The organism is Paenibacillus sp. GCM10027626, assembly GCF_042676285.1.
Lineage (GTDB): Bacteria > Bacillota > Bacilli > Paenibacillales > Paenibacillaceae > Paenibacillus_Z.
Map to the genome: position 1 here is coordinate 90,339 of NZ_JBHTHC010000009.1, position 57,671 is coordinate 148,009.

Genomic DNA, 57,671 nt, shown 5'->3' on the forward strand with positions numbered 1-57,671 from the left:
CTACGCGAAAAGCGCCGATCATATTTCCGAGATGTACGGCGTGCCGATTATTGGCAAGTTTGAGCTAGCAGGCACTGGCCGTGATGTCGAACAATTTATGGAGGGAGTGAAGGCAGTTGCATCATATTGAATTGAATAATTTGGTTATGCAGCGCGGTGCCGACGGCTTCTTCCAGCTGGATAAAGACCGCGAAGCGGTTAGGGAGTTCATGGCGGAAGCAGAGAGCAAAAGCATGAAGTTCTCTTCCAAGACGGAACAAGTGCGCTATATGATTGAGAATGATTATTATGAGGACGTCTATGCAAAATACTCGGAGGAGCAGGTCGGTGAGATTTTCCTTATTGCCCACAGCTATCCATTCGAGTTCGCTTCCTATATGGCAATATCGAAGTTTTATACCGATTATGCGATGAAGAGCAATGATCGCGAGCAATATTTGGAGCACTATCCCGACCGGGTGGCGATCGTAGCGCTATATCTGGGACGGGGCGTGATGGAGGCGGCCGAGGCGCTGGTCCGCTCGATGATGGAGCAGCGGCTGCAGCCGGCAACGCCGACATTTCTCAATGCGGGCAAGAGCCGGCGCGGCGAGATGGTCTCCTGCTTCCTGCTGGAGATGGATGATGCGCTCAACTCGATCAACTATGTGCTCGGCACCTGTATGCAGCTTTCCAAAATCGGCGGCGGGGTAGCGGTCAACCTATCGAAGCTGCGCGGTCGCGGCGAGCCGATCAAAGGGGTCGAAGGTGCGGCGAAGGGCATCATGCCTGTGCTCAAGCTGATGGAGGATGCATTCTCCTATGCCGATCAGATGGGGCAGCGCAAAGGCTCCGGAGCGGCATATTATAATATTTTCGGCTGGGACGTTATGGAATTTTTGGACAGCAAAAAAATTAATGCCGATGAGAAAACGCGCCTCAAGACGCTTTCGATCGGTCTGATTGTACCGAACCGCTTTTACCAATTGGCTGCTGATAACGCACCGCTGCATGTATTTGCGCCTTTCTCTGTGTACAAGGCCTACGGCAAGCATCTGGACGATATGGACCTTGATGAAATGTACGATACGCTGCTGGCAGACGAGCGGGTCCGCAAAAAAGCCGTCATGAGCGCGCGCGACATGCTGATCAAAATCGCGACCATTCAGCTCGAATCGGGCTATCCTTATATTATGAACCGCAGCAATGCGAACAAGGCGCATGCGCTGAACGGAATCGGCTCTATCAAGATGTCCAACCTGTGTACAGAAATTTACCAGCTGCAGGAGACGTCGGAAATCGGCGATTATGGCGAGGAAAGCATTATCCGCCGCGACATTAGCTGTAATCTGGCATCGCTTAATATCGCCAACGTCATGGAAACGCGCAAGCTGCGCGAGTCGGTGCACGAGGGCATGATCGCCTTGACGGCTGTCAGCGATATGACGCGGGTGGCGAACGCTCCGGGAGTAGCGAAGGCTAACAGCGAGCTGCACTCCGTCGGCTTGGGCGCGATGAACCTGCACGGCTACCTGGCGAAAAACAAAATCGCGTATGAAAGCGAGGATGCAAAAGATTTTGTCCGTACGTTCTTTATGATGATGAATTATTATTCCTTGGAAAAAAGTATGCTGATCGCCAAGGAAAGCGGCAAAACGTTCGAGGGCTTCGAGCTTTCCGACTATGCAAGCGGCGTTTATTTCGACCGTTATACGGCAACTGATTTTCGCCCGCAGACAGCCAAAGTGGCCGCTCTGTTTACAGGGATGGACATTCCGGGGCCGCAGGAATGGGCGCAATTGAAGCGGGAGGTAGCGCAGCACGGCCTCTATCATGCCTATCGGCTGGCTGTTGCGCCGACGCAGAGCATTTCCTATATTCAAAACGCCACATCCAGCATTATGCCGATCGTCGAACCGATCGAGACGCGGACATATGCTAATTCGACAACCTATTATCCGATGCCTTATATGGATAAGGACAATTTCTTTTTCTACAAATCGGCCTACCAAATGGATCAAATGAAGGTCATCGATCTCGTAGCGGAAATTCAGGCGCATGTCGACCAGGGCATCTCGACTGTGCTGCATGTTAATAGCGATGTGACGACCAGACAATTGGCGCGGCTTTATGTGTACGCAGCCCGCAAAGGCTTGAAGTCGCTCTATTATACAAGGACGAACCGTTTGAGTGTAGAAGAATGCATAAGCTGCTCTGTGTAGCTTTTAGAAGGAGACATGAATAATGACGGTCAGAAAAGCTGTCAACTGGAATCGGCCCGATGATGAATATTCCATTACATTCTGGAATCAGAACATTATGCAATTTTGGACCGATGATGAAATTCCTTTATCTGATGACAAAATGTCCTGGCTGACGCTGAACGATGCGGAGCGGGAATTATATAAAAAGGTGCTGGGCGGCCTGACGCTGCTCGACACAGTGCAGGGCGGCGTCGGCATGCCGAAAATATTGGAGCATGTCGAAGGGCTGCAGCGCAAAGCGGTGCTCGGCTTCATGGGGATGATGGAGCAAATTCACGCCAAATCGTACAGCAGCATCTTTACGACGCTGGCCGCCAATGAAGAGATCGATGCGATATTCCGCTGGGTGGAGAGCAATCGCTGTCTGCAGGTCAAAGCGGAGACGATCGCGCAGTATTATGAAGGGATTCAGACGAAGAAGGATCTTTATCTGGCGATGGCCGCTTCAGTGCTGCTGGAGAGCTACCTGTTCTATAGCGGATTTTTCTATCCGTTATATTTGGCCGGTCAAGGCAAAATGACGAGCAGCGGCGAAATTATCGACCTCATTCTGCGGGATGAAAGCATTCACGGGCTTTATGTAGGCGTGCTGGCCCAGGAACTGTTCGCTGAGCTGGAGCCGGACGAGCAGCAGGAGGCTGAAGAAACGTTCCAGGGGCTGTTCCGTTTTCTGCATGAGAACGAGGAGCGCTACACGGAAGAGCTTTACACAGAGGTCGGGCTTACGGAAGAAGTGAAAAAATATTTACGCTACAACGCGAATAAAGCGTTCATGAATTTGGGCATGGAACCGCCTTTCCCTGAGCAGGAAATCAATTCGATCGTTTTCAACGGCATCAACACCCGTACCAAACAACATGATTTCTTCTCCAAAAAAGGCAATGGCTATATCCGGACGATCCATGTCGAGCCGCTGCAAGATGAAGATTTTGTGTTTTGATAAATAAATGAAGCAGCGAAAAATTAAGCCGCCTTCCAAGCAGCTGTTAACAGCTTTTTGGAGGCGGTTTTTACTTTCTATAAATGAGCCGCGATTACGCCTGCTGAATGGAATTTTTACGGATATTTGAGCAATCCGACCTATTCAGGTCCTAAATAAATAGCCCTATAGTTGCTGAAAACGGCTATATATGTAACCTATAATGAGAGGAGGCGATTGCTGGGAACTGATCAGGGAGGTAAACATACCTATGCTGGTAAGAAAATGGGGCTACCCGTTTCTCTTTTTTATTATGATCGCTATCGTTATCATCTGCTCCTTGAGCAATGATGCGGAGGCTGCGGCCGGACAAGCACCGATAAAGGTGTTCGTCGATGGCGTACAAATAACCTTTAAAGTACAACCGCGGGCGGTTAAAGGAACAACATTTGTGGAGCTTTCACCTTTAGCTGAGGCGTTGCAGATTAAAACGGACGAGCAAAAGGGCGCATCGCTTGTCCCACTGCGCACAACGAGTGAAGGGGCAGGGGCGCTTGTCGCCTGGGATCGGGTCAACGCAGAAATTAATGTTTTTACACAGCAAATGCTGGAAACGCTGGGCGTTACCAAAGAAAAAGCGACACGGATCATTCATGAATATTTGGGGCAGGCGCGGAATGGATTGCAAAAGCTGAACGGCATGTATTATAACATGCGCGTAGACTTGTCAGGCTACGAGTGCGGGGGGACGTGCTGGGACTTTTACACCTTTCTGCCCGATCAAAAAATTGTCATCGGCGAGCCTGACGAAGGCGGGATGGAGACGATTGATTGTGCGAAACAGACCTGTTACTCCTACGAGATAGAAGATGGGGGAATGAAGGTAAGCAACGGCTCTAAATATACGGTTCGGTTTTCGCAGCAGGGCGATCTTGTTGTAAACGACGAGGTGCTGACGAGGGTTAAGCCGATTGACGGCGTTTTGAAGCTGAATGGAAAATATGTCAACCGGGGATATGTCGGGCTTGACAAGCAGGAAACGGCATCATCGGCGTGGGAAGAATGGCTTACGTTTTATTTAGATGGGCGCTTTCAAAGTGAATATTTGCTGCTAAGCAACAAAAAGAGTACTGTGAAAAAGAATCAAGGGACTTATCGGATTAAAGGGAATACCATTTCGTTTCAATATAGCGATGGGAAAGAAAAGCGGTTTTTGTTTTTCGTGCATGATGGCGAGGATGGAAAGCCTAACAGGGAAGATGTCCAAATTGGCAGGCGCAATTTCTATGTTGATAAAGAATAAGTGCAGATCAGCCCTGAGAGAAGCTTCTCGGGGCTCCTTCTTTTGCATGTGAAAATAAGAATGGAATTAGAACCAGTAGATTACATATTAATGAAGAAGGAAAATGGGAGGGCGAGGACGAATTAGAAGGACAGAAAGCGTAAATGATCACGTCTTTACTCAGTCATGCTCCATAAGACGGCGTTTTACGACAAAAGGCAGCAAAGGAAGCAGTGCTGAATGCGACGGAGAAATAAGGGCGGGATGGGAAAAAACAGAACTTTGCATTAGAAAAGTGCTATAATTTGGTCGAATTTATGCGAAAATGTGTTTCTTCGTTTGCTTCCTATTGAATGATCGTATATTCTAGAGGTAATTAACATTTTTTTAATGGAGGTTTTTTGTATGGAACCGGTTCAATCGCTATCTGACTTGATCTCTACGAGTCATACCGGTGCTTCTGTTGAAGTGCCTGGTCGATTGGCGCGAACTTTCGGGCAAACTACGCTATCGACTACCTTGCCTATGAACAAGCTGTTTTCAATTTACGAAATTGATTTGGAAGTACAGCGCCAATTGATCCCAAGAAACGTATCACGGCTCGTTGATTACATTTTGCTTTATTTGGATCATGGGCAAAATATTTATTTCCCAGGCGTTATTTTATCCGCTCGGGGTGCGGGCACCTATGATGAAGAGCGTGGCTGCTATTATTTGCAGCCTGTGGAAAAATGCTACGTCGTCGACGGTCAGCATCGTCTTGCCGCATTCCGCCGGGTAATGGAAACTTTGCAAAGCAATATGGCGCGCGCCAAAGATCGCCGCGAGTATGACCGTGTGGATGAAATTATGGAAAAGCTGCGCCGTCTCTATGATTTCCCAATGTCAGTTATGTTCTATATGGACATAAGCGCCCGTCAGGAGCGTCAATTGTTCTCCGATATTAACAAATTGCCGCGTAAAATTGGCGGCAACCTGGCAGTGCTGCGCGATCAGCGCCGTTTCTATCATATTATGGCCACAAAGCTTGTCGAGGATTATCCGGTTATGGATAAGCTGCCTACCGACATGTACTCCGAGCGTGGCAAGGGAGCCGAGTATCTGTTTGCCTATTCCCTTGTAATCGAGCTGCTTATTGCGTTGTTTGAAGGCCGCTTGAAGGCAGCAGCGCGCAATAACGGCTACCATTATACGGACGAGGTTTTGCAGGAGCACCTCGATAATGCGGCATACTATTTTGAAATGCTGCTCCGTTACTTGCCGGAGCCGGATCGTGGCGAGCTGGCCTGGACGGAAAGCGTGCAAATTGCACTTGCCTTGTTCATGCATGAAGAAGCGTTCAAATCAGGCCAGTTCAATCGTTACACTTTGGAATACGGCATGAAAATATTGCCGCATGTCAATTGGAACAACATTTATAAAAATGACGAGAAGGACCGGCTGCCTAGACGTAGCCGTATCATGAAGGCCTACAATTTTGTGCGGGAATTTTATGAGAAAGAGCATCTGTTTCTTATTTCCGATAAGGATGAGGAGGACGCCGGCTAATGGATGGATTAAAGCTCAACATGACGATTCACCCGTATTGCCAAAATTATGGCTTAGCGACTGTTCCGCTGCGGGTACACGATCTACTGAATTATTCGACGATCGATCCGATGGTGCAGCGCAAGCTTAGCGCAGGTCAACGTCGTAAAATAGCGAATTACTTGCAAGAGCGCGAACTGGATCATGTGTTTTTCGGGCCGATCACTTTATCGCTGCGCGATGTCGGCTCGCTAGCAAGAGACGACGGTCAGCTTGTACTGCTGCACGGCTCCAAGTTAAGCATTCTTGACGGTCAGCACCGGATTATGGCGCTTGGTTACACCAACGAGCAGCTTTTGAAGGAAAGCCGCAAGCATGAGCGGGAAGTTGCCAAGCTGAAGCTGAAAGCCCGCCGTCACCCAGAGGAGCGGTCGCTTCATGTGGAATTGGAGGAAGCGGAAGGTCTGCTGGCGCAGGTAGAGGCACGCCGCCTTGATCTGTTGGAGAGCGAGCTGTCCGTACAATTATATATCGGATTAGGCGAAGAGGAAGAAAAGCAGCTGTTCGGCGACATTAACTCGAAGGTACAGCTGGTCAGCAAGGAGCTGGGACACTCCTTCGACGGCAGCGATCCGCTCAATATTGTGCTGCAGCAATTGGCTGATCACAATGAGCTGCTGAAAGCAGTCGGTATTGAACGCCGCAACAACTTGACGGCTTATAACAAAAACTTTACCTGCTTCAGCTGGCTGTATTCGACAGCGACGATTTTGTTCACAGGTAAAATGAACCACTCTTATGAGCTGGCGCGCCGCATCCGCAAGGATATGACCACTCATGTGGAGCTGCTTCACCAATTTTTCAACAGCGTGCTGCCTCATATGCCGGAGCAGCCGGGTACAGCGCAGTTCATTTCTTCGAGCCGCGTCATTCAAGAAGCAATTGCCATGTATGCGAATGGTTATTTGGTGAAGGACGGAAAGTATTCCTCAGAATGGGTAGACTGTCTGGATGTTCTTAGCCAGATAGAGTGGACGCATGATAATGAGGAACTAATCGAGCGCTTTGGTCAATTGGACAATGGCAAGCTCAATCTTGTGCACGAAAAATCGATGCGCAAGCACTTGAATATGGTGGAATATTTGGAAAGCTTGCAGGTTGCTGCAGCTGCTGAGTAACTCATCGCTTCAGCTGAACTTGAACCGGTTCCGTATTAACGGGACCGGTTTTTTCAAAAAATGAAGGAGGCGTTTTGAAGTGGAGCTTATTTATCATGGTCATTCTTGTGTGCAAATTGTAACGAACGGGAAGTCGCTTGTCATCGATCCTTTTTTACGCGGCAACGAGCTGGCTGTGACGAAGCCGGAGCAAATCCGGACTGATGCCGTTCTGCTGACGCATGCGCACCAGGATCATATATTGGATGCGGAGGCGATCGCCCGCAGCAATAGCGCCCCGATCGTCGCTACCTTCGAGCTTGCCAATTACATGTCTTGGAAAGGACTGGATACGCTTGAAATGAATATTGGCGGCACGCTTGATCTCGGATTTGCAAAAGTAACGATGATCCAAGCCTTCCATAGCTCTGGCATCGTACTGCCGGAGGAGCAGCGTATTATATATGCAGGTATGCCTGCGGGCTTCATTGTACGCGCAGAAGGCTTAACTGTACTGCATGCCGGCGATACGGGCTTGTACGGCAATATGCGTCTCATTGGCGAGCGATATGACGTTGATGCTGCCTTTATTCCAATCGGCGACCGGTTTACGATGGGGCCGGACGATGCCTTGCTGGCGGCGGAATGGTTTGGCGCAAAGTGGACAATTCCGGTCCATTATAATACGTTTTCGGCGATTCGCCAGGATTCCGAACATTTCGTAACGAGACTTGAGGCAGGCGGGATGAAGGGACGGGCGCTGGCGCCGGGTGAATGGATGGAGCTGCTCGCCGAATAATCTGCAGGCAGGTACTGGAGGGAGGCGCCGAAGATTTGGCGACGGAGCGCAAACAGCCGGAGCGTTTATTGAATGAAAGCTATATGACCCTTAAGGATCGCTACAAAATATTCAAGCATCATATTACGAGCACGATCGCGATTCATTGGCATGAGTTTTTTGAAATAGCTTTTATTTATGAAGGCGAAGGCCTACATATTTTAAACGGGACGACGTATCCGTTGCGGCGCGGATCATTGTTTCTGTTATCTCCAGCAGATTTTCACGAGGTGTCCTCTCTGCCGGGCCAGACGTTGAAACTGTACAATATGATTTTCTCGGAACGCTTTTTGCGGGAGGAGCTTTACTATGATGCTTTCCGTCAAACAGCAAATCGTCAATATAACTTTTCCGGAGCGCTGGCGGATGAAATTGAGCGGCAATTTAGACAAATCTGGCATGAGGCAGAGGAGGAGCAAGAGGAGCAATTCGGCGCAGCGTATATTGTTCAAGGCGCGCTGGAGCGGGTAATCGTCGAGCTTGCCAGGGGGCTGCGCAAGCAAGAGCAAGAACAGGAGCAAGAACATGAGCATGTGTATGAGTATGACAAGCCTCTCGGCAGCATGGACAGGAATCCGAAGATCGATGAGCCGATTCGCAAATCGCTCACTTTTATCCAGCATCATTTTCGCGAGCCGCTAACTTTAAGCGATGCAGCGCGCCAGGCAAGACTATCGCCGAATTATTACAGCGAATGTTTTCATCGCCAGCTCGGCTTATCCTTTCAGAGCTATATTCAAGAGCTGCGGCTGGAATTTGCCTGTGCGCTGCTGCGCATATCCGATTTGCCTGTGACCGATATATGTCTGGCCGCAGGCTTCAATACGCTTTCTCATTTTGAGCGGCTCTTTAAGCGCAAATACAGCCGCTCCCCCCGGCAGCTGAGGAAAGCGGCGCATAAGCTAGAATGATGAGGAGCCTTTCTTCTTGGGCCAAAGCGTATAGCTGAAGCTCCATAAAAAATCGATGCCTACGATCGCCAGCCACATTGTAATTGTCCGCAGCAAGGCTTCAGTCCGCTCCTTGTCTCCGACCAGCGCAATCATGCCCAGTAACAGGCCGCTGCCAACTACGAAAGCGAGCAAATGAAGCAGCCATCCTTTGCGCTCGCGCCGGGCGTGTTCTGCGCCGTATTTCACCTTTTCCGGAGGGGGCGGACCGCCGGCGAAGCGATGGGCGAAGCGCACATCGGCCCAGCGAATCATCTGATGCCCATAGGCAATCGAGACCCCGATATAAATGGCTGCCAGGCCGTGTATGAATGTAGCGTCAGCCCCATTGCGCAAATCGAGGACGGTCGTAATCAGCAGGATAAGATCGACGATCGGCGTACATAGGAGAAGAATGGCGCCCATGCGCTGCTGCCGGAAAATGTATCGAAATAATAGCCCGGCCAACACGAAAAGCCAGAAGCCGATCTCGCAGCCAATAATAATGGAAGTAAGCAGCATGAAGTCCAACTCCTTTATTCAATACAGATGTATTATTTAGAGTTTTATAGTAGCACAGATGTATTAAAAAAACAATGAGGGCTAACCTGTACGGTGGGATAGCCCTCTTCGTGCATACGCGGACAGGTGATCTGGCAGATGGGAGTCCGCCTAGCTTTTGCTTTGTTGGAGCTGCTTGCGGTATTGTCCAGGGGAGCAGCCGTACTTCTTTTTGAACAGTTTATTGAAAAAGCTCAAGTCGTCAAATCCGACATCACCGGCAATGGCAGCAATTTTAACGGCGGGATCTGCAAGCGCAGATTGAGCGACCGCGAGCCGCAGATCGTTGCGGTATTCGATAAAGGACTGCCCGGTTACCCGTTTGAAATGGGCAGAGAAGGCAGAGACGCTCCAGCCGCTAATCCGGCTAATCTGTTCCAATGTTATGGGCTGCGCATAGTGACGGTGAATAAAGTCAAGCATATGCTCCATCGTTTTTTCCGGCGGCGGCGATGCTTGGCTTTCTTTATGCTGATGGCAGCGGCTAAGAAAAATAAACAATTGGATCATGGCCGTTTTGATGAAAATACGGTAGCCGAGCGATTTCTGTTGTTTTTCGTTCAGCATGCGATGGAGTAGGGCTTTCATCTCAAGCTGCTCATGTTCATATAAAGTCAGCCGGGTCTGAAAGCGGACATCGTTGCGCAGCAGCGGCTCGACATAAAAAAAGTCGAGAAACGAGGTAAAGGCGGCCATCATATTCAATTCTTCCTTCAGCAGCGATGGCGTAAATATAACGTTGTATATAATCAAGTTCTCCGTTCGGCCGCCGACATAGGCATGGTCCATCCCGGGTTCGATGACGAACACATCGCCGGAAGAGATCGTATGGTAGTCGCCCTTGTTGTAGCGATGGCTGCCGGTTCCCGCATATACGTACGCCAATTCAATGAATTCATGGGAATGATCCTCGACATGCTCTTCAGGAACGATCGTCACTGCATCAATATAAAAGGGGAAATCTTCACTTTCCAGCAATTGTTTGTTCGTAATTTGCACGTCCTCGCCTCCCGTCCCTTCCTTTGTTAGTCCCTATTATAAAATAGTTTATTACGCAGATGAAAGCTTCTTTGGTGCTTTTGTGAAAACGATTGCAAATAAATGGCGCAATCCGCTATGTTCTTGTCGGAAACCGCTACGAGTTACAATTGGGAATCGCATAAAATGAAAGCAACACAAAACTTAAGCGTAAGCTTCACAAAACTTAAAGCATATGCTTCCGAAGCGAGTTTTGTTGCGAAGTAATTCGAAGTAGCAAATGCTTCACAAAACTTTTAGGAGGTCAAAAAATGACGATTAAAGCCGCTGTAGTAGGTGTAGGTAATATCGGTTCGCTGCATGCTGGTGTGTATAACGATCATCCGCAGGCGGAGCTTGTCGCGGTGTGCGATATTGTGAAGGAAAAGGCGGACGCCGCCGCACAAAAGTATGGCTGCAAAGCTTTTTATAGTGTTCAAGAAATGCTGGCTAGCGGGATTCAGCTGGATGCTTGCAGTGTAGCAACGAAAGGGGAAGAGAATGGCGGCGAGCATTACGAGCCTACGATGCAGCTGCTTGCTGCAGGCATTCCGGTGCTGGGGGAGAAGCCGATCTCCAACAAGATTGCCGAAGGGGAAGAAATGGTTAAGCTTGCGGAGGAGAAGCAGCTGCCGTATGGCGTCAATTTGAACCACCGCTTTACGCCGGCTGCACTGAAAGCGAAAGGCTGGGTAGAGGAAGGGCGTCTCGGGCAGATTCATATGATCCATATGCGGATGTGGATCAACAATCCGGTGGAAACTTCGCCATGGTTCCATTTGCGTGCACTGCATCCGCACTCCTTTGATGTCATTCGCTACTTTTGTGGAGATGTGAAACGGGTTGCAGCGTTCATGATGAAAGGCGAGGGACGTACTATATGGTCCAATACGCAAATCATTCTTCATTTTGAAAATGGCGCAATCGGCCATCTTGTCGGCAGCTATGATGCAGGGGCAAGCTACGGTCTGGAGCAGTGTGAGGTGGTGGGCTCCAAAGGGCGCTTCGTGCTGGAGGACGCCTGTGAGCAGCTGACGTTTTATCCGCGACATAGCATTGAGACGGAATCCTACAGCTATTTGGGCGGCATGCGCTCCTTTGGCGAAACGTTCAAAAGCCGGATTGGCGACTGGATCGAACAGCTTGATGCCGGAGTTGCTTATGACGGCGTAAACGGCTCGGGCAAGGACGCGCTGCAGGCGCAGCGGATCATTGAGGCGGCGATTCGTTCCTGGGAAACAGGGACTATTGTCGATGTAGAATAGGAGGAAACGGCGCGATGATTAAATTAGGCGTAAATACAGTGCTGTTTAAAGAATTTGATGTGGAAACTGCGGTGCGCCATATTGCGCTTTGCGGATATGACGGCGTTGAGTTGTCAGCGATTCAAGGCATGTGCGAGCATTTGGAGCTGGATCGCTGGCAGGAGCAGGCCGCTGAGCTGAAAAGAATTGCGGCAGACAATAACATCAGTTACTTGTCGATGGAAGTTGCTTCGCTGGATGAGGCCAGATTGACGAAAGCATTTTCTGCTGCGCAAGCGCTCGGCATTCCCGTTGTCAATGTGGGCCCGGGCGGAAAAAGCGGCAGCGAAGAAGATTTGGCGCAGTCGATCAAGACGCTCACGCATCTGGCTGATATCGCCGCATCCTACGGCGTCTCGCTCTGTGTGAAGGCGCATGTGGGCAATGCGATTTACAATACGCCGACAACGCTGAGAGCGATGGAAGCGATCGATAGCAGCGGCTTCGGGATCGATATGGATCCAAGCCATGTCTATCGTGCAGGGGAAAATCCGGAAGAGGCTTTGCCCCAGGTGCTGTCGCGCGTGAAGCATATTCATATTCGCGATTGCAAAGGGCGCGAGGCCGGACCGGGTGCCATTCCGCTGCAGGCTTGCGGACGTGGGGACATCAATTTGGCAGCTTATTGCAAAGCGATGGTGAGCGGAGGATACGAGGGACCTGTTTGTCTTGAAGTTATCGGAGCAAATGGCCATTCGCTGGCGGAGGTTTCGATTATCGCAGCGGAGAGCTATGGATATTTGAACGGTCTGCTGCAGTCGCTTGGCGCTCGCGGAGAAAAGGCGCAAGCCTGCTGCGGCGCTGCTGGCGCACAGCAGGATGAGCAGGTTGGACATTTCAGCATTTGAAAAAGGGAGGAGCCGTAACGATGAATCAAAAGAAGCCGAATGTGCTGCTCATCGGTATTGACAGCTTGCGCCGGGATCATATGAGCATGTATGGATACAATCGCCTGACAACGCCGCATATGGATCAGTATGCAGCAGGCGGAGTCATATTTGAACAGCATTTTAGCCCGAGTATACCGACGACGCCCGGCTACGCTTCGATGTTGACGGGAATGGACTGCTTCGGCACAGATGTCGTTGCCCTGCGCCATGAAGGCGGTCTGGGCGGACATGTACAGACTTTGGCTGAAGTGCTGAGAGAGCATGGATACAACTCTACCTGCGTCGGGTTTACCGGCAATCCGTCCTCGCGCGGGTTTGATCAATACTTGGATTATGAAGGCTGGGCGCCGGATGAGACGGGACGCTGCCCGAAGGCGCATAATTTGAATGAAGTCGCCATTCCCGAGCTGAAGCGTTTGGCGGGCGAGGAGAAGCCTTTCCTGCTGTTTTTGCGCCATATGGATCCGCACTCTCCATATTTGCCGCCTGAGCCGTACGATCGGATTTTCTACGAAGGCAATGAGAAGGATCCGGCCAACCGCTCGCTGGAAGGGATGGACAGCTTCCAGCCCTTCGTCAATTATTTGCGCTCGTGGATTCCGGAGGAATGTACAGATGCCGGTTATGTCGATGCCCAGTACGACGGGGCGGTCGCCTATATGGATGCCTGCATCCGCCGAATCTTTACGACACTTTCGGAGCTTGGCATTGAGGAGGAGACGCTGGTCGTTATTACAGCCGACCATGGCGAAACGTTAAACGAGCATGAGTGCTACTACGATCATCACGGTCTCTACGAGACGAATCTGGTGATTCCGCTCGTGCTGCGGTTCCCCGGCAAAATTCCGGCCGGAAAGCGGATGAAAGATTATACGCAGATGAAAGATTTAATGCCGACAATACTGGAGCTGCTGGAAATAGAAAGCGGTATTGCATTCGACGGATCCAGTCTTGTACCCTATATCCATGGCGCAGAGCGGGATAAGGAGCCGGAATTCTACATTACGGAATGCACATGGATGCGCAAGCACGGCTGGCGGACGCCGGAGTGGAAATTAATTGTGGCGCTTGAGCCGGATTTTCATTTCAAACCGGAGATAGAGTTGTATAATCTAGTTAAGGATCCGCAGGAATTGCATAATGTAGCCGACGAGGAGCCGGAGGTTGCAGCATTGCTGAGGGGGCGCTTGGAAGCGCATGTGAAAAAGCGGGAAGCGGCTACCGGGCGCACGAATCCGCTGGAGCGCAATTTGAATTGGCACGGACACAACACCGGACCGTTCAAAAGCTCCCAGGAGGCTTATGATACGCTGCAGATCGGTTCGGCAAGCTCGGCTCGCAAATTGCAGGAGAAGGAAAAGAAATAGACGAAGCGGAGGGAGAGGCGGATGATCAAAGCAGCTGTCATCGGTGTGAATCATATCGGTTTGCTGCACTGCCGCGTCTACGCCCAGCACCCGGATGTCCAGCTTGTCTCCGTATGCGATTTGCGGGGAGAGCTGGCGCGGGCGGCAGCCGGGCAATTCGGTGCCGTTCCCTATGAGAGCGTGCAGGCGATGCTGGCGAATGAAGCGATTGATGTCGTAAGTGTCGCGACCGGCGGCTTCGAGAACGGCTCCCATCATTTTGAGCCGGTCATGCAGGCCATTGAGTCGGGGAAGGATGTTCTGGTGGAAAAGCCGATTTCAAACCGGCTAAGCGAAGCCAGGCAAATGGTCGAGGCGGCTGCGGCCCGCGGTGTGCGCCTCGCATGTAATTTGAATCATCGTTTCGTGCCTGCTGCGCAGCGGGCAAAGCAATGGGTAACGTCGGGCGAGCTTGGCGATTTGCTCTTTGTGAATATGAAGCTGACGATCGGCAATCCGAATGAGTCTTCGCCTTGGATGCATTTGCGGGCGCTGCATCCTCATTCATTTGACGTCATGCGATATTTCGCAGGCGATGTGTCGCGCGTGCAATCTTTTCTGACAAAAGCGCCAGGGCGGACGGTATGGTCTACCGCGTCGATCAATTTGGAGTTTGTCTCCGGTGCGGTTGGACATCTGGCGGGCAGCTACGACATGTTCGGCAGTCATCCGATTGAACGCTGCGAGGTGGCTGGCACAGGCGGCCGGCTGGTCGTGGACAATGTGATGGAAAGCGCGACGCTCTATCCGCGGGGCAGCGATGAGCAGCGGGTTTACCGGGAGTCGATCTTTGCCAAAGCGCAAGGCTTTGACGCTACTTTTTATAATCGGCTCGGTACGTTTGTAGAGGAAATTAAAGCAGGGATCGCGCCAACGGAAATTGCGGCGTCAGGCGCAGATGCGCTTGCAGTACAACAAATCATTGAAGCGGCGATTTGCTCGCATGAGAATAATGGCGGACCGGTAGCGGTAGCGGATGTTCAGGAGGACAAAGTGCGGCAAGGCGGAGCCTGAATATGTTTAAGGAGCGGATAGGATGATGGAGAGCAAGGGCTGTGTCGTATGGTTTACAGGACTGTCAGGAGCGGGCAAGACGACGACTGCACAGCATTTGCTGCAGCAGCTGCGCGAGGCGGGAGCCCGCGCTGAACTGCTAGATGGAGATGAATTGCGTGCAGGCATTTGCAAAGGGCTGGGATTCAGCCGGGAAGACCGGATGGAAAATATAAAAAGGATTGCTTATGTTGCCGGACTGCTTGCCCGCAACGGCGTAATCGCTATCGTATCGGCGATTACGCCCTATCGGGAAATGCGGCAATACGCCAGGTCGGCAATTGGTTCCTACATCGAAGTGTATGTCGATTGTCCGCTGGAAGAGTGTGAGCGGCGCGATGTGAAAGGGTTGTATGCCAAAGCGAGAAAGAATGAAATTCCAAGCTTTACAGGCATTTCTGATCCTTATGAGGTACCGGAAAATCCGGATATCGTCTTGAATGCCCATGGCAGCACGGTGTCTGGCAATGTGGTGCAGGTATGCTCCTGGCTGGCTAAATCCGGCTATTTGCCGGCTCGGGAGGGGGAGCTCGTTTGAACATCATTTTTATTTCGCTGGATACGATGCGCGCCGATCGCCTCGGCGCGTACGGCTATACCAAGCCGACGAGTCCATATATGGACCGGATCGCTTCCCAGGGTGTATTGTTTGAACGGGCTTATGCGGCGGATATTCCGACCGAGGTTGCGCACAGCGGAATTTTTACCGGTAAAGTCGGGCTCACGACCGGAGTTGTGTCGCATGGCTCGGATTTGACAAGGCTGCCCAAATCAGTGCGGTGGCTGCCTACAATGCTGAGAGACGCCGGGTTCCGCACCGCTGCGGTCGACAATTTGTATCAGTTGAAGGAGTGGTTTGCCCGCGGGTATAATCATTACATCAATTCTGTCGGCAGAAAACGATGGATTGACGGGCGGACTGTCAATGATTTGGCAAAAGAATGGCTGGACAATTATGGACAGGAACCATTCTTTTTATTTCTTCACTATTGGGACCCGCACACGCCTTACCTGCCGCCGGAGAAATACAAGTCCTTGTTCTATGAGCAGGGGCGAAATCCGTTCGACCCGGCTAACCGCAGTATGGAAGGCGCTTACAATAGTGCGGCGTATCCCTTTTTCAAATACCATCACTATGACTTGCTGGGCGATGTTACGGATGCGGCGTATATCAATGCACTGTATGATGCCGAGGTTCGTTATCTGGACGATCTGCTGCAAGAGCTTGATGAGCATTTGGCGCAGCTGGGACTGGCTGACGATACGATGATGGTGCTGTTCGGCGATCATGGCGAAAGTCTGACGGAACATGATATTTATTGGGATCACTGCGGGCTTTACGAGACGACGGTGCGCGTTCCGCTTATTATGCGCTGGCCGGGGAAAATTGCTGCCGGACGCAGAGTTCCGGGGCTAGTGCAGCAGGTCGATCTGATGCCGACGCTGCTTGCGGCTGCCGGCATCGAAGTGCCTGACGATCTTGACGGCAGAAGCTTATGGCCGGCCATTAACGGCCAGGCAAACGGGACGCATGAACGTTTATTTTTGAGTGAATGCGCCTGGCAGGCAGCCAGAGCCGTAACGGACGGGCGGCACAAGCTTATCGTAACCTATGATTCGGGGCCGTTTAAACGGCCGGCGCGGGAGCTGTATGATTTGGAAGCCGATCCGGATGAAACCGACAACCTGGCCTTCTTCGAGCCCGAGCGGGCGGATCTGCTGCAGCAGCAGCTGGAGCAGTGGGTTCAGGAGAAGCTTGCTGGCCGCTTAGATCCGATGCGGCAGCAGCTTGCAGCAGGGCTGCCGTTCCGCAAAAGGATTGAAGCGATTTTGGGACAGTATGGTTTAACTTGGGAGGAATGGTGGAACGATCCGGTGCAAAGCAAGTTCGATGCGGCAGTCGGGCGCGCAGGTCATCAGATGAGGTAGAGAGGGGCGACTCGCTTGAAGCGGAAGCCGAATTTGTTAATTATTATGTCTGATCAGCATCGCTACGATTGTACGGGGGCGAGCGGCGATTACCCGGTGCGAACGCCGAATATTGACCGAATCGCCCAGGAAGGCACCTGGTTTACGAATGCGTATACGCCGCTGCCAGTTTGCGGGCCGGCCAGAGGCGCATTCGTGTGCGGGCGGCGGCCGGAAAGCTTTGGCGCATACTGGAATGACGGCATTACGCTTCCGGTCGCGAGCCTGACAGCGGGCGACTACTCTTGGGCCCGCGCCTTGCAGGCTGCCGGATACCGGAACGGCTATATCGGCAAGTGGGGTGCCAGCGCGAGCGCTGCGCCGACGGCATTCGGATATGATCATTATTTGGACGCGGACAAGGTCTACGCGGAATTTCGCGCGGCCAAGTACCCGTCTTTCTGCTTTACGGGCGGATTTTTGGGCGAGCCCGATCCGGTTCCGCTGGACGATTCGCCTACGCATTGGCTGGCTGAGCAGGCGAGCCGGATGATTGAGCAGTTGGCAGGCGAAGGGGACCCATGGCATATTCGCGTCAATTTTTCTGAGCCGCATTTGCCGTGCCGCCCGGCGGCCCCTTTCGCAAAGATGTACGATCCGGCCGCTGTTCCGCGCTGGCGCAGCTTCGGCGAGACGTTCACCGCAAAGCCGTATATTCAGCGGCAGCAGCTCGTAAATTGGGGAATAGAGCAGTTTGAATGGGAGGATTGGGCGCCTATCGTTGCCCGTTATTACGGCATCATCAGTCAGATGGACGATGCGATTGGAAAAATATTGCTTGCCCTATCCCGTCTCGGTCTCGAGCATGATACAATTGTCATATACACTTCGGACCACGGGGATCTATGCGGGGGCCATCGCATGCTCGACAAGCATTATGTCATGTATGACGACTTGGTCAAAGTGCCGCTTGCCATCCGCTGGCCGGGCGTTATTGCGCCGCAGCAGCGCTGCGATGCCTTCGTTCACCATGTGCTAGATTTGCCGCCGACCATTCTGGAGTGGATCGGAGAAAAAGCGCCGGAGCATTTTCATGGCCGCTCCCTTCTGCCGCTGCTGCAAGGAGAGCTGCCGGCGGATTGGCGCACAGCAGCGGTTTCAACCTATAACGGCCAGCAATTCGGCCTTTTCGTCCAGCGGATGATCCGTACAAATTCGTGGAAGTATGTGTGGAATCCGACAGACCGCGACGAGCTGTACGATCTGGCGGGCGATCCGGATGAGCTGGTCAACCGGGTGTCCGATCCGGAATGTACGGAAGTGCTGGCGGCATTGAGAAAAGCGCTGTATGAGGAGCTCAAGCAGGCAGGGGACGGGATCGTCCGCGGGTCCTGGCTGGAAGGTCAACTGCTCGCCAATCGCAAGTTGTGATGTGAACAATCCTACTAATAGGGGGTAGAGGGATTTGGAAGTAATGAGCAATGATATGCTGAGAGAGCGCCGTTTTCCGTTTGATTTACTGCGCTTTGTCCATAACAGCCAGAGCCGCCCGGGAATGCACAGCCATGATTTTGTAGAATTGGTCTATGTCGTTAAAGGCGAAGCGACGCATTGCTTTGAAGGAGACCGCTACCCTCTTCGCGCCGGAGACGTATTTATCATTAATCCGCATGAGGAGCATACCTTTGAGTTTGATGACGGACAGGAAATTGAAATTATCAACTGTTTGTTTTTGCCTGATCTAATTCATGACACATGCTTGCGGGAACTGGGCGTTGACGATTCGCTCGATTATTTTTATGTCCTCCCTTTTTTGAGTCCGGATGAGCGTTTTCACCATCGGCTAAAGCTGAGCGAGCGGGAAACGTCCGCCGTTCTTCAGCTGCTTTCTTTTATGATGCACGAACTGATGCAGAAGCGGACCGGATATATGACGCTGATCCGCCTTAAGCTTGTAGAGCTGTTCATTATGCTCTCGCGGATTTACAAAGACTGGGTAAACCTGAACCGCGATGAAACCAAGCTGCGCTCCAACCATTTGCTTGTGCAGCGGATTAACGGGTTTTTGGAGCGGCACTACGATGAAAAGCTGAATGTGGCCGAGCTGGGCTCGCGATTCAATATTAGCAATCGGCAGTTGAACCGGATATACAAGCAGGAGACGGGGCTTACTGTTGTGGAGAAAATTCACCATATCCGGATAGAGCACGCTAAGCAACTGCTGGTAGAAGGGGAAGAGAAGGTGCTGCATGTCGCCCAGAAGGTCGGGTATGACGATCCCGCCTTTTTCAGCCAGCTGTTCCGCCGCTACGTCGGCTGCTCGCCGGGAAAATTTCGCGCGGGCGGGTAATGAATTGGACGGGGAGGCAGGAAAGCGCATACTTTTCGCGAAACTATTGATATGCGAGCCTAGCAGGCTTGAGAATTGACGGGAGGGATTCAAAGGTGAGAACAGGAACCACTGCTTACTCTTTTGATGTTGTAGAAAATTGGCCCAAATGGCCGGATTCGGTAACGGCTGGTTATACACACGGGGTCGATAAGGATGCGGCCGGCCGGATTTATGTATTTCACACCGGCAAGCCGTCTGTAGTCATTTTTGATGAGGAAGGCCATTTTCTGAATGCGTGGGGCGAGCAGTTCGAAGGCGGAGCGCATGGCTTTTATTTGCACAGCGAGGGCGGCAGCGAATTCATTTATTTGACAGATACTTCCAAGGGTGTTGTGGCAAAATATACGCTGGACGGGCAAGAAGTGCTGACAATCGGCACACCGGATTTGCCCGATATTTATGATGAGCAGCGCCGCTTTGTCCCTACTGACGTTGCCGTTGGCCCTAATGGCGATATCTATGTAGCGGATGGATATGGCCAGTCATACATACATCGTTACACAGCATCCGGTGAATATATAAGCTCCTGGGGCGGAGCAGGCGATGCGCCTGGCCGGATGACCTGCCCGCATGGCATCTCCGTTAATTTGCGGGGAGAAGAGCCGGAATTGTATGTTGCCGACCGCGGCAATAACCGGATTCAGGTATTTACGCTGGACGGCGAGCATAAACGTTTTATTACGCAAGATATGGACATGCCATGCAGCTTTTATTTTGTTGGCGATGAGCTGTATTTCCCGGATCTGCACAGCCGGGTCACTATCTTTGACAAGCATGACCGGCTTGTGGCTCATCTTGGCGAGGATCAGCAGGCGTACAAGCAGGAAGGATGGCCGAACCTGCCCGAACAATATTTCCGTGCCGATCGCTTCAGCTCGCCGCATGGCGTATGCGCAGACAGCGAAGGTAATGTTTATGTAGCGGAATGGACCGTGAACGGGCGGGTAACCAAGCTGACACGCTCCAAGTAGGCTGCAGGCAAGCGCTTTGACATTTTGAGAGGAGGAGTTTCGATGTTTGACGTTATTGTTATCGGAGCAGGGCCAGCGGGAGGAAGTGCAGCTATTTATACAGCGAAGGCCGGCAAAAAAACACTGCTGCTTGACAGTGATCAGAGCATTACGAAAAAAGCGATGATTTACAATCACTACGGTCTTGAAGAAGTGAAAGGGCCTGATCTGATCGAAATTGGCAAGAAGCAAGCGCAAAAATTCGGTGCAGAGCTGGTGCAGACGAAAGCGCTTGTCGTGGAGCAAGCGGCGGACGGTGTACGTGTAGAAACTGCAAATGGCAGCTTTGAAGCGAAGCATGTCATTCTCGCTACCGGCATGTTCCAGGAGCTGGCTGAAAAATCGGGAATTAACACCAAGCCGGCAACCGAGCCGCGCATCAAGACGATTGTCGATGCAGATCCTGCCGGTAAAACAAATATCCCGGGCGTATGGGCTGCCGGCACTTGCGCCGGTGTAAGTGTACATACCATTATTACTGCGGGGGACGGAGCGAAGGTGGCGATCAATGTCATCAGCGAGCTGAACGGCGAGCGCTATGTCGATCATGATATTTTAAGAGGCTGATGCGTAAGCGGAAGGCTGTCTTGTATTACATTGCTTTTAGCGGTGTATGCAGGGCAGCTTTTTGTATAATTTGGTGCCCCTGCACTGTAATAGTATGGTATTATGGTTTATATGTGTTCTGTTCCCATGCGAACAAAATCTAAAAATAGTTAAGGAGGCGTATATGCATACCGATGTGACGGCGAATGTTCGTAGAAGCAAGTTTAGAAACAGCTTCGGGGACTGGCTGCTTGTCCGCTTAAAAAGTACCTTTGAATATGACAGGCCTTATTGGCGCTATGCAATGATCGGGCTTTGGGCCGTATACGCTGCAATGCTGGTCGTGACAGCGCTCGGCATGCCGACAGGACTTGGCGTTTTATTTGATACCATTACGTTTGCATTTTGGGGTACGATTACCCTGGGGGCGGCCGGTTGTGCGGCTGCATTTTTGCTGACTTTGGCTTATGTGCCGCTGCCCCGATTTTTTATCGGCAGTATGATTTTTGTTGGAATCATAATCTATACGATTTTTTACAATGCAAGTTTAGGCGTTGCCGTGGCGGCAGTCCTCGCCTTGCTGCTTACTGGCACAGGCGCTCTCTGCGGCATGCTGCTGGCGATTATTATTATGCCGGGGCAAAGCGTCCATGCAAGGGCGGCCAGTCTGACGACAGCTGTCCTGATGATCGCGGCCGCCTTTATCGGTATTGACCAGCGCGAGTCGATATTGCCTGTTTCGAATGCGGGAAGCAGCAAAAATACCGGCATCATCGCGCCGTTAAGCGGCGCCGGCCCGGCTGAATTAGGCGCTTATAACGTGCTGCAGCTGAATTATGGAAGCGGGCGCGATCAGCATCGGGATATATTTGCCGATCAGGCCGATCTCATTACGGTTTCTGCAGACGCTTCCGGCTATATTAAAGAGTGGCCGTGGCTGCGCAAGCTGTTCTGGGGCTTTGATGAGACGGCGCTGCCGATCAATGGCAGAGTATGGCTGCCGGAAGGAGAAGGCCCGTTCCCGCTGGCGCTCATTGTCCATGGCAATCATCTGATGGAGCAGTTTTCAGACGGCGGTTACAGTTATTTGGGAGAATTGCTGGCAAGCCGGGGGACGATTGCGGTATCTGTAGATGAGAATTTTTTGAATTACTCGGTATGGAGCGGTATCCCGAATGACGATATGAAGATGCGGGCCTGGATACTGCTTAAGCATTTGCAGCAAATTGAAGCCTTTAACGGGCAGAGCGGCAATCCTTTCTACCGGAAAGTGGATTTGCAGCGCGTCGCATTAATCGGCCATTCGCGCGGCGGCCAAGCGGTAGCGATGGCGGCTGACAGCAGGCGCTGGTTCGCAAATGATGAGTCGCTCGCGGACTGGGACCGCAACATAAATGTGCAAAGCGTCATTGCCATCGCCCCGACGGATAAGCAGGTGGATAAACAATCTGCGGTGGTAAAGCAGACCAATTATTTGACTATTCAAGGTGCAATGGATGGCGATGTAAACAACTTTTATGGCGACCGGCAGTTTAAACGCACATCGTTTGCTGCCGATAGCGGTCTGTTCAAAGCATCTCTTTACATAGGAGAAGCGAATCATAGCCGTTTCAACTCCAGCTGGGGTTCTATGGACGACAGTTTGCCTGGCGGGCTGCTGCTGAACCGCCATACGATGAAAGCGGATGATCAGCAGGCTGCGGCTCGGGTGTATGTGTCCGCCTTTATCGAATCCACCTTGCATGGCAATCATCAGTTCGATCCGCTCTTTCGCGATTATCGGTATGGGATGAACTGGCTTCCCGAGGCGGCGTATATAAATCGCTATGAGGATAGCAGCTTTGTCTCCCTGGCTTCCTTCGAAGAGGATCAGGATAAGACGACGGCTGCTCTGGGCAGCAAGGCGGAGGCTGAGGGCGTACAATGGACTGAGGCCGATGTGCTGGATCGCGAGCGAAATAAAAAAGGGACGCGGGCAGTGCTGCTGGAATGGAGCGATTCGAAGGGGGGCTTTTATTCGATTCGTTTGTCTGACCAATTTCGCAAGCGGCTGGCTGATCGCAAGCCGGCGCTATTAACATTCTCGCTCTCGAATTTGGAGCGGGATTTGCCGGAGCAGACGGAGGGGGCTTCGCCTCCGCCCAAAGTGCAAATTGAGCTGGAAATGGATGACGGCTCGCGCGTCATGCTGCCGCTTGATGAATTTATGCCGGTCATCGTTCCGCCCCATTCACAATTTACAATCGCCGATTGGCTGGAGCCGCGTATGAAAAGCGGCAAATACAAGGAATCTGCCGAACCGGTATTTCAGACGTACCGTCTGCCGCTCGAGCAATTTGAGAAAGCGGGCTTTCCGGTTGAAGCGAGCCGTATTGCTGCCGTTTCCTTTTATTTTCAGCGGGAGCCCGGCAAGATGATGATTGATGATATTGGCTTTGCGAATTAATATTTGCATAAAAACGCACCCGTTCTTATTAGGACGGGTGCGTTTATTCGTATAAGAGCTGCATCCGAATCAATCGGTTCTTGCAGCGTAAGGGGCGCTAGAGCGCCGGAAATGGAGCTCGGACGGAAGCAGCACAGTCCGCCAATTGTCGGGAGCATGCCCGCGAATGCGGTCAATTAGCAGCTGAATGCCGATAAAGCCAAAGTCGTAAGCTGGCTGAGCGACAACTGTCATGAAAGGATCGACGACAAATCCGGCTTCCAGTTCGTCAAAGCAGACGACAGACAGATCTGCCGGCACCTGGCAGCCTTTGGCGAGAAGAGCTCTGATCGCGCCCAATGCCAAAAAATTGTTGGCGGCAAACAGAGCGGAGGGCGGCTCGGGCATTTGCATAAAGTGCTCCATTAATGCGTCCATATCGCCCATTCGATAGTGCGCCTCGGCAACATAGCTCTCTTCATAAGGCAAGCCGTGCAATTGCAATGCCTCCCGGTAGCCGGCCAGCCGCAGCCGCGCGGTAGAGATCGTCGGAACGCCGTTCAGCAGCGCGATTCGCCGGTGGCCGAGCTCAATCAAGTGGGTGGTTAACTTTTTGGCCCCTTCCTTGCTGTCGCCAAGGACAAGATCGCATTCGATGCCCGGCACCTCCCTGTCCAGCAAGACGAGCGGCATGTTTTGCTTCTTCAGCTTGCGCAGATTAGGCAGCGAGTTATCCCCGGCAGGGGCAAACAAGACGCCGTCCACGCGGGCAGACAGCACGGTGTCGATATATTCTTTTTCCTTGTCGATGCTTTCATCGCTGTTGCCGAGCAGCAGGCGGTAGCCATTCTGTCTGGCTGCGTCCTCTGCGCCGCGGGCCAGCGCTGTGTAGAAAGGATTCGTAATATCAGTAATAAGCAGGGACAACAGATGGCTTTCCTGCTTCACGAGACTGCGTGCCATGGAATTGGGAACATAGTTCATTTCCTTCATGATGCTGAGGACGCGCGTGCGGGTTTTGTCGCTGATTCTTCCTGTGTTATTGATAACCCTCGATACCGTCATTGCTGAGCATCCGGCTTTTTTTGCTATATCATAGATCGTGACCATAGATTGCTGAAACCTCAACTTCGTCGTAATGATTTCGTAATTTATATCATAGCGTAAAAGCATCTTGACAGCAATGTCATAAGCTGATAGTTTAGAGTTACCGATAACTCAAAAAGGGGTGGAAACCGTTGTCACATACAATAGAAGGCGGCGCTGATGCGCTAGTTGTGGACCCGAAAGACGATGTAGCGACAGCCTTGCGCGATCTGCAGGCAGGCGAGACGGTTCAGTATCGCAGCGGACAATTGGTTTTGCGGCTGCAAGCTGTGAATGCGATTCCTTTCGGACATAAGATTGCCATCCATGCACTTGAGGCAGGCGTGCATGTGCGCAAGTATGGTGAAGTAATTGGCCAAACAACGGCAGCGATAGCGGCAGGCGAGCATGTTCATGTCCATAACATTGAAGGGATACGCGGCCGCGGCGATCAGGCAGCGGGAAGGGAGAAGGGCTAATGACGGACATTAAAGGTTATCTTCGTCCAGACGGAGATTACGGCATTCGCAATCATTTATTAATTATTCCGACAGTCATTTGTGCCAATCAAGTAAGCAATCGGATTATGCAAATGGTGCCGGAGACGGTAGCGATTCCGCATCAGCATGGTTGCAGCCAAATCGGCGCCGATAAAGACCGCACCTTCGCGACGCTTGCCGGAACGGGCAGAAATCCTAACGTGGGCGCGGTCTTGATTGTCAGCCTCGGCTGCGAGGTCGTAGATCCTTATGCGCTCGCTGAGGACATTCGGAAGACAGGCAAGCGGGTTGAGGTAATCGACATTCAAGAAACCGGCGGTTCTGTGAAAGCGATTCAGCGAGGCACGGAGCTGGCCCGCGAGCTGCGGGCGGAGCTGGATCAGCTGACGCCGGAGACGATACCGGCAAGCAAATTGCGCATTGGCGTCAAATGCGGAGGATCAGATGCTACTTCCGGTATGGCATCGAATCCGGCCTTGGGGGCAGCCTCGGATATTTTGGTAGATCTAGGCGGTACTGTCGTCATTAGCGAGACAACCGAGATTATCGGCGCTGAGCATGTGTTAGCGGAACGCTGCAGCACACAGGAAGTTGCCGACCGGCTGTATGCCTTCGTCGAGCGGTTCGAACGCGAGGTCGAGCGAATGGGGGCTGATATGCGCGGCGGCAATCCGAGTCCCGGCAATATTGCCGGCGGTCTTTCGACGATTGAAGAAAAGTCCCTGGGCTGTATTAGCAAATGCGGCACATCGCCATTGATGGGGGCCTTTGAATATGCGGATCCGATTCCGGGAACCGGGCTATACTTTATGGACTCCCCAGGCAATGACATCGAATGTGTGTCCGGGATGGCTGCCAGCGGCGTTCATCTGGTGTGCTTTACGACAGGACGCGGCACGCCTACCGGCGCCGCTGTCGTCCCGGTAGTCAAAATAACCGGCAATAAAAAGATGTATGAGCGGATGACTGACAATATGGATGTTGATGTGAGCGACATTCTGGATGGTACAGCGGGTGTTGAGCAGGCAGGCGAGCGCATTTGGCAAGAAATTGTCGAGGTTGCCGCCGGCAAGCTGACGAAAGCAGAAATTCTGGGGCATCAGGAGTTCAGTATCAATCGAATCGGCCCGAGCTTGTAAAATGCAGTCAGACGGCAAAGAAGCGGAAATACGATACAAGGAGAGGGCAAGATGGGCAGATTAAAGGGGAAAATTGCGCTCGTTACAGGAGGAAGCCGTGGAATCGGGGAAGCGATCGTTATCCGGCTTGCTGAGGAAGGCGCAGATGTGGCGATTAATTTTACATCTGACGCAAGCCGCGAGAAGGCGCTAAAGGCAGCTGCACAAGTAGAGGAGCTTGGCGGCCGGGCGATGGTGGTGCAGGCGGACGTCGGCAGCCAGCAGCAGGTGCTGCATATGTTCGAAGAGGTGGAGCGGCAGCTCGGCCAAGTCGACATTCTGGTAAATAACGCCGGGGTTGCTCCATTCGAATCATTCATGCTGACAAGCGAGGAAACATGGGACCGCACTTATAATACGAATGTCAAATCGATCTTTTTATGCTCACAGCGGGCTGCTGCCTCGATGATCGAACGCCGCAGCGGCAAAATCGTAAACGTACTGTCTACGGCCAGCCTTGTTGTAACCAGTCCGGTAATCCCGCATTATCAATCTTCTAAGGCGGCGGCGCATATGCTGACGAAGGGGATGGCCATCGAGCTGGGCAAATTCAATATTAATGTCAATGCGGTCGGGCCCAGCACGGTCGACACGGATATGTGCACCGATTATTTGGCCGACGAGGAGACTCGCCGCAAGGAAATCGAGGCAAATCCGATGAAGCGGCTTGGGACAGCGCGGCAAATTGGCGATGCAGTCGTGTTCCTTGCCTCCGATGAGGCGATGCAGGTGAACGGCCATTTGCTGATGGTTGATGGCGGCTTGACCATAAAAGCGGCACAGCCGGAAGACAGTATGGAAAGATGACAGCGGGTTGACCGCAGCCGCCAGTGAAAGCAGGTTTTCACTGGCGGCTGTTTTTGGTAAGTTTGGACGAAGCGGACATGAGCGGACCGACAGACGACCAAAATAAATTCCCTCTTTCGGATGGGAACATATGTGTGGTATGATATAAAAACAAACATATGTTCCTGTTTTATAGGCGCGTTTCAGGCGTGCAACGACTTGAGGGAGGAATGTTTCATGGCAGTCGGGATTGGGGTTCGGCCGCAAGTGCAAATTGGCAAAGAACTAGAGCTGGTGAGGCGTTATGTGCTGCTTGGCATCGCATTGCAAATACTGACGCACGATATTCGGATCGTTGGAGAAGCGCAAGTGAAAATTCCGCGATTATACGAATCGATGCTGCGTGGACTGCAGGATCGGGTATTGCTGGAGATGGCAGGGTTCCGCAAGCGATTCCGCGACTCCGGCATCCGCATCGACGAGGAGCTGCGCGGACCGGAGCGCATGACAGTAGGTTATAATTGCTTGGGCTACACGCATTCTTTTTCCATGCCCTGGAGCTTGGTAAGAGCGGAGGCAGAACGGATTTTGAAGGGGTATTTGTCACAATAAGTTCATTGATTTGTCATAAAACAAAAAAAGTTTATTATTATCGCAAGTTTAAGGTTGAGAAATTCAGCCAATCTTAGTTATTATAGAAGGTGGACATTCTGATAACAAAGGGGAGCAAGCGGTAATGTATAAGTGGAGTATGTTCGTCGTTTTTGCTGCGGCTTCGATTCTTGGCATCGTTATTCTAACTACGCAGCTTCCTGGCAAAGCTGTAGATGAGGAAGCTGCTGCGGGAATGACACTGCTAAAGGTTGAGGCAAATTCCGACTTCACGTTCGGAGAGAAGGAATATAGAGTTAAAAAGGGCGAGCCGGTCAAGCTGAAGCTTGTTAACAAAAGCGGCATCCATGGTCTGGCGATTGCTGATTTCGGCATTGACCTGAATGGCGACAAGCTTGAGCAAGAAGTTACGTTTGACAAAGCCGGCACATTCGAAATGCACTGCTCGGTTGGCTGCGGCGTAGGTCATAATGATATGAAAACAACGTTGATCGTAGAAGAATAGATCGTCTGGAAGGGAGCCTTATTGCAGGCTCCTTTTCAAATCAGGTTTCCAACTTCATTCAAGCAGAGGAGCGAGATTATTCATGATTACTCATATCGTTATGTTCAAGCTAAAGGACCGCAGCCCGGAGAAAGTTGCGGAAACGGCTCAAGTACTGCGCAATATGGAAGGCAAGATTGACGAGCTCAAATATATTGAAGTTGGCGTTGATGTCGTTCATTCCGACCGTTCCTACGATATTGCTCTTATTACCAAATTCGATTCTATGGAAGCGCTGGACGCCTACCAGGTGCATCCTGAACATCAAAAAGTAATCGCTCATATGGCACAAGTGCGCGAAGCTTCCGTAAGCGTTGATTTTGAAAGCTAAAGGCGGTAAAGACAATGCGCGATGTCTACGAAATGTTCTTCTACCTGCTAGTCATCATCATTAGCTGTATCGTCATGACGATGTGGCTAAAGCGGAAAGCCAGAAAGAAGAAATCCGATCAATAGTCACGGCTTTTTCGAACTTCATACAAAGTCGGGAGTCATGCTTATGTATTATGTAAATCGTGAACAAATTTCTGTAAGATTGGCCGTTATTCCACAATTGGCAGAAGCGATGGACAAGCTTGTTTCTTCCTGGGATGGCGGTTTACTGCAAGGCTTGGCCCAAGAGCGCGCTCTGCATCTGGCTGTTGAGACAGTAACGGATGTTGGCAGCTATTTAATCGACGGGTTTATTATGCGCGATGCCAGCAGCTATGAGGACATTATTGAAATTATTGCAGGCGAGCAAGTATTTCCAGAAGCGTTAAAGCCGGACTTGATGGAGCTGGTGCGGCTGCGCCGTCCGCTAGTGCAGGATTACTATGAATGGCAGCGCAGCGAGCTTCATCCGTTGACAGTGAAGCTTCCGGCATGTCTTATCGCCTTTAAAGAAGCGGTGCTATCGTATTTACAGAAAGAACTGGACGTATAGCGGCAGTAAGCCGCTGTTCGTCCGGTTCTTTCTTTCATTATAGAGGTTGTCCAAAAGGCGCCAGCCGTCTTTGCTTTGATTTACGAAAAGGCAAAAATGCGGTACAATTAACGCTAAATATAGGTCAAGGTGGTGGTCGGATTGGGAACATTCAAAGAGCTGGCGCCAGGACGTGATGCGGAAGGCGCGGGCAAGTCGACGAAGCAGACCATCCTGACACTGTTGAAGACAAAAGGGAAGATGAACGCCGGCGAGCTGGCGAGTGAGCTGAATATTACCGAGATGGGGGTGCGGCGCCATCTGGGTGTACTTGAGCGCCAGGGATACATTGAGCTCGAGGTTGTTCGCCAGCCTATGGGCAGACCGACACACCGGTATGGCCTTACAGATGCGGCAGAACATCTTTTCCCCAAAAACTATCATCTGCTGGCACTTGATTTTTTGCAGGAGTTAAATAAAGATCCGCAGTCGGCTCTGCTGATTGATCGGCTTTTCGCCGGACGGAAGCGCAAGCTGCTTGAGCGATTTGCCGAGCGGATGCAAGGGAAGAACCTGGCCGATAAAGTAAAGGAATTAGCTGTCATTCAGAACGAAGGCGGCTATATGGTGAAGGTAGAGCAAGGGACAGACAGCATTTTGCTGCATGAATTCAATTGCCCGATAGCGCAAGTGGCCAACCAGTTCGATCAGGCATGCCGCTGCGAGCTGAACTTGTTTGAGGAACTGCTGGATACGTCTGTCGAGCGTACAGAATGTTTGGCGAGCGGCGGAGGCAAGTGTACGTACAAAATAGATACAGATAAAGAGTGATAAAATGGCGCGAAACAAGCACATCCATTTTATCACTCTTTTTTTTGCGTGAATTTGTGACGGGTCAAGCCGGTGCTGCTTATACTGTCATTACGAATTGGGCATTCGTCTATTACGGCTGGAGGGAGGAGAACTAGTTATGACCATGGCGTTATGGCTCGAGGCTGGTTTTCTCGTCGCATTCATCGTCTTAGTTGCCGGGGTATTGCTATGGCTAAGAGCGGCTAATAACAAGCTGGCCCGTTTAACGGCTGCAGCGGCGGTGCTGGAGCAGCGTATCCAGGATGCAGGCGATCAGCTCACAGCTATTACAGTCCCTGCAGCTGAAGCGGTTCAGACCGTTCGCAAGCAGTTGGATTATGCAATGCCGGTTTTCGATGCAGCGAAGCGCTGCGGCCGATCGGCCGATGAATTGGCAGCAGCTGTGAGCAAAATATCCGCTGCAATTTCCAATTCTGCGGCTCGTTATGTTGAACAGGGCGGCGGAAAATACGGCAGCCAAATAACAGAAGCGCTGGAGATTGCCGAAGCGGGATTTGCTGCATGGCATTTCTGGCAAACCAAACGTAAAGAATACCAGCGTTCCTCTGCATGTTCCGGGTATGACGAAGGGCACGATACTAATCAATAACGATCTTTTTCAGTTTTTAGGATAGGTCGGGAAAAGGAGCGAATTAGAATGGCTAAACAGACGAAGAGCTTTTTGTACGGCATGCTGGCTGGCAGCATTATCGGCTCAGTAACAGCTTTATTATTTGCCCCGAAGCCAGGTAAAGAGCTGCGTAAGGATATTGCGGAAGGTGCTCAGCAAATTGGAGAGCAAACCGCTAAAATCGCCGGGCAGGTCGGCGAGAAAACTTCCAAAATCGCCAGACAAATCGGCACAGGCGCAACACAAATCGCAGGCAAAGCGCGGGGAACAGTCCATTCCTGGAGATTCGGCCAGCAGAATGACGATGCACTGACTATCGCTGATGCAGACCGCGCCGATGCCGACGATCGTGTTAGCGAGCAGGCAGACAGATCGCAATAAACGTCTTATATGAGAAAAGATTGGTCAGAGCAGTTGTTCTGTCCAATCTTTTTTGATTTATAGAATAATCAATCCAGTTTGGCCGCCGCTTCGGCAATGCGTTCGAACAAACGAATAAATACTTCTTGTTCGTTATGATCCAGCTCTGTAATCAGCTGGGCTAGAATCTCGCGATACCGGAGCTTGACCTCTGCAATGGACTGCTTGCCGTTGTCGGTCAGCTGCAATAATGTTACCCGGCGATCTTGCGGATCCGGCAAACGGATGACAAATTCATTTTGTACCAGCCGGTCGACCATGACAGTAATCGCACTTGGCTTTACCTGCATTTTTTCAGACAATAATGAAGCGGTCGCCCTTTCTTCCCCGGCAATGATGTTCAAAATATAGCATTGCGGCCCGGTCAGCCGCCCTTTTAGGTCTTGTTCAATAGCTGATGCAAGCTTGCGGTTTGTTAAAGAAATCGCCTTTTGGAACCGTTCGGAATAATGGATAAATTGCTGCTCTTGCGATGTAGTGTGATCGCTCATAAAAGTTAACCACCTTCAATGATAATAACATCAATGACCTTTCAAACGGCGATATTCTGTAGGGGAATAGCCGAACCATTTGCGAAACTGCTTGGAAAAATATAACGCATCTGCATAACCGACCGATGAAGCGACATGATCGACTGATAAACGCAAATTATGCTGCAGCAGCTCTCCCGCCCGCTCCATCCTTACTTTGAGCAGAAATTGCATTGGAGAATACCCGGTCGCTTGCTTGAACATTTTAGATAAATGTGTTCGGTGATAGCCAAGACTGCGCGACAAGCTCTCGATGGAGATTGGCTGGGCATACTGCAGGGAGAGCCATTTAATCGCCTGATTGATTTGCCGCTCGATATCGGTGATGCCGCCCGAAATTTGTGAGGCAAGATGCCCCGCATTCTCCAGCCCGAACTGTTTTAGCATGACCCGAAGCAGGCCGCCGGATTCCAGATCAGCTAGCTCCGCACTGCTTGAACGCTTGAGCGCTAATTGTATATTGCGATAGAGCCGCGTTATTGTCGGGATATCTTTGATCCGGATAACGGGATTGTCGGCGGATATGCCGAGACTGTTTAACAGCGGCAGCGCAATTGGCCCTTTAAACGCAACCCAGCGATAATGCCACGGATCATGCTTGTCGGCCGCATATGTAAACAACGCATCAGGAAAAATAAAAAAAGTGTCGCCCGCTTGGCAATGGTATAAAGTATCGTTGATTTCGAATGTGCCTAGACCCGATACGACTGTGTGAACAAGAAAGTAATTATGGACGGCGGGACCGATTTGATGTGTCGGAACGGGCCGGGCATTCCCGCTGAACAGTACCGACAGTTCTCCGTGCGCAGGCATGGAGTTGACCCCGATGGAGAAAAATTGATGATCTAACATAGGCAATCCCCCCGATTCCTGATGACAATAAATAAATGCTAATATTACTAGCCTAGCCTATAAAACTACAAATGTCCATATCGATCTTGCATTAAAGCCTAGTCGAAATGCTGCCGATTCCATTATATTTAGGTCATGTTCACCGCGAAAAATGCGGCAAGATATAAGGAGGATTAACATGTCCAAAATTACATTTATTGGAGCAGGAAGCACAGTTTTTGCGAAAAATGTACTGGGTGACGTTATGATGACCCCAGCGCTTCAAGGCTTTGAAATTGCGCTGTTCGATATCAATCCTGAGCGCTTAGCAGATTCGGAAAAAATGCTGCAGAACATATGCAATACGAGCAAGAGCACCTGTGTGATCAAATCTTACAGCGACCGCAAGGAAGCGCTCCGCGGCGCTAAATATGTCGTAAATGCCATTCAAGTAGGCGGCTATGATCCTTGTACTATCACTGACTTTGAAATTCCGAAAAAATACGGCCTTCGCCAAACGATTGCCGATACGGTAGGCATCGGCGGCATTTTCCGCAATTTGCGCACCATTCCGGTTATGCTTGATTTTGCCAAGGATATTCAAGAAGTATGTCCGGATGCCCTGTTCTTGAACTACACGAATCCAATGGCGGTACTGACTAATGTTATGAACACATACGGCGGCGTAAACACAGTCGGCCTGTGCCATAGTGTTCAAGTTTGCTTGCAAGGTCTGTTCGACAACCTCGGGCTGGAGACGACTGGCGTCAAGCATAAAATTGCCGGCATCAACCATATGGCATGGCTGCTGGAAGTAACGAAGGACGGCGTGGATTTGTATCCAGAAATTAAACGCCGTGCCCGCGAGAAGCAAAAAGAAAAGCATTGGGATATGGTCCGTCTCGAAATGATGCTCAATTTCGGCTATTATATTACAGAATCGTCTGAACATAATGCGGAATACCATCCGTACTTCATCAAGCGCAACTATCCGGAGCTGATCGATCGCTTCAATATTCCTTTGGACGAATATCCGCGCCGCTGCATCAACCAAATCGAGAGCTGGAACAAGCAGCGCGAAGAGCTGGTTAACAATATCGAACTGAAGCATGAGCGTTCCCATGAATATGCATCTTATATTCTGGAGGCGATTGAAACGAACGTGCCGTTCAAAATTGGCGGTAACGTCATGAATACTGGCGGCCTTATCTCCAATCTGCCGCGCGAAGCTTGTGTTGAAGTGCCTTGCCTCGTCGACAGATCTGGCGTAAATCCAACCTATGTCGGCGACCTGCCGCCGCAATGTGCGGCGCTGAACCGTACCAACATCAATACCCAGCTGCTGACAATTGAAGCGGCAATAACGCGCAAGCGCGACCATATTTATCATGCGGCAATGCTTGATCCTCATACAGCAGCTGAGCTTTCGATGGATGACATCAAAGCGATGTGCGACGATCTGATCGAAGCACATGGCGACTGGCTGCCTAAATATAACTAATTGAATGTTGGAAGCCGTCTCGCAAGCAGTAATTTTGCTGCTGCGGGGCGGCTTTTCCCTGTGTTCTGCCGCTTATTGTGAAAAAAGCTGCAACATTCTGGAGCGAGGGCCCGTCTATGACATTGAACAACATCAGGAGGCGATCACAAATGAAGAAAAATAAAGCAGCGGTTGCAGCTTTGACTGCAGCGATGATGATGGTTGGAGCCACAAGTGCGGGAGCTGCGGCAGCTGTAAACCAGAATGTGCCGATCAGCGCTAAAATTAACGATTCCGCTATGGATTACATAGTAGCAGTAAATGGTGCCGCAATTGCAGATTCCGGTTACTTGAATGCTGACGGCAAAACAGTAATGCTGCCGCTGCGCGCGCTGGGGGCGGCACTGGGGTATGAAGTGAAGTGGCAGTCTGCAAACCAGTCTGTCGAGCTTGCGAGCGGTGCGCAATGGACAAGTGTAACACTGGGCAAGGATCAATATTCCTTCGCGAAAAAAGCGATCAAGCTGGGCATCGCTCCAGAAAGCCGCAATGGCAAAATCTATGTGCCGGAAACGTTCGCCGAGCAAGTGCTGCTGGCAGAGATTGAGCATTCAGGCAAGCGGGTAAATATTAAGCAAAGCCAAACCGGGCAGCCGGAAGTTAAAACAGCGACTTCTGCCGGTATCGTGACGAATGTCGATATTAAAGACGGTGAAGGCCGCATTCAAATCAATGGAGTCGGGACAGAGGGCACCATTTTGAACGTAGGGCCGGAAAGCAAAATTGTCGATGTGAATGGCCAGCCGCTGAAGTGGTCGGATCTGCTGCTTGGCGTAGAAGTTGAAGCGGAGCATTCGATGGCGATGACGAATAGCCTCCCGCCGCAAACCGCTCTTTATGTGCTGAAGGTAAAAACAGTGACAGAAGCGAAAGAAATGCTGGCAACAGCAGGTGAGATCGAAGAGACAACTGCGGATAAGGAAGCAGGTATAACGACGATTTTGATTAAAGGCCAGGCGCTAAGCGAGCATTCCGCTGCGGAAGTAAAGCTTCATGTGGGCGCAGATACTGAAGTGGTCACAATGGACGGCCAAAAAGCAGATTCGGCAAAGCTGGTTAAAGGCGCCAAAGTTATCGGATTTTACGGCCCGACTTTGACCAGAAGCTTACCGCCGATCGGTCAAGCGTGGAAAGTCGTTATTAGCGAATAGCATTTTGTCTAAAAGCCGAAGCCAGCGCATGCCGCTGGCTTCGGCTTTATTGCATGATAGGCCCCGCTATTTGGTACTTTTTCGGATTTGCCTTCATATTCTATTGGAGTCCTGACAAAATGTTCAAGAAAGCGGTGTGCCTGTGCAGCAACAACCGATCGCGATTTTAGATTCCGGCGTAGGCGGATTAACCGTAGTAAAAGAGGTAATGCGGCAGTTGCCGCGGGAAAAGATCATTTATTTTGGCGATACGGCAAGAACGCCGTACGGCCCTCGACCAGCAGAGGAAGTGATAGGCTTTACTGAGGAAATTGTCAGTTATTTGATACAGTATAATCCTAAAATGATTGTTATTGCATGCAACACTGCTACGGCAGTTGCTCTGGATACGATTCGCGCCCAAGTAAACATACCGGTAGTCGGCGTTATTCAGCCCGGCGCACGCGCGGCCGTCAAGCAGTCGCTGTCCGGCATAATCGGTGTAATCGGTACAGAAGGTACGATAAAAAGCGGCGCCTACGAGCTGGAATTGAAAAAGATGGCGCCTTACGCGCAGGTGATTAGCGAGCCCTGCCCCGAGTTCGTCCCGCTTGTAGAGCGAGGAGAGTTTTGCACGTTGGAAACGTTGGATATCGTGCGCAAAAGGCTGGCGATGCTAAGCAACAAGCGCGGCATGGATACGTTAATACTGGGCTGTACGCATTATCCTTTTTTGGCGGATGCGATCTCACAGGTGATGGGCTCACAAGTGACATTAATTAATTCTGCGTATGAAACAGCCAGAGAAATCACTGCCATTCTCTACAAGCAAAAACTGCTGGATCGCGGTGGAGAAGGAATGGTGCATCAATTTTTTTGCAGCGGCAACGCGCCGATGTTCAAGCCGATTGCGCTGCAATGGTTAGGCCGGCAAGGAAAGCGAGCGCCTATCGCTTGGCATCTGCCGCATAATTAATAACGGGCACCCGCTCAGCCGGTAGGCCCGTTTTTTTGCAATTTAAGCTGCATGCCGGTATAAAAGCGTGCATACCATTGACACAAGGATGGATGCTCGCGTTAGCCGTTCTAAAAAGGAGGTTGGTTATGCTCCCTTATGTCGTTCAAGCAGGAGATACGCCGCTGCGTGTGGCTAAACGTTTTAATCTGAACTTGTGTTCCTTGCTCGCCGCTAATCCGCAACTGCCACCCGAAGGGCGATTGCAGCCGGGCATCGTGCTGTCCATTCCGGAAAAAAGAGGCCGGATGTACAGTGTGCAGGCAGGAGACAGCTGGCTGAAAATCGCTGATCGTTTTTCTTGTTCCCTGCAAGCGCTTCGTACGCTCAATCCCCGCCTGGATCCGCAGCGGCTTATGCTGGGACAACTTGTGCTGCTTCCCGACAGCCTGTCGCTGCGTATTGTCGAGACAAGGGCGGAATATGGCTTTAGAGAACTGGAAGAAGATTTGCTTGCCATGGAGAGGCAGTACCCGTTTCTGTCCAAACGTGAAATCGGCGCGAGTGTAATGGGAAAGCCGATTTATGCGGTCAAGCTGGGTGAAGGCGCGAAAAAAGTACATGTAAATGCGGCGATGCACGCCAATGAATGGATTACGACCCCATTGTTAATGACCTTTATTGAAGATGTTGCGGCTGCTTATACGCATGGAGGGAAAGTAGGCGGCAGTGAAATCCGGAAGCTGCTGCAGGAGGTTTCGCTGTGGTGTGTGCCGCTCGTAAATCCGGATGGGGTGGAGCTGGTTCAAGAAGGGCTTGGTCCGCAGCATGAGCGATATTATGAATTGCTTGACTGGAACCAGGGATCGGAGCGCTTTGCCAATTGGAAGGCCAATATTCGCGGCATAGATCTTAATGATCAATTCCCGGCATTTTGGGAGGAAGAAGTAAAGCGCAGGGAAGCCGGCGGACCGGGGCCGCGCGATTTTCCGGGCGAACGGCCGCTCAGTGAGCCGGAGGCGATTGCCATTGCCCGGCTTACGAATGAAGAGCGGTTTGATCTGGCTGTTGCGCTGCATACGCAAGGAAAGGAAATTTATTGGAATTATCGGGGGTATGAGCCGGTGCAAGCAGAAGGGATCGCTCATCGTATGGGAAGAAGAAGCGGTTTTAAACCGGTCAAATTAAAAGGAAGCGACGCCGGCTATAAGGATTGGTTTATTTATGAATTTCGCAAACCGGGCTTTACCATAGAGCTTGGCTATGGCGTCAATCCGCTGCCCTTGCAGGATGCTGCCGCTATGTACGATGATTTGAAGCTGATTTTGCTGGAAGCGATGAAAGCCGCGGCAGACCAGCAGCCGGCTGCGATTGGAGAATCGTAAACGGGATATGTTATAATGGCGCCAAAAGGAGGCTGCGTTGTGCGAAAATTGCTCTCGCTGCGCCATTGGCGCCATGTGTTTGTTCGTGTATACCGACTGCTAAGCGCACGGCAAGTCCGAATGGCGGACAAGCTCATCTACATTGTTCCGGTAGCTTTATATTGGGTTTTGCCTGATGCATTGCCGTTTATGCCGATTGACGATATTGCCGTTACCATGTTCGCAGCCGAGTGGTACACTCGAAGAATGGAAAAGAAATATGCGAATGTACTGCAGTAGTCTTGAACAATCCGAACACAATCTTTACAATAAGAAGAGACATTTGAAGTTGTGAAGGAGAGAGAAGTGGCCGATGAAGTGCAAAATTTCGCGCAACGCTGCTAAAGTGCTGAAGGCGGAGATGGACAAGCCGGAGAATGAGGGGAAGATGCTGCGCGTCTACATTACCCATTCACACGGCGACCATGCCCACTATGGGATGAAACCAGATACGGCAACCGATCGGGATATTGTCGTTGAGACGGATAAAGACATTAAAGTTATTTTGGAGAAGGATCAGGAACTGCTGGATGGTGTGCGGATCGACTACTTCTATGTACCGCAGGAAGGCTTTGCGATTTCCAATCCCTCCAAAGGCAATCACGGCGATCATTGATCTAGCGGAGGAGGAGGAGGAGGAAGGCAATGGCCAACGATATTCGCATATGTGACAAATGCCTGCACACTCGGGTCAAGACGATCGTGCCGAAGCTGAAGAAGATAGCGCCGGACGCCGAGATCAATGTCGCCTGCAAATCGTATTGCGGACCATGCCGCAAGCGGGCGTTTGTGTTTATAAACGGCCGTTACATTACAGCGTTTACTGAGGATGAAGCAATTGAGAAGGCGAAACAATATGTAAAATAATACAACCCCGCCAGGTATGCCAAGGCGGGGTTGTATTTTCTTCTAGTTAAAATTTCAGCTATCGCTTGCGAAATTGCGCGATCAGGTCATGTGTAATGACAAGATCGGATGCGGTCAATTGCTGCCGGGCGGCTTCCTTGCCGGCCTGACAGGCGCCCCGCTCCAGTTGGGCGCCGCTGGAAGCGTCCAGGCACCGGTCATGACGCTCGTCCCCATCCTCTGCCGGCTCGTACCAGACGAGGCCGTCCGTGAAGGCACCGCTGCGGAAGACGACCTGACGGTCATGATCGGGCTTTGTAACGATGAGCGGCAGGCCGATCATATAGCTGCCGGAGCTGTCGATACCGAGCAGGTGGAGCAGAGTGGGCGCGATGTCGAGCTGACCGCTCGCTTCCGTATGCCGGCCGGCATGCTTGCCATCTGGCAGATGGACGACGAGCGGGACTTGCTGCAGCTGCTGTATCCGCTCCAGCTCTGATAACGGCTTGCCGAGCCATTGCTCGTACAGCTCCCAATCGAGAATCGAGTTATCATGATCGCCGTAAAGCAGGAAGATCGTATTGTCCCATAGCTTCGCTTCTTTTAACTGGTCGATCATCTCGCCAACAGCTGCATCCACGTAATGGACTGCCTGCAAATAGTCGCCGAGCATCGTTCCCTTCAGCCCGCCTACATCAAGCTGCTGTTCCATCTGCGGCAGCGTATACGGGTGATGGCTCGTTAACGAAATAAGAAACGCATAGAAAGGTGCGTTTGCCGGCATTAGCTCAACCGATTGCCGGAAAAAAGAGCGGTCGCCAACCGACCAGCCAAGCGGCTCGTCGATTCGGTAATCTTTTTTGGTATAGAAAGCGTCGTATTGCATGGTACGGTACATATTGTTGCGATTCCAGAACCCGCCTTCGTAGGCATGATAGACTGACGCGGTATAGCCGGCCGATTTTAAAATAGCCGGCAAGCTGTCATAGTGATTTTGAGCGTAGCGGAAAAACACAGAGCCTGCCGGCAGCGGCTGCAAAGAAATGTTGGCCGCCAGATCGGCATCAGAGGTGCGCCCTTGCGCGGTTTGATGATAGAAACGCTCGAAATATACACTTTCATCGATCAGCTTATTGATGTTCGGTGTCACATACTGGCCACCGATTTGCCGGCCGATGACAAAGCTTTGAAAGGCCTCCAGCTGCAGTGCAACAACATTGCTGCCTTTATAAGCGCCGAACAATGGATCCGACTGCAATGCTTTGCGCTGTTTTCCGCGTTCCTCGAACCATCCTTTCGTTGCCGCCAGCCGCTCGTCCGCAATTTTTCCTCCCTGCAGCCAGGCTTGATCCATGTAGCGGTACGCATCATAGGCGTGAAAGCCGATAACTCCTGTGACGTTGTAAAGGGAGACACTCCACCAGTCGCCGGCAAACACCCCTGCAGCCCATGTACGGTTCGCATGCTGTATCGGAAGTACGGCGAGCAAGAGGCCGGCAATGCCGATACTGCCAATGGCAGCCGAACGAAGCAGCCTGCGGCGCAGGGGGCGGGTCTGCCGGCCTTTCCCGGCCATTGCTGTGCGTGCCCGGCCGCGGCCGGGAATTAAGGAGTAGGCGAGAGCCGGCAGAACGAGCAGCCAGTCAGCGAAAAACAGCATATCGTTGCTTTTGGTGAGCGACCATATACTGTCTCCAAGAGCGCCGACTTGTCCGGCTTGTGTCAGTACCGGTACTGTAATTAAATCTTGAAAATAGCGAAAATAAATGAGATCCGCAACCATCAGCACTGTTAATGCGATGTTGAGCAGCGCGAGGGCAATTCTTTGGCCGCGAAGCGGGAGCCAGAACGTCCAGAAAGAGATCGCCATCAGGCTGCCGGCCGCAATAATGACGTCATCGCGGGTCATCTCCATATAGCGTACGACAATGCCGCGGTCAAACAACACAAGTTTGAACAGCATGAGCATGCAAAACAAGATAAAGCCGCATGCATAAGAGTTTAGCATGCGGCGCAATAAGGCTAGGGCGCCGCCACGGGCGTCAGTGTGCCGTTCATCCTTCATCCTTGGGGCTCCCTCCTTCAATTATTTCTCACCGCGGGGCGGGAGCGGGCCGAAATATTGGTATAAGGCGCACTCCAACCGGCCATTGAACAGCTTGCGCTTTTTATCCGCCGGCCGTCCAAAATAGTGCTCCAGCGATTTGGAAGGGCTAAGCGCAAAGAAAGACCATGTCGGCAAATACAAAGCGGCATAGCCCAGCTGACGAAGCGCTTTTTCCGCTTCTGCTTCGTCGCCCAGCCGTGTCCCGTAAGGCGGATTGGTCAAAATACAGCCATACTCCCCGGCCGGCTTTATTTTGGCGACAGGCAGTACCTGCAGCTTGATTTCGCGGGCAAATCCGGCCTTTTTGACCGCTTGTTCGGCAACGGCAATCGCATCGGGATCGATATCCGATCCGGCAATTTGCAGCGGAATATCATCCTTTACTGCGTCGTAGGCTTCGTTGCGCGCCTGCTCCCACAGCTCGTCAGGCACAAGCGGCCAGCCCTCGCTGTTGAAGGAGCGCCTTAATCCCGGCGCGATATTCCAGCCGATCATGGCGGCTTCGATGAGCAGGGTGCCCGACCCGCAGAACGGATCGTACAGCGGGCGTTCAGGGCCCCAGCGGCTCAGCAAGACCATTGCGGCGGCCATCGTTTCTTTTAACGGGGCTTCCGTAACCAGCTTGCGGTAGCCCCGTTTATGAAGCCCGGGGCCGGTTGTATCAAGTGTAATCATGGCCACGTCATCCCGCAGCCATACTTCAATTACATATTTGCCGCCGTTCTCAGTGAACCATTCGGTCCCGTAGGCTTCCTTCATTTTTTCGACGACTGCTTTTTTGACGATGCTTTGACAAGCTGGAACGCTCGTAAGCTGCGATTTGTGTGAACGGCCCTCTACCGGAAACTCGCCATCCTCGGGTATCCATTCTGCCCAATCAATCGCTTTTGTTCCTTCGAACAGCTCCTCAAAGGTGGTCGCAGGGAATTGCGCCATTTTGACCAACACGCGATCTGAAGAGCGCAGCCACAGATTCGCCCGGCAAATATCGGCAAATTCGCCGCTAAAAGTAACGCGGCCATTTTCCACCTGCTGATCCGTATAGCCGAGCTCCTTCAATTCGCGTGCAACGACGGCCTCCAAACCCATAGGAGCGGTAGCTATTAGTTGTAATTTTGTCATTTCATTCACTCCGATTCTTTCTACCGGTTGTATCGCGTCCGGTAAAATCATACAATCAAGTATAGGACAAACGCCGGAGCAATTTCAATCCGGTTATGAAAAGGAGTGATGTGCTGGTGACAGCAGAACAATATATTGAGCACTTAATGGGAGAAGACCCGGATCTTGCGCGGGTAACAGATTCAATTCGGGCGCATGAAATGCCGGAAATATCGGTCGCCCCCGGCTATGGCAAGCTGCTGACACTGCTAGTGTCGCTGACCGAGGCAAAGCAAGTGCTTGAGATCGGCGCTTTGGGCGGCTATAGCGGAATTTGTCTAGCGAGAGGGCTAGCTGCTGACGGGCGGCTTGTATCGCTTGAACTGAAGCAGGAGTTTGCCGATGTTGCGCAGCAAAACTTGACGGCAGCCGGCTTTGGCGATAAGGTGGAGTACCGGATTGGCGAGGCGCTGGACAGTCTGACTGAGCTTGCGCAGGCCGGGCGGAAATTCGATTTTTTCTTTATTGATGCGGACAAGGAAAATTATCCGGAATATTTGGAGCGCGCCATTCGGCTGGCCAACCCGGGGGCAATCATCGTCGGCGACAATACGATGCTGCGCGGCAGAGTATATGACGACGAGCGGAATGGCCCGTCGGTGCAGGCGATGCGTCTCTTCAATGAGAAGATGATCCGGGACGGCCGGTTAATTGGCGCGATGCTGCCGGCCTATGACGGGCTGGCTATAGCCAAAGTACGCTGACATACGCCAGACAAACGGTTTAAAGCCGCACATTCTTCACTTGGAAGATGTGCGGCTTTGCTGTTTGCCAAGCAGTGTGCGCCACACCCATAAGGCGTTAACGGCAAATAGAGCGGCGGATACGAGAAACACGCCAGCTATGCCGATCCAGCCGGAGATGACGCCGCCGATAATCGGGCCGATCATATTGCCCAAGCTGAGCGTGCTGCTATTAAAGCTGTAGGCCCGTCCTTCCATCCCATCGGGCGTATGCTTGCGAATGAGGGCATTGACGGATGGAATGAGACCGCCCAGAAACATTCCTTGAATAAACCGGCCGAGCAGCAGCTGCCAGACGGTGCCGGCCATTGCCTGCGGAATGAACATGACGGCAGCTCCGATAAGAGAGACCGCCAATATTTTTTCCTGGCCGATCCGGTCGCTTAAGCGGCCGAGCAGCGGGGCAGCAACCATATTCGAGATGCCTGCCGCCGAGCTGACGAATCCGGCCCAAAAGGCCAGGTTGACCGTAGAGCCGTGCAATTCCTGTACGTAAAGCGGCATAAGCGGCATGGGGCCGATCATCGCAAATTGAATTAGGAATGTGACGGCGAATAGCGATGTAAGCTGGGGAATGCGCCCAAGCCTGCGAAAGCCTTCGATCACCGATATATTAGGCCGCTTTGCTGCTTTTTCGCGGTCGAACGTTTCTTTGACAACGAACATCGCTAGTATTGATGCGGCGAACAGCAGGGAGCCGGTAATATAAAAGATCGGACGGTAGCCAACCTGATCTGCGAGCATGCCTCCAATAAACGGGCCGAGAATTGTACCGGCAATTGTCCCTGATTGCAGGGTGCCCATTGCGAAGCCCATTCTCGCCTTGGGCGTCGTGGCAGAGATGAGCGAGATCGATGCAGGGTTGAAGCCCGATATCGTCCCATTGATCATGCGCAGCAGCAGCAAATGCCACGGGGTGGTGGCAAAGCCCATCATAATAATGACGATCGCCATTCCGAAGCCCGAACGCAGCAGCATGACTTTCCGTCCGTAGCGGTCGGCGACTTTTCCCCAGATCGGTTGAAATAGAAATGCGGTAACAAAGTTGCCTGCGAATATCACGCCCGCCCAAGTAGCAATTTCATGCGAATCGGTCAAGCCAAGCTCAGCTTGCAAATAAAGGGACATGAACGGTATGATCATCGTCATGCCCGCCATTACGAGAAATTGCCCGAACCAGAGCACGGCGAGGTTTTTTTTCCATTGTTCCAAAGCGATGTGCGACTCCTCTCTGTGCCGGCAGGTTAATAGTACCAGTATAACATAGTTGCGGATTTCTTACGCATGGCGCCGCGGCAGGAGCGGTGCTGCTTGAGAACATTTGTCATCTATTTGTCAACGAAAGTCGACCGATGGCGGTTGTTACGTTTTGTGAAAACGGGCATAATGGAAACGAAGGGAAAATGATAGAAATGGGGAAAGTCAATGGTTTACAACGACCGTTTCATCAAGGCATGCCGCAAGGAAAAGGTTGACCGGCTGCCTGTTTGGTATATGCGGCAGGCGGGGCGCTACGACCCTGACTACCGAAAAATAAAAGAAAAATATTCGCTGCTCGAAATTTGCAAGCAGCCGGAGTTGGCTGCTGAGGTGACGATGATGCCGGTCAAAAAGCTCGGTGTCGACGCTGCGATCTTGTATTCAGACATTATGAACCCGGTAGCCTCGATCGGTATTGATTTCGATATTGTACCGAATATCGGGCCTGTAATCGACAATCCGATCCGGTCGGCGGCGGATATTGAGCGGCTTAAGCCGATCGATGTCGAAGGAGATCTGTCTCATGTGATCGAGACGATCCGCATTTTGGACCGCGAACTTGCGGTGCCGTTAATTACCTTTGCCGGAGCGCCATTTACGATTGCCAGCTATTTGATCGAAGGACGCCCGACCAAGTCATATATTCGCACCAAATCGCTTATGTACAGCGATCCCAAGCTTTGGCAGCAGCTGATGGACAAGCTGGGCGATATGATTATCACTTACTTGCGTGCGCATATGGCGGCCGGCGGCAAAGCGTTCCAGCTGTTTGACAGCTGGGTAGGCTCGCTTTCGCCCGCAGATTTCAAACGTTTTGTCCTGCCGACGATCGAGCGGATTTTTGCCGAGCTCTCGGATCTTAAACAACCGAAAATTTATTTTCCCGGTGTTGCATCGGGCGAGCTGCTGCCGACGCTTGGCAAGCTGCAGGCCGATGTGGTCGGCCTGGACTGGCGCGTTTCGATAGCAGAAGGGCGGCGGCGCTTGAATCGCGCATTTGCTGTGCAAGGCAATCTTGACCCCTATGTCTTGACGGCGCCGATGGACATCATCCAAGCCTATGCCCGCGATATTATCGATGAGGGCATCGCCGAGCCGGGCTTTATTTTCAACCTTGGACACGGTTTGTTTCCGGAAGCGTCTTTGGAGAAATTGCGGGAGCTGACAGCCTATATCCATCAATATTCATCCGACAAACTCGCGGCCGGAGCGGGGCAAAGGGAGCTGAACCATCATGTCTAAAGCAAACGAGCGAATCGGCGTACTGGTTATGTCCTACGGCACGCCGGAAAGCATGGAAGGGATCGAAGAATACTATACCCATATACGCCGCGGACGCGCTCCCTCGCCGGAACAGCTTGCCGAGTTGACGGAGCGTTACGAAGCGGTAGTTGGCGGCGTCTTCCCGTTAAGGGAAAATACGAATAAGCAGGTAGCCGGCCTGCAGGCGGCGCTTGAGGCGATTGCGCCAGGCCGGTATGTATGCTATCAAGGGCTCAAGCATGCCCGTCCATATATCGAGGACGGGGTTGCGGCAATGGCGGCCGACGGAATTAAGCGCGGCATAGGAATCGTTCTCGCACCTCACTATTCTGTGATGAGTATCGGCGGCTACAACAAGCGGGCGCAAGAAAAGGCGGACGAGCTGCAGATAGAGATGGCTTTTGTCGAAAGCTATCACCTTCATCCGAAGCTGCTTGACGCTTTGACGGCGCGCGTTATGGCTGCCCGGGAAAAATTTGACCTCAGCCAGCCGCTGAAGGTGCTGTTCAGCGCGCACAGCCTGCCTGTCCGCATTCGCGAAATGAATGATCCTTATGAAGGGCAGCTGCTCGCGACTGCCAAAGCGGTTGCGTCAAGAGCCGGCATTGAGAGCTGGGGCTTTACATGGCAGAGCGCGGGGCGCACGCATGAGCCGTGGCTGGGCCCGGATATTTTGGATACGCTGCAGGAGGAAGCTGCTGCCGGCATCAAGCAGGTGTTGTCCGCTCCGATCGGCTTTGTGTCCGATCACCTTGAAGTGCTTTACGACATTGATATTGAAGCGAAGGCTGCTGCGCGCGAGCTGGGCATGCAGTTGGAACGAATTGAAATGCTGAACACTGATCCGCTTTATATGGAGACGTTGGCGGACTCAGCAGCGGCGAAAGATGAATGGAGATGACGATTATGCGGAGAAACGGACAGACTGATCGAATTGTCGTGATTGGCGGCGGGATCAGCGGACTGAGCTCCGCTTTTTATTTGCTGCGGCAAGCAGAGGCGGCAGGGCGGAAGTTGGAAATGACGATCGTCGATCCCGCTGACCGCATCGGCGGCAAAATCAATACACTGCATCGGGATGGCTTTGTAATCGAGCGCGGTCCTGACTCTTTCTTAGCCCGCAAAAAGCCGATCATCGATCTTGCCTTTGATCTCGGAATTGAACAGCAGCTGGTCGGTACGAATCCTGAGGCTAAAAAAACCTATATTCTGCATCAAGGCAAGCTGCATGCGATGCCGGCCGGACTTGTGCTGGGAATTCCGACCGAGCTCGAGCCGTTTATGAAGACGGAGATGCTGTCAACCAGGGCGAAGTGCCGGGCTTTGCTTGATCTGGTCATGCGGCCGAGGAAAGAGGAGAGCGATGAGTCGCTGGGCGATTTTTTGAGCCGGCGATTGGGACCGGAAGTGATGGAGCGCATTGCGGAGCCGCTGCTGGCCGGCATTTATGCGGGCGATCTGCGCAAGCTGAGTCTGCAGGCTACATTTCCGCAATTCGGCATGGCTGAACGGAAGCATGGCAGTCTCATTCAAGGGATGCGGCTTAATAGAGGCAAGGCGCCGGCGATTGCCGCCGATGCCGATAAGCTGCCGCCATCGGCGCGCACCGCATTTTTGACCTTTTCGGGCGGCCTTGCTGTCATGGTAGATGCGCTGGATCGGGCGCTTGCGGCTGTGGGGCGCAAGCTCGGGGTAAAAGCAGTGGCGATTAATCCGCAAAGCGATGGAAGCTACGAGGTGGCGCTTGGCGACGGGGAGACTGTCAGCGCTGATCAGATCGTCATTACGGCACCGGCCTTTCATGCAGCCGAGCTGCTGCAGCCGCATGCGGATGTCTCAGCCTTGCAGGCTGTGCGATACGTATCGGTGGCCAATGTCGTCATGGCGTTCGATAAAGCGACTTTCGGCCAAAGGTTCGATGGTTCGGGCTTTGTCATCCCCCGTTCCGAAGGTACGTCGATTACGGCTTGTACGTGGACTTCGACAAAATGGCTGCACACCAGTCCTGATGATAAGGTGCTGCTCCGCTGCTATGTCGGACGTTCCGGCGATGAGGAGATCGTCGATTTGCCCGATGATAAGCTTGCAGAGGTGGTCAGGCGCGATATACGTAATATTATGAATATTACAGCCGAGCCGCTGTTTACGGAAATTACGCGTCTGCACCGCTCCATGCCGCAATATCCGGTCGGGCATCTGGACAATATTGCCGCCCTGCGCAGCCAGATGGCCGAGCGGCTGCCTGGCGTATGGGTGACAGGGGCAGCATTCGATGGCGTAGGCTTGCCGGACTGTATCCGGCAAGGACGTGAGGCGGCACAGTATTTGTCGCAATTGTGGCAATAGGGATCTGGAAATAGCAAGCGAGGCGTCTGCGGGCAGCAGGCGCCTCGCTTGCGTTTTGGCAGCAGGGGAATGTATCCGGCCAGGCTCTAATCAAGCGAGGCGTCATCTCTTCCTTCCAGTTCGGCTTGCTTGCGATGGGCCATCCGGCTGCTGGCAGAAGCGGCGATCGCGCCGACAATATCATCAAGGAAAGTATTGCAATCGGCACTCGTTTTGTCATTCAAACGCTTTAGTATGCCAGGCTTAAGCTTATCGACATAGCCAAAATTAGTGAAACCGATACTGCCATATACGTTGACGATCGATAGGGCCAGCACCTCATCGCATCCGTATAAGCCCTCGTCGTTTTCGATCATTTCCTGCAACGGAGGCAGCAGCTTGCCCTCCTCGGCCAAAATATCAAGCTGAATGCCGGTGAGCACAGCGTTTTGCACTTCTCGCTTGCCGAGCACGGCATCTATATGACCCTCACATTCTTCCAACGTTAAGTTGTCGAAATAATCCTTTTGCAAAAAGTGAACCAGCTCGGCGATTTGTGATCGGGTAACACCGCGTTTGGCCAGCCATTCCCAGGTTGCTTCGGCCACTTTGCGGCTATCTAGACTGTAATACTTGGATTTTGACATCTGCAGGTCACCTCTTGTCTTGTTTTGTGGGACAAAACTGGTCTAATTGCGGCAATGGGCTCGTATACATAGTACTACAAAAGTGGACTTGTACCAAATGCTGGCCAAGCCATAAAGCATTCCTTATGAAAAAGGGAGGAAATTTGAGATGACGCAATATCGCCTGATTCGTCGTGCTGCGCTTGCCGGAGTGTTGGCGCTGCCCATTTTGACAACAGGATGTGGATTGTTCTCGCAAGGGGGAAGCAAGGAAATTGATCCGCCGCAAAACAGCTCGCAAAACAGCGCGCTGAACAGCTTGGCCGCGGATGAAACGGTATCCGGGGCAATCGACGAGCAAGGTCAGCAAGCGCAAATGACGCTCTACCTGGAGGATCACAACGGCATGCTCGCTCCCGTTACGGTTGCGGCCGGAGAAGGCGATCCAAAGCAGTTGGGGCAGAAGGCATTAGAAATGATGATAGACGGCAGTCCGCAGTCTGGCGATCTGCCAGAAGGCTTTTCAGCCTTGCTGCCGCAGGGGACTGAAGTGCGGGGCTTTACAGTCGATCCGGAGCAAAAGCTCGCAATCGTAGACTTTACTCAGCCCTTCAGCGACTATAATGTAGCGGACGAGCGCCGGATCATTGAGGCGGTCACATGGACATTAACCGGAATTGAGGGCATTCAGAAGGTGGAGCTCCGGCTGGAGGGCGAAAAGCTGAATGAAATGCCAGTCGATGGTTTCCCGTTGGAGGTGCCGCTCACTCGCGCAGTCGGCATTAACCTGGAAGCCGCTGAAGGCGTCGATTATAGCCAATCGACACCGGTAACGCTATATTTCTCGGCTGTCACGGATCATGATGAATCCTATTATGTGCCGGTTACCCGCCTGATCAACCGGACAAACAATAAGGCTGTGTCCGCAATGGAGGAACTGATTGCCGGACCGCTTGATCTAAGCAAACAGCTGCATCCGGTTATTACGTCGGACGTGACTGTAAAAAAGATCTCGAAAAAGGACGATATTGTTACAGTTGAGCTGGAGGATGCGGCTTATCAGGAGGGGCAGCAGACACCGGCGGAAATGATGCAGGCGGTTGTGCTTTCCTTAATTGATAATACAGGGCTTGGCAAAGTGCAAATTGTCATAAACGGCAAAACCGATCTGATCGATACTAATAATCAATCTTACAGCAAGCCTGTTGGCCGCCCAGAGCGCATAAATGCCCTGAAGTTGTAACGGACGAGGGGCTGCCGCCAAGACGAACAGCCTCTTTAGAGCCGGATTTCGGGAAAAATGCAAAATTCCTGAAACTGGCTTTTTTTGCGATGATGAAAACTTGCTAATCTAATGCTTTCCCCGTTTTATTTTGGTAAAATGGGGGAGACTGAAGCACAAAGTTGGTCGTAATGCATTTGTGAATAGAATACGGAGGACATGAACTAATGAGAACTGACGGACGGCAATGGAATGAGCTGCGGCCGGTAACAATTGCGTTGAACCCGAATAAATATGCGGAAGGTTCTGTACAAATAGAGTTTGGCGATACGAAGGTGCTGATTACAGCATCTGTCGAAGAACGGGTGCCGCCATTTATGAAAGGCCAGGGCAAAGGCTGGATTACTGCGGAATATTCCATGCTTCCACGTGCAACACAAACACGTAATATACGGGAATCGTCGAAGGGCAAGCTGACGGGCAGAACGATGGAGATCCAGCGGTTAATCGGCCGGGCGCTGCGTTCCGTTGTAGATTTGCAGGCACTGGGCGAACGGACGATTACGCTTGACTGCGATGTCATTCAAGCGGATGGCGGCACGAGAACAACGTCGATTACCGGTGCTTTTATTGCTCTGGCGTTAGCGATACATAAGCTTGACCGTACAGTCAAGTTTGCCAAATATCCGATTACGGATTATCTGGCATCTGTAAGTGTAGGGGTCATTGACGGCAATTCGTTGCTTGATTTGAACTATGAAGAGGATTCTTCCGCCAAGGTTGATATGAATGTTGTGATGACCGGGAATGGCCAGTTTGTCGAAGTGCAAGGTACAGGGGAGGAAGCGCCGTTTTCCCGCCAGGAGCTTAATGCGCTGCTGGAGTCGGCCGAAAACGGCATCGGGCAGCTTGTAGCAAAACAGCGTGAAGCGCTCGGCGAATTTGGCGCCCGTATTGGCGAGGTGCAGCTATGAAGCTTGGCGAGACAATTGTTGTAGCGACGAAAAATGCCGGCAAGGTGCGTGAATTCAACCATGCATTCGCCCAGCTCGGCATTCGGGTTGTCAGCATGTTCGATTACCCTGAGCTGCCAGATATTGTTGAAGATGGCGACACCTTTTCTGCGAATGCCCGCAAAAAGGCCCGCACATTGGCAGAGGCGCTGAAGATGCCGGTGCTGGCGGACGACTCCGGACTTGAGGTGGAGCGGCTAAATGGCGAGCCTGGCGTTTATTCGGCGCGTTATTCGGGCGAGGATACGAATGATGCGCGCAACAATGCCAAGCTTCTGTCAGAGCTGGAGTGGAGAATGGATGAAGCGAACCTGGCAGAATTGGACAGGCTTGACGACGGTTCGCGCTTGATGAGCGCAGCTCGCTTTGTCTGCGTGCTGGCGCTCTATAACCCAGGGGATGCGTCTTTTAAAGAGGCTGAAGGCTTCGTCTCAGGCGCCATTATTGACCGGCCGAGAGGCGAGGGAGGATTTGGCTACGATCCGTTGTTCTGGCTGCCCGAACATGGCAGGACGATGGCGGAGATGACCGCGGCGGAGAAGCAGGCGATCAGCCATCGGGGCCGCGCACTTGAGAAGCTGTTAGCGCAGTTGAAATAGAAAAGGCTGTCTTTTGATTATGCATTCATAATCGGAAGACAGCCTTTTCGGTAATAAATAAGGAAGAAACTTGCTTGGCGCCGAGGACGGCGTCAAGCGGTTCTTCTTGCAGCGGCGACACGGACCGCTAGGACGGCTTGCTAGTGCTAGCCGTTTACGATTTCGCCGCCGTTAATATGCAGCACCTGCCCGCTCATGTAAGAGGAATCGCTGCTGGCTAAATAAACGTAAGCCGGTGCCATTTCTTCCGGCTGGCCGCAGCGGCCCAGCGGAGTGTCAGAGCCGAAGGTAGTGACCGCCTGAGCATCGAAGGTGGACGGAATAAGCGGTGTCCATACCGGTCCGGGCGCAACTGCGTTAACCCGGATTCCCTGACTGTTCACATTGGCAGACAAAGCGCGCGTAAAGGAGACGATAGCACCTTTGGTGGCAGAGTAATCAAGCAAGGTCGGGCTGCCGCGGTAAGCGGTGATGGAAGCCGTATTAATGATTGAGGCGCCCGTTTGCAGATGCGGCATAGCCGCTTGTGTCAGGAAGAACATACCGAATACATTGGTTTTAAAGGTTCGCTCCAGCTGTTGCGGCGTAATTTGCTCCAGCTTATCCTGCGGATGCTGCTCAGCGGCGTTATTGACAAGGATGTCCAGCTTGCTCCACTTGGCAATCGTATCGGCCACACACTTCTGGCAAAAGGCAGGATCGCCAATATCGCCGGCAAAGAGAAGGCAGCGGACGCCCTCTTCAGTTACCATCCGCTCGGTTTCCTTGGCATCCTCATGCTCATTCAAGTAGATAATCGCTACATCGGCTCCCTCTTTAGCGAAGGTAATCGCAATAGCCCGTCCAATTCCGCTGTCTCCGCCGGTTATAATTGCGACTTTTCCCTTCAGCTTGCCAGCAGGCAAGTAAACGGGGGAGATGAATTGCGGTTTAGGGTTCATAGCGGTTTCCAGGCCCGGTTGACGTTCCTGCTTCTGAGCCGGGAACGATGTAGGCCGCTGTGGCCCGTTTGGCGGTTGGGGCACCGCTTTTTGCTGTTGGTTTTGTTTTGTCATGGAAGCAACTCCTTTCACAGAAGTACTATTTCTCAATGAAGCCAGTTTTACACATTGATCATGATTCCTTTTGTAGGAGCGTTCCAAAAAACAGTCATTGAAGCGGGAATCGGCACATACAAATATAGTGGGAAACGTAAGATGATTTTGACAATGAGAGAGGAGAGACCAGATCGAAGGAGTATTACAACTGGTTTGGAGGGATTGGATATGACAGCTGCGCTGCTCATTCAATTACTCGTACTCATTGTAATGATCGTCGATCTGGCTACAAGGCCTAAGTAAGCAGGGAGTACGGGCCGCTCTCGAAAAGCGCTGTTTCGCAAGTAGCGTATCGCTGCTTGTTGAGACGGCGTTTTTTGTAAAAGTATAAGTTTCACCTTATACACAGCTTATATTTCCAAGGGAAGAAACTTGCAGCGTGCTATGGACGGCGTCAGCCAGCCGTTGCTTCTTACGCGGGGCCATAAACTGAAGCGGGACAAGTCTTATCGATGACAATAATAATCGATTAATGTGGGGAAATCGGTCAATCAATGCCGCTATATGAGCTTCAAACGCAACATTTGCGCGTGTTTTCCGTTTGCCGGACGGTTGAAGGAGAGCGTCGAGGCTGATTAGACCGTTTGGCGTATCGTAGTTCCGAATGGATCGCTAATGCACATTTGTCTCTTTGGACGTCTCAAGTTTGTGTATAGATAATGTGTAAAAAAAATTCAAAACATATCGTTTCTAACCGTATTCTCACATTGAATGAAAGGCAACAAAAAAAAGCGCTAAACCCAGTAAAATCAAGGGTTTGGCGCTTTTGCTTTTTTTTATGAAAAGTCACTTGTTTGAACCTAATGGCGTCCCAGGAGGGATTCGAACCCCCGACCGACGGCTTAGAAGGCCGTTGCTCTATCCTGCTGAGCTACTGGGACATGCGAGAATTAGTATAGCATGAGAAAATATAACAATGCAAGAGGAAAAATAAATATTTTTATGACTGACCGTTCGTTTTAGTTCGATTTGAACGGCGGTCAAAAGTGTAGTAAACTAGAGTCGCACAAAGGACAAGCAGATTAGACATACTGTTGATGGGAGTGGAAGCAATGAGAGGAATCATCAGGTTCTCGCAGAACAACAAATTTGCCATCTGGATTATGACAATTATTGTTGTGGCCGGCGGCATGTATGCGGGACTGAACATGAAGCAGGAAACGATACCGAACATTAATGTTCCGATGCTGACCGTGAATACGATTTATCCTGGCGCAGCGCCGGAAGAAGTGGCCGAACAGGTAACGAAGCCGCTTGAACAGCGAATTCAAAACTTGAATGGAGTCAGTTCGCTCAGATCGACCTCCAGTGAGAATGTCTCTACGATTATGGTCGAATATGGTTATCGTAAAGATATGAAGGAGGCAGAAAGCGAGCTGCGGGAAGCTGTCGACGGATTCGAAAGGCCTGCCAGCGTTACGAACCCGCAAATCATGAAAATCAGTTTAAATGATTTCCCGGTTGTTTCGCTCAGCGTCTCCGGCAAGGACATGACGCTCGAGGAAGTGACAAGGCTCGTCGAGAGCAGCTTTCAGCCTGCGCTGGAAGGGATTGACGGGGTAGGCTCGGTTGCGATATCGGGTCAAAATATAAAAGAGGTTGTCTTAAAGTTTAATAAAGAAAAAATGGCCGCCATGGGGCTGTCCGAAGATATGGTGAAAGGAATCATTCAAGCCTCGGCGATAAAAGCTCCGCTTGGATTGTTCGAGCTGGATCATGAGGAAAAAACGATTGTCGTTGACGGCAATGTAACTACATTGGAGCAACTGCGCGATGTAACGATTCCGGTGATCCCGACAGCAGCGCCAGGTGCGGCAATGCCAGGGCCTGGAGGGGCGCCGGCAGATGGCGCAGCACCGCCGGCGGCTGGACAGGGCGGGGCGAATGCAGCGGCACCGCCGGCAGCCGGTCAAGGCGGAGCGAATGCAGCGGCGCAACAATCTGCCGACGCGGCGAAGGCAGCGATGGCTGCCGGGCTGCCTACAGTGAAGCTGTCGGAAATAGCCGATGTGCAGCTGGTAGACAAGGCTGAGTCGGTTTCCAGAACTAACGGCGAATTATCGATTGGCATTAATGTAACGAAAGCATCGACTGCCAATACCGTTGATGTAGTGAATGGCGTAAAAGCGGAAGCCGAAAAATTCGAGAAAGAAAATGCAGGCGTATCTACCGTTATTATGCTTGACCAGGGCAAGCCGATTGAAGAGTCGGTTAGTACGATGTTTGACAAGGCGCTGTTTGGCGCACTGTTTGCTGTAATTGTCATTTTGTTGTTTTTACGCAATTTCCGCACGACGATTATTTCAGTTGTCTCAATTCCGTTGTCGCTGTTGATTGCAGTTCTTCTTTTAAATCAAATGGATATTACGCTTAACATCATGACGCTTGGCGCGATGACTGTAGCGATAGGCCGCGTTGTCGACGATTCCATCGTCGTTATTGAGAATAACTACAGGCGGATGGCGCTGCGTTCCGAGAAGCTGCGCGGTAAAGCTTTGATTACCGAAGCTACCAAAGAGATGTTCATCCCCATTCTGTCGTCTACCTTGGTAACCATCGCTGTCTTTTTGCCGCTTGGCACTGTCAGCGGGCCGATCGGCGAGATGTTCATGCCTTTTGCGCTGACGATGGTATTTGCTTTGCTGGCTTCGCTCTTAGTGGCCATTACGATTGTACCGATGATGACGCATCTTATGTTTCGCAAAGGTCTCAAAGCAACGAATACGCATGATGAGAAGCCGGGCAAGCTCGGAGAGGCTTACCGCAAGGCGCTTAGATGGTCTTTGAATCATAAGCTGATTACATTTTTGGCGGCTGTATTTATTTTGATTGGCAGCTGCTTCCTGACGCCATTAATCGGGGTCAGCTTCTTGCCGGAACAAGAAGAAAAGTATGCGATGGTAACTTATACGCCAGGTCCAGGCAAGCTTATGAGCGATGTGGAGGCAACAGCGCTTGAAGCCGAAAAGCTCATTTTGGCTCGTGAGGGCGTTACAAACCTGCAGTATTCAGTTGGCGGAAAAAACCCGATGGGCTTTGGCTCCAGTAAAAATGCCCTATTCTATATTCAATACAGCAACGATACGAAGGATTTTGCTGCAGAAAAAGAGAAACTTGTAGAAGAATTGCAAAAAGTTGAAACAGATGGAAAATGGGGGGAGCTTGCCTTTGGCGGCGGCTTCGGCGGCAACAAAGTAAGCTTGCTCGTCTATGGCGACAGCTTTGAAGAAATTAAACCTGTCGTAGCGAAAATTCAGGAATTGATGGAAGCGGACGATTCGTTCGAGAAAGTCGATACCTCGTTATCCAAAACATATGATCAGTATACTTTAGTCGCTGATCAGAAGAAGCTGAGCAGCCTGGGGCTTACAGCGGGACAAATCGCGATGCAGCTTAGCCCGATGCGTGAGCGCCCTGTGCTGACAACGGTTGAAGAAGGCGGCAAATCTTACAATGTCTACATTGAAGAGGAGCAGAAGCAATTCAAGACGCTGAAGGATATCGAAAATGAGAAGCTGGCTTCGCAGCTCGGCGCAGAAGTGGCGCTCAAAGATGTGGTAAAGTTTGAGAAGGGCACATCCGCCAACTCTGTAACACGCAAGGACGGCAAGCTTTATGTCGAAGTTTCGGCGAACGTCAAAGTTAAAAACGTTGGCAAAGCATCGATGGATCTGCAGACCAAAGTGGACAAGCTGGAAAAGCCGGCGTCCGTCAAGGTTGATTTTGGCGGTGTAACCGAGCAAATCAACGAGACGTTTACACAGCTGGGACTTGCGATGGCGGCGGCTGTCGCGATTGTATATCTGCTGCTTGTCATTACTTTTGGCGGCGCGATTACACCGTTTGCGATTCTGTTCTCCCTGCCGTTTACGATTATAGGCGCATTGGCCGGTCTATTTATTGCCGGCGAGACGATTAGCGCTACAGCGATGATGGGCATGTTGATGCTGATCGGTATCGTCGTCACAAATGCGATTGTTCTGATTGACCGCGTTCTGAATATGGAAAAGACAGGAATGAGCACACGGGAGGCGCTGCTGGAAGCGGCCGGAACCCGCCTGCGTCCGATTTTGATGACGGCGCTGGCTACTGTAGGCGCACTGCTGCCATTGGTTCTTGGCTTTGAGGGCGGCAGCGGCGGCTTGATCTCTAAAGGGCTTGGCGTAACGGTTATTGGCGGCTTGATCAGCTCGACTTTGCTGACATTGCTAATTGTGCCGATTGTTTACGAATTTCTTGTCAAGTTCCGGAGAAAAAGAGAGGTTGAAGAGTAACACGGGGCGGTGACAGTTTTGTCTGGAAAAAAACAGAAAATTATTCAAGCCGCGATGAAAGCTTTTTTGGAAAAGGGATATAGAGGGACATCCATTCAGGATATAGCCGACATGCTTGGCATTGCCAAAGGCTCGCTATACTTTTATTTCAAGTCGAAGGAAGAACTGCTCATATCCATTTTGAAGCATCATTGCAAGTCGGTGATGGATGAGTATGCGCAGCTCAATGGCCGCACGGATTTGCCGCCGAAGCAATTGTTGCGCGATAATATTGCTTTGAGCTACAGCATATACGATAAGCATAAAGCATTTATCTCGCTGCTTATGCAGGAGCGCTTTGAAGTGAACGATGAGATTCATGAGCTGCTCGTCCATACCCGCCGCCGTTCCTTATTTAACACATACGAAATGATGGTGCGGGTGTATGGAGAACCGATTAAACCGTATGCTTGTGATGCGGCGATTATTTTTCAATCGCTGGTCGACGGCTATCTCGGCTTCACTGTCTCGGAAAATAAAGTGTTCGAGGCATCGCAGCTTGCCGACTTTATCATAGCGCGCATGGATGTGATTGTGGAGGAACTGCTTGCGGACCGGGAAACGTTAATTGGCGAAGCGGTGCTCGCGGAATGGGGCGCTGCGACCCATCCTTCAGGTATAGGCAAATCCGATGTGCTGGCAGAAATCGAGCAAATGCGGGGCATGCTGCCCGATGCAGGCTTGTCCGAAGATGAGCTTGCCGATCTCGTATCGACACTCGATGTGCTGGCTGCCGAGCTGGAAAAATCCGAGCCCCAGCCTGTTGTCATCAAGGGCATGGTCGCCTTGATCAAAATGGTGAAATCCCCGAATCTGAAAAAGCATGTCAGCAAGCTTGAAGAACTGCTTGAAACATTGCTGTAATGAATGAAAGCTCGCCAGCGGCTATTGGCCGCGGCGGGCTATTTTCTATAATTATTTTGCTCTTCCTTAACAGCTTTTGCTTGGAAATCGATAATAGACAATGCTATAATCGTACACGACATTCGCAGCGCGGATAGGCTATTTCAAAATATAAGAAAGTATAAGTTTCACCTTATACCTAGCTTATATTTCTAAGGGAAGAAACTTGCCTCGCGCGAAGGACGGCGTCAGCCGTTTCTTCTCAGTCATAACTTTCGTTGCAACCAAGGCACAGGGCGGTGAATCCGATTACGATATCAAAAACGCCGGAAGGCGACCGCAAGGACAATATTTATTTATTTCCCCGCATGCTTGACCAATATCAGATTCAATTGACTCGAATGCTGGAGGCCGAGCAGTACGGGGAAGCGAAGAAGCTGTTGTTATTTTTGCTGCAGTGTCAGGGTGAGGATAAACGGCATTACGAGGAATGGGGAAATCTGCTCTCTTGGCTGGAGATGGTATTTCCTGACGATGACAATACCGGTCCGGCGAGCGGGGGAGTAACATTAACGCAAGATACTGATGAAATGGATGAAGAAGAGCTCAGGCAGCAGACGCTGTCTTCCGCCGAGCACGACGAAGCCTATGTCGAGCAGCTGCTCTATATTATGCAGCATCATCCTGTCGTCGATCAGCAAATATTGGCGCTTGAGCGCGCGGTTCATGTCGACCACCCGCAAGTGGATGAGGCCATACTCGAATGGCTTACGACCGCTCCGCTGCATCCGGCGCTTCAATTTAAAGCATTGCAATGCTTGCGGAAACGGGGGGTGACCGGGCGGGTCCCGCTCGTCAGACTTGGGGAAGCTGTCGAGTTGGAGATCGAACAGACGCCGTTGTCGCTGGACGATTTTCCGCCT

The 57,671-nt window shown here is 51.6% G+C and carries 56 protein-coding genes and 1 tRNA gene (2 of these 57 cut by a window edge); 46 read left to right on the forward strand and 11 right to left on the reverse strand.

Annotation, left to right across the window (positions count from 1 at the left end; translation table 11 throughout):
- From nrdI to ACFQ0N_RS18465, 8 genes are all read left to right on the forward strand, one after another.
- Positions 1–130: the 3' portion of a class Ib ribonucleoside-diphosphate reductase assembly flavoprotein NrdI gene (gene nrdI, locus ACFQ0N_RS18430; protein ID WP_379328785.1), read on the forward strand. It extends 230 nt beyond the left edge of the window; 130 of the gene's 360 nt are visible here — the last part of the coding sequence; its start codon lies beyond the left edge, outside the window; its stop codon occupies positions 128–130.
- Entirely contained in the window at positions 117–2,201 is a 2,085-nt protein-coding gene (nrdE, locus tag ACFQ0N_RS18435) for a class 1b ribonucleoside-diphosphate reductase subunit alpha (protein WP_379328787.1), read from the forward strand. The genes nrdI and nrdE overlap by 14 nt, the downstream gene beginning before the upstream one ends.
- A 22-nt stretch (positions 2,202–2,223) precedes the next feature.
- Positions 2,224–3,183, forward strand: a complete 960-nt coding sequence (gene nrdF, locus ACFQ0N_RS18440) for a class 1b ribonucleoside-diphosphate reductase subunit beta (protein WP_379328789.1) — start codon at positions 2,224–2,226, stop codon at positions 3,181–3,183.
- Between the two features lie 250 nt (positions 3,184–3,433).
- Positions 3,434–4,465 (forward strand): hypothetical protein, encoded by a 1,032-nt coding sequence (locus tag ACFQ0N_RS18445; RefSeq protein ID WP_379328791.1) that lies wholly within the window; start codon positions 3,434–3,436, stop codon positions 4,463–4,465.
- 384 nt (positions 4,466–4,849) lie between these two features.
- Positions 4,850–5,992 carry a DNA sulfur modification protein DndB gene (locus ACFQ0N_RS18450; protein ID WP_379328793.1) on the forward strand — a complete coding sequence of 381 codons (1,143 nt, stop codon included), beginning with the start codon at positions 4,850–4,852 and terminating at the stop codon, positions 5,990–5,992.
- The gene (locus tag ACFQ0N_RS18455; RefSeq protein WP_379328795.1) at positions 5,992–7,149 is read left to right on the forward strand and encodes a DNA sulfur modification protein DndB; all 1,158 of its coding nucleotides are present in this window, start codon (positions 5,992–5,994) and stop codon (positions 7,147–7,149) included. Before ACFQ0N_RS18450 ends, ACFQ0N_RS18455 begins: the two co-directional genes overlap by 1 nt.
- Positions 7,150–7,228: 79 nt before the next feature.
- A complete protein-coding gene (locus ACFQ0N_RS18460; RefSeq protein ID WP_379328797.1) occupies positions 7,229–7,927 on the forward strand; it encodes a metal-dependent hydrolase in 699 nt (232 codons plus the stop codon).
- A 35-nt stretch (positions 7,928–7,962) separates the two neighbouring features.
- Positions 7,963–8,877: a helix-turn-helix domain-containing protein gene (locus ACFQ0N_RS18465; RefSeq protein WP_379328799.1), complete on the forward strand. Its 915-nt coding sequence runs from the start codon at positions 7,963–7,965 to the stop codon at positions 8,875–8,877.
- Here the strand turns inward: ACFQ0N_RS18465 and ACFQ0N_RS18470 are convergent.
- Entirely contained in the window at positions 8,869–9,414 is a 546-nt protein-coding gene (locus ACFQ0N_RS18470) for a hypothetical protein (RefSeq protein WP_379329317.1), read from the reverse strand. The two genes, ACFQ0N_RS18465 and ACFQ0N_RS18470, sit on opposite strands and share 9 nt — an antisense overlap.
- 153 nt (positions 9,415–9,567) lie before the next feature.
- Positions 9,568–10,455, reverse strand: coding sequence for a helix-turn-helix domain-containing protein (locus ACFQ0N_RS18475; protein ID WP_379328801.1), 888 nt, complete (start codon positions 10,453–10,455; stop codon positions 9,568–9,570).
- A 290-nt stretch (positions 10,456–10,745) separates the two neighbouring features.
- Here ACFQ0N_RS18475 and ACFQ0N_RS18480 point away from each other — a divergent pair, with 290 nt between their 5' ends.
- The 11 genes from ACFQ0N_RS18480 to ACFQ0N_RS18530 all read left to right on the forward strand — a co-directional run bounded on the left by ACFQ0N_RS18480 (position 10,746) and on the right by ACFQ0N_RS18530 (position 23,428).
- Entirely contained in the window at positions 10,746–11,738 is a 993-nt protein-coding gene (locus ACFQ0N_RS18480) for a Gfo/Idh/MocA family protein (protein ID WP_379328803.1), read from the forward strand.
- A gap of 14 nt (positions 11,739–11,752) precedes the next feature.
- Positions 11,753–12,625, forward strand: coding sequence for a sugar phosphate isomerase/epimerase family protein (locus ACFQ0N_RS18485; RefSeq protein ID WP_379328806.1), 873 nt, complete (start codon positions 11,753–11,755; stop codon positions 12,623–12,625).
- Positions 12,626–12,645: 20 nt separating this feature from the next.
- Positions 12,646–14,034, forward strand: a complete 1,389-nt coding sequence (locus ACFQ0N_RS18490; RefSeq protein WP_379328808.1) for a sulfatase family protein — start codon at positions 12,646–12,648, stop codon at positions 14,032–14,034.
- Positions 14,035–14,055: 21 nt separating this feature from the next.
- The gene (locus ACFQ0N_RS18495; RefSeq protein WP_379328810.1) at positions 14,056–15,087 is read left to right on the forward strand and encodes a Gfo/Idh/MocA family protein; all 1,032 of its coding nucleotides are present in this window, start codon (positions 14,056–14,058) and stop codon (positions 15,085–15,087) included.
- 22 nt (positions 15,088–15,109) lie between these two features.
- Entirely contained in the window at positions 15,110–15,664 is a 555-nt protein-coding gene (gene cysC / locus ACFQ0N_RS18500; RefSeq protein ID WP_379328812.1) for an adenylyl-sulfate kinase, read from the forward strand.
- Entirely contained in the window at positions 15,661–17,055 is a 1,395-nt protein-coding gene (locus ACFQ0N_RS18505) for a sulfatase family protein (protein ID WP_379328813.1), read from the forward strand. Before cysC ends, ACFQ0N_RS18505 begins: the two co-directional genes overlap by 4 nt.
- Before the next feature lie 15 nt (positions 17,056–17,070).
- Positions 17,071–18,465, forward strand: coding sequence for a sulfatase family protein (locus ACFQ0N_RS18510; RefSeq protein WP_379328815.1), 1,395 nt, complete (start codon positions 17,071–17,073; stop codon positions 18,463–18,465).
- 43 nt (positions 18,466–18,508) lie between these two features.
- Positions 18,509–19,384, forward strand: coding sequence for a helix-turn-helix domain-containing protein (locus ACFQ0N_RS18515; RefSeq protein ID WP_379329319.1), 876 nt, complete (start codon positions 18,509–18,511; stop codon positions 19,382–19,384).
- Positions 19,385–19,479: 95 nt separating this feature from the next.
- Positions 19,480–20,397 carry an NHL repeat-containing protein gene (locus tag ACFQ0N_RS18520; RefSeq protein WP_379328817.1) on the forward strand — a complete coding sequence of 306 codons (918 nt, stop codon included), beginning with the start codon at positions 19,480–19,482 and terminating at the stop codon, positions 20,395–20,397.
- 42 nt (positions 20,398–20,439) lie between these two features.
- Positions 20,440–21,003, forward strand: a complete 564-nt coding sequence (locus ACFQ0N_RS18525; RefSeq protein ID WP_379328819.1) for an FAD-dependent oxidoreductase — start codon at positions 20,440–20,442, stop codon at positions 21,001–21,003.
- A gap of 163 nt (positions 21,004–21,166) precedes the next feature.
- Positions 21,167–23,428, forward strand: a complete 2,262-nt coding sequence (locus ACFQ0N_RS18530) for a poly(ethylene terephthalate) hydrolase family protein (RefSeq protein ID WP_379328821.1) — start codon at positions 21,167–21,169, stop codon at positions 23,426–23,428.
- Positions 23,429–23,497: 69 nt separating this feature from the next.
- Here ACFQ0N_RS18530 and ACFQ0N_RS18535 read toward each other — a convergent pair whose 3' ends face one another.
- On the reverse strand, positions 23,498–24,517 hold the full coding sequence (locus ACFQ0N_RS18535) for a LacI family DNA-binding transcriptional regulator (RefSeq protein WP_379328823.1): 1,020 nt from the start codon (positions 24,515–24,517) through the stop codon (positions 23,498–23,500).
- Positions 24,518–24,645: 128 nt separating this feature from the next.
- Between ACFQ0N_RS18535 and ACFQ0N_RS18540 the strand changes: the two genes are divergently transcribed.
- The 10 genes from ACFQ0N_RS18540 (at position 24,646) to ACFQ0N_RS18585 (ending at position 30,881) form a co-directional block, all read left to right on the forward strand.
- A complete protein-coding gene (locus ACFQ0N_RS18540) occupies positions 24,646–24,972 on the forward strand; it encodes a UxaA family hydrolase (RefSeq protein WP_379328825.1) in 327 nt (108 codons plus the stop codon).
- Positions 24,972–26,132 carry a UxaA family hydrolase gene (locus ACFQ0N_RS18545; RefSeq protein ID WP_379328827.1) on the forward strand — a complete coding sequence of 387 codons (1,161 nt, stop codon included), beginning with the start codon at positions 24,972–24,974 and terminating at the stop codon, positions 26,130–26,132. Before ACFQ0N_RS18540 ends, ACFQ0N_RS18545 begins: the two co-directional genes overlap by 1 nt.
- A 51-nt stretch (positions 26,133–26,183) precedes the next feature.
- Complete coding sequence (locus ACFQ0N_RS18550) at positions 26,184–26,978, forward strand: SDR family NAD(P)-dependent oxidoreductase (RefSeq protein ID WP_379328829.1); 795 nt, start codon at positions 26,184–26,186, stop codon at positions 26,976–26,978.
- A 216-nt stretch (positions 26,979–27,194) separates the two neighbouring features.
- A complete protein-coding gene (locus tag ACFQ0N_RS18555) occupies positions 27,195–27,569 on the forward strand; it encodes a YhjD family protein (protein ID WP_379328831.1) in 375 nt (124 codons plus the stop codon).
- 124 nt (positions 27,570–27,693) lie between these two features.
- Entirely contained in the window at positions 27,694–28,074 is a 381-nt protein-coding gene (locus tag ACFQ0N_RS18560; RefSeq protein WP_379328833.1) for a cupredoxin domain-containing protein, read from the forward strand.
- Between the two features lie 82 nt (positions 28,075–28,156).
- On the forward strand, positions 28,157–28,444 hold the full coding sequence (locus ACFQ0N_RS18565) for a Dabb family protein (RefSeq protein ID WP_379328835.1): 288 nt from the start codon (positions 28,157–28,159) through the stop codon (positions 28,442–28,444).
- Positions 28,445–28,612: 168 nt separating this feature from the next.
- Entirely contained in the window at positions 28,613–29,038 is a 426-nt protein-coding gene (locus ACFQ0N_RS18570) for a DUF86 domain-containing protein (RefSeq protein WP_379328837.1), read from the forward strand.
- Positions 29,039–29,179: 141 nt separating this feature from the next.
- The gene (locus tag ACFQ0N_RS18575) at positions 29,180–29,848 is read left to right on the forward strand and encodes a helix-turn-helix transcriptional regulator (protein ID WP_379328839.1); all 669 of its coding nucleotides are present in this window, start codon (positions 29,180–29,182) and stop codon (positions 29,846–29,848) included.
- A 139-nt stretch (positions 29,849–29,987) separates the two neighbouring features.
- Positions 29,988–30,479 (forward strand): hypothetical protein, encoded by a 492-nt coding sequence (locus ACFQ0N_RS18580; RefSeq protein WP_379328841.1) that lies wholly within the window; start codon positions 29,988–29,990, stop codon positions 30,477–30,479.
- Positions 30,480–30,527: 48 nt separating this feature from the next.
- The gene (locus ACFQ0N_RS18585; protein ID WP_379328843.1) at positions 30,528–30,881 is read left to right on the forward strand and encodes a YtxH domain-containing protein; all 354 of its coding nucleotides are present in this window, start codon (positions 30,528–30,530) and stop codon (positions 30,879–30,881) included.
- A 68-nt stretch (positions 30,882–30,949) separates the two neighbouring features.
- On the opposite strand, the gene ACFQ0N_RS18590 is transcribed toward ACFQ0N_RS18585, so the two are convergent.
- Both ACFQ0N_RS18590 and ACFQ0N_RS18595 read right to left on the reverse strand, forming a co-directional pair.
- A complete protein-coding gene (locus tag ACFQ0N_RS18590) occupies positions 30,950–31,411 on the reverse strand; it encodes a MarR family winged helix-turn-helix transcriptional regulator (protein ID WP_379328845.1) in 462 nt (153 codons plus the stop codon).
- A gap of 30 nt (positions 31,412–31,441) precedes the next feature.
- Entirely contained in the window at positions 31,442–32,302 is an 861-nt protein-coding gene (locus tag ACFQ0N_RS18595; protein ID WP_379328847.1) for a helix-turn-helix transcriptional regulator, read from the reverse strand.
- 178 nt (positions 32,303–32,480) lie between these two features.
- Here ACFQ0N_RS18595 and melA point away from each other — a divergent pair, with 178 nt between their 5' ends.
- The 7 genes from melA to ACFQ0N_RS18630 all read left to right on the forward strand — a co-directional run bounded on the left by melA (position 32,481) and on the right by ACFQ0N_RS18630 (position 38,197).
- Complete coding sequence (gene melA, locus ACFQ0N_RS18600; protein WP_379328849.1) at positions 32,481–33,782, forward strand: alpha-glucosidase/alpha-galactosidase; 1,302 nt, start codon at positions 32,481–32,483, stop codon at positions 33,780–33,782.
- Positions 33,783–33,931: 149 nt separating this feature from the next.
- Positions 33,932–34,972 (forward strand): copper amine oxidase N-terminal domain-containing protein, encoded by a 1,041-nt coding sequence (locus ACFQ0N_RS18605; protein ID WP_379328851.1) that lies wholly within the window; start codon positions 33,932–33,934, stop codon positions 34,970–34,972.
- A 142-nt stretch (positions 34,973–35,114) separates the two neighbouring features.
- Complete coding sequence (racE, locus tag ACFQ0N_RS18610) at positions 35,115–35,927, forward strand: glutamate racemase (RefSeq protein WP_379328853.1); 813 nt, start codon at positions 35,115–35,117, stop codon at positions 35,925–35,927.
- A 128-nt stretch (positions 35,928–36,055) separates the two neighbouring features.
- On the forward strand, positions 36,056–37,291 hold the full coding sequence (locus tag ACFQ0N_RS18615) for a M14 family zinc carboxypeptidase (RefSeq protein ID WP_379328855.1): 1,236 nt from the start codon (positions 36,056–36,058) through the stop codon (positions 37,289–37,291).
- 39 nt (positions 37,292–37,330) lie between these two features.
- Positions 37,331–37,570 (forward strand): hypothetical protein, encoded by a 240-nt coding sequence (locus ACFQ0N_RS18620; RefSeq protein WP_379328857.1) that lies wholly within the window; start codon positions 37,331–37,333, stop codon positions 37,568–37,570.
- A gap of 73 nt (positions 37,571–37,643) precedes the next feature.
- Positions 37,644–37,946, forward strand: a complete 303-nt coding sequence (locus ACFQ0N_RS18625; protein WP_379328859.1) for an iron-sulfur cluster assembly accessory protein — start codon at positions 37,644–37,646, stop codon at positions 37,944–37,946.
- A gap of 29 nt (positions 37,947–37,975) precedes the next feature.
- Positions 37,976–38,197: a YuzB family protein gene (locus ACFQ0N_RS18630; RefSeq protein WP_379328861.1), complete on the forward strand. Its 222-nt coding sequence runs from the start codon at positions 37,976–37,978 to the stop codon at positions 38,195–38,197.
- Between the two features lie 58 nt (positions 38,198–38,255).
- On the opposite strand, the gene ACFQ0N_RS18635 is transcribed toward ACFQ0N_RS18630, so the two are convergent.
- Both ACFQ0N_RS18635 and ACFQ0N_RS18640 read right to left on the reverse strand, forming a co-directional pair.
- A complete protein-coding gene (locus tag ACFQ0N_RS18635) occupies positions 38,256–40,241 on the reverse strand; it encodes an LTA synthase family protein (protein ID WP_379328863.1) in 1,986 nt (661 codons plus the stop codon).
- Positions 40,242–40,262: 21 nt separating this feature from the next.
- Positions 40,263–41,405: a THUMP domain-containing class I SAM-dependent RNA methyltransferase gene (locus tag ACFQ0N_RS18640; protein ID WP_379328865.1), complete on the reverse strand. Its 1,143-nt coding sequence runs from the start codon at positions 41,403–41,405 to the stop codon at positions 40,263–40,265.
- A 110-nt stretch (positions 41,406–41,515) separates the two neighbouring features.
- On the opposite strand from ACFQ0N_RS18640, the gene ACFQ0N_RS18645 reads away from it, so the two are divergent.
- Complete coding sequence (locus ACFQ0N_RS18645; protein ID WP_379329321.1) at positions 41,516–42,148, forward strand: O-methyltransferase; 633 nt, start codon at positions 41,516–41,518, stop codon at positions 42,146–42,148.
- Positions 42,149–42,184: 36 nt separating this feature from the next.
- On the opposite strand, the gene ACFQ0N_RS18650 is transcribed toward ACFQ0N_RS18645, so the two are convergent.
- On the reverse strand, positions 42,185–43,399 hold the full coding sequence (locus ACFQ0N_RS18650) for an MFS transporter (protein ID WP_379328867.1): 1,215 nt from the start codon (positions 43,397–43,399) through the stop codon (positions 42,185–42,187).
- Positions 43,400–43,612: 213 nt separating this feature from the next.
- On the opposite strand from ACFQ0N_RS18650, the gene hemE reads away from it, so the two are divergent.
- From hemE to hemG, 3 genes are read left to right on the forward strand one after another with little or no spacing between them, the layout of a single operon-like run.
- On the forward strand, positions 43,613–44,689 hold the full coding sequence (gene hemE / locus ACFQ0N_RS18655; protein WP_379328869.1) for a uroporphyrinogen decarboxylase: 1,077 nt from the start codon (positions 43,613–43,615) through the stop codon (positions 44,687–44,689).
- The gene (gene hemH / locus ACFQ0N_RS18660) at positions 44,682–45,611 is read left to right on the forward strand and encodes a ferrochelatase (protein ID WP_379328871.1); all 930 of its coding nucleotides are present in this window, start codon (positions 44,682–44,684) and stop codon (positions 45,609–45,611) included. Before hemE ends, hemH begins: the two co-directional genes overlap by 8 nt.
- A gap of 5 nt (positions 45,612–45,616) precedes the next feature.
- Positions 45,617–47,056 (forward strand): protoporphyrinogen oxidase, encoded by a 1,440-nt coding sequence (gene hemG, locus ACFQ0N_RS18665; protein ID WP_379328873.1) that lies wholly within the window; start codon positions 45,617–45,619, stop codon positions 47,054–47,056.
- Positions 47,057–47,142: 86 nt separating this feature from the next.
- On the opposite strand, the gene ACFQ0N_RS18670 is transcribed toward hemG, so the two are convergent.
- Complete coding sequence (locus ACFQ0N_RS18670) at positions 47,143–47,682, reverse strand: phosphatidylglycerophosphatase A family protein (protein ID WP_379328875.1); 540 nt, start codon at positions 47,680–47,682, stop codon at positions 47,143–47,145.
- A 148-nt stretch (positions 47,683–47,830) separates the two neighbouring features.
- Between ACFQ0N_RS18670 and ACFQ0N_RS18675 the strand changes: the two genes are divergently transcribed.
- The 3 genes from ACFQ0N_RS18675 to ACFQ0N_RS18685 all read left to right on the forward strand — a co-directional run bounded on the left by ACFQ0N_RS18675 (position 47,831) and on the right by ACFQ0N_RS18685 (position 50,495).
- Positions 47,831–48,904 carry a GerMN domain-containing protein gene (locus tag ACFQ0N_RS18675; RefSeq protein WP_379328877.1) on the forward strand — a complete coding sequence of 358 codons (1,074 nt, stop codon included), beginning with the start codon at positions 47,831–47,833 and terminating at the stop codon, positions 48,902–48,904.
- 206 nt (positions 48,905–49,110) lie between these two features.
- Positions 49,111–49,857: a ribonuclease PH gene (rph, locus tag ACFQ0N_RS18680; RefSeq protein ID WP_379328880.1), complete on the forward strand. Its 747-nt coding sequence runs from the start codon at positions 49,111–49,113 to the stop codon at positions 49,855–49,857.
- Positions 49,854–50,495: an XTP/dITP diphosphatase gene (locus ACFQ0N_RS18685; RefSeq protein ID WP_379328882.1), complete on the forward strand. Its 642-nt coding sequence runs from the start codon at positions 49,854–49,856 to the stop codon at positions 50,493–50,495. Before rph ends, ACFQ0N_RS18685 begins: the two co-directional genes overlap by 4 nt.
- Positions 50,496–50,641: 146 nt before the next feature.
- Here ACFQ0N_RS18685 and ACFQ0N_RS18690 read toward each other — a convergent pair whose 3' ends face one another.
- Positions 50,642–51,550, reverse strand: coding sequence for an SDR family oxidoreductase (locus ACFQ0N_RS18690; protein ID WP_379328884.1), 909 nt, complete (start codon positions 51,548–51,550; stop codon positions 50,642–50,644).
- 846 nt (positions 51,551–52,396) lie between these two features.
- Positions 52,397–52,473, reverse strand: a tRNA-Arg gene (locus ACFQ0N_RS18695).
- Positions 52,474–52,644: 171 nt separating this feature from the next.
- Between ACFQ0N_RS18695 and ACFQ0N_RS18700 the strand changes: the two genes are divergently transcribed.
- The 3 genes from ACFQ0N_RS18700 to ACFQ0N_RS18710 all read left to right on the forward strand — a co-directional run.
- Positions 52,645–55,866, forward strand: a complete 3,222-nt coding sequence (locus ACFQ0N_RS18700; RefSeq protein WP_379328886.1) for an efflux RND transporter permease subunit — start codon at positions 52,645–52,647, stop codon at positions 55,864–55,866.
- Positions 55,867–55,884: 18 nt separating this feature from the next.
- Positions 55,885–56,769 carry a TetR/AcrR family transcriptional regulator gene (locus ACFQ0N_RS18705; RefSeq protein ID WP_379328888.1) on the forward strand — a complete coding sequence of 295 codons (885 nt, stop codon included), beginning with the start codon at positions 55,885–55,887 and terminating at the stop codon, positions 56,767–56,769.
- 278 nt (positions 56,770–57,047) lie between these two features.
- On the forward strand, positions 57,048–57,671 hold the 5' portion of the coding sequence (locus tag ACFQ0N_RS18710) for a hypothetical protein (protein WP_379328890.1). The gene runs 339 nt beyond the window's last position; only the first 624 of its 963 coding nucleotides appear in the window; its start codon is at positions 57,048–57,050; its stop codon lies beyond the right edge, outside the window.

Coding starts and splice junctions, on each gene's coding strand:
- nrdF (WP_379328789.1), top strand. CDS start 2,224: ATGACGGTCAGAAAAGCTGTCAACTGGAATCGGCCCGATGATGAATAT.
- ACFQ0N_RS18565 (WP_379328835.1), top strand. CDS start 28,157: ATGATTACTCATATCGTTATGTTCAAGCTAAAGGACCGCAGCCCGGAG.
- ACFQ0N_RS18445 (WP_379328791.1), top strand. CDS start 3,434: ATGCTGGTAAGAAAATGGGGCTACCCGTTTCTCTTTTTTATTATGATC.
- ACFQ0N_RS18615 (WP_379328855.1), top strand. CDS start 36,056: ATGCTCCCTTATGTCGTTCAAGCAGGAGATACGCCGCTGCGTGTGGCT.
- ACFQ0N_RS18640 (WP_379328865.1), bottom strand. CDS start 41,405: ATGACAAAATTACAACTAATAGCTACCGCTCCTATGGGTTTGGAGGCC.
- cysC (WP_379328812.1), top strand. CDS start 15,110: ATGATGGAGAGCAAGGGCTGTGTCGTATGGTTTACAGGACTGTCAGGA.
- hemE (WP_379328869.1), top strand. CDS start 43,613: ATGGTTTACAACGACCGTTTCATCAAGGCATGCCGCAAGGAAAAGGTT.
- ACFQ0N_RS18480 (WP_379328803.1), top strand. CDS start 10,746: ATGACGATTAAAGCCGCTGTAGTAGGTGTAGGTAATATCGGTTCGCTG.
- ACFQ0N_RS18590 (WP_379328845.1), bottom strand. CDS start 31,411: ATGAGCGATCACACTACATCGCAAGAGCAGCAATTTATCCATTATTCC.
- ACFQ0N_RS18580 (WP_379328841.1), top strand. CDS start 29,988: ATGACCATGGCGTTATGGCTCGAGGCTGGTTTTCTCGTCGCATTCATC.
- ACFQ0N_RS18630 (WP_379328861.1), top strand. CDS start 37,976: ATGGCCAACGATATTCGCATATGTGACAAATGCCTGCACACTCGGGTC.
- ACFQ0N_RS18625 (WP_379328859.1), top strand. CDS start 37,644: ATGAAGTGCAAAATTTCGCGCAACGCTGCTAAAGTGCTGAAGGCGGAG.
- ACFQ0N_RS18490 (WP_379328808.1), top strand. CDS start 12,646: ATGAATCAAAAGAAGCCGAATGTGCTGCTCATCGGTATTGACAGCTTG.
- hemG (WP_379328873.1), top strand. CDS start 45,617: ATGCGGAGAAACGGACAGACTGATCGAATTGTCGTGATTGGCGGCGGG.
- ACFQ0N_RS18570 (WP_379328837.1), top strand. CDS start 28,613: ATGTATTATGTAAATCGTGAACAAATTTCTGTAAGATTGGCCGTTATT.
- ACFQ0N_RS18485 (WP_379328806.1), top strand. CDS start 11,753: ATGATTAAATTAGGCGTAAATACAGTGCTGTTTAAAGAATTTGATGTG.
- ACFQ0N_RS18550 (WP_379328829.1), top strand. CDS start 26,184: ATGGGCAGATTAAAGGGGAAAATTGCGCTCGTTACAGGAGGAAGCCGT.
- ACFQ0N_RS18530 (WP_379328821.1), top strand. CDS start 21,167: ATGCATACCGATGTGACGGCGAATGTTCGTAGAAGCAAGTTTAGAAAC.
- ACFQ0N_RS18605 (WP_379328851.1), top strand. CDS start 33,932: ATGAAGAAAAATAAAGCAGCGGTTGCAGCTTTGACTGCAGCGATGATG.
- ACFQ0N_RS18635 (WP_379328863.1), bottom strand. CDS start 40,241: ATGAAGGATGAACGGCACACTGACGCCCGTGGCGGCGCCCTAGCCTTA.
- ACFQ0N_RS18545 (WP_379328827.1), top strand. CDS start 24,972: ATGACGGACATTAAAGGTTATCTTCGTCCAGACGGAGATTACGGCATT.
- ACFQ0N_RS18690 (WP_379328884.1), bottom strand. CDS start 51,550: ATGACAAAACAAAACCAACAGCAAAAAGCGGTGCCCCAACCGCCAAAC.
- ACFQ0N_RS18555 (WP_379328831.1), top strand. CDS start 27,195: ATGGCAGTCGGGATTGGGGTTCGGCCGCAAGTGCAAATTGGCAAAGAA.
- ACFQ0N_RS18560 (WP_379328833.1), top strand. CDS start 27,694: ATGTATAAGTGGAGTATGTTCGTCGTTTTTGCTGCGGCTTCGATTCTT.
- ACFQ0N_RS18585 (WP_379328843.1), top strand. CDS start 30,528: ATGGCTAAACAGACGAAGAGCTTTTTGTACGGCATGCTGGCTGGCAGC.
- rph (WP_379328880.1), top strand. CDS start 49,111: ATGAGAACTGACGGACGGCAATGGAATGAGCTGCGGCCGGTAACAATT.
- ACFQ0N_RS18685 (WP_379328882.1), top strand. CDS start 49,854: ATGAAGCTTGGCGAGACAATTGTTGTAGCGACGAAAAATGCCGGCAAG.
- ACFQ0N_RS18495 (WP_379328810.1), top strand. CDS start 14,056: ATGATCAAAGCAGCTGTCATCGGTGTGAATCATATCGGTTTGCTGCAC.
- ACFQ0N_RS18450 (WP_379328793.1), top strand. CDS start 4,850: ATGGAACCGGTTCAATCGCTATCTGACTTGATCTCTACGAGTCATACC.
- ACFQ0N_RS18515 (WP_379329319.1), top strand. CDS start 18,509: ATGAGCAATGATATGCTGAGAGAGCGCCGTTTTCCGTTTGATTTACTG.
- ACFQ0N_RS18525 (WP_379328819.1), top strand. CDS start 20,440: ATGTTTGACGTTATTGTTATCGGAGCAGGGCCAGCGGGAGGAAGTGCA.
- ACFQ0N_RS18535 (WP_379328823.1), bottom strand. CDS start 24,517: ATGGTCACGATCTATGATATAGCAAAAAAAGCCGGATGCTCAGCAATG.
- ACFQ0N_RS18675 (WP_379328877.1), top strand. CDS start 47,831: ATGACGCAATATCGCCTGATTCGTCGTGCTGCGCTTGCCGGAGTGTTG.
- ACFQ0N_RS18595 (WP_379328847.1), bottom strand. CDS start 32,302: ATGTTAGATCATCAATTTTTCTCCATCGGGGTCAACTCCATGCCTGCG.
- hemH (WP_379328871.1), top strand. CDS start 44,682: ATGTCTAAAGCAAACGAGCGAATCGGCGTACTGGTTATGTCCTACGGC.
- ACFQ0N_RS18670 (WP_379328875.1), bottom strand. CDS start 47,682: ATGTCAAAATCCAAGTATTACAGTCTAGATAGCCGCAAAGTGGCCGAA.
- melA (WP_379328849.1), top strand. CDS start 32,481: ATGTCCAAAATTACATTTATTGGAGCAGGAAGCACAGTTTTTGCGAAA.
- ACFQ0N_RS18455 (WP_379328795.1), top strand. CDS start 5,992: ATGGATGGATTAAAGCTCAACATGACGATTCACCCGTATTGCCAAAAT.
- ACFQ0N_RS18700 (WP_379328886.1), top strand. CDS start 52,645: ATGAGAGGAATCATCAGGTTCTCGCAGAACAACAAATTTGCCATCTGG.